This is a genomic window from Micromonospora sp. CA-269861 (assembly GCF_050948505.1).
Taxonomy (GTDB): Bacteria; Actinomycetota; Actinomycetes; order Mycobacteriales; family Micromonosporaceae; genus Micromonospora.
In genome coordinates this window covers 2,284,031-2,337,987 of record NZ_CP192014.1, presented here as the reverse complement: position 1 = coordinate 2,337,987, position 53,957 = coordinate 2,284,031, and the positions used below count along the sequence as shown (strand labels likewise).

Below are 53,957 nucleotides of genomic sequence, written 5' to 3'. Positions count from 1 at the left end.
TTAGGGGCGGGTTTCTTCGGGGCCTACGAAGGCTTCGCTGCGGGCGTCGCCGTCGTCACTGCCGCCGAAGACGCGGGCGTCGTCCGGCGCCTCGGTCTCGGACGGGCGGCGGGTCGGCCGCCTCGGCTGCACCCACTGCCAGGACAGGTTGCTGGTGGAGTCGCCCAGCTCGGTCCGCAGCCGGGGCATCGCGGTCGGGCGGTTGTCCCGGATCCAGGCCACCAGGTGCTCCCGGACGAGACAGCGCAGGTCCCACAGGCTGCCCGCGTCGGCGGCGCTGACCAGTGCGCGCAACCGCACCACCCCGCCCGTGGCGTCGGTGACCTGGAGGACGCAGACCCGCCCGTCCCACAGCTCGGTGCCCTCGACGAGGCGGCGCAGCTCCTCGCGCATGGTCTGCACCGGCACCGCCCAGTCCACGTCGAATTCGGCGGTGCCGAGCACCGCCGCCTCGGTCCGGGTCCAGTTCTGGAACGGCTTGCTGGTGAAGTACGAGGTGGGCAGGATCAGGCGGCGGTCGTCCCAGATCTGCACCACGACGTAGCTGAGGGTCAGCTCCTCGATGCGACCCCACTCCCCCTCCACGACGACCACGTCGTCGAGCCGGACGGCGTCGCTGAAGGCGAGCTGGAGGCCGGCGAAGACGTTGCCGAGCAGGCTCTGGGCGGCGAGCGCGGCCACCACACCGACCACACCGGCGGAGGTCAGCACGCCGGCGCCGATGCCCCGCACGCTGGGGAACGTCATCAGCATCACGCCGACGGCCAGGATGACGATCACCGCGATGGTCAGTCGGCGCAGCATCACCACCTGGGTCCGTACGCGCCGGGCGTGCCGGTTGTCCGGTACGTCGACCCGGAACCGGGCCAGCGCGGTGTCCTCCACGACGACCAGCAGCGAGGCGACCAGCCAGGCGGTGGTGGCGATGACGCCGAGGATGAGCAGGTGCAGCAGGAGTCGCCGCCAGCTCTCGCCGACCGCGTACCCGGTGCTGAAGCGGACGGCGAACTGCACGGCCAGGACCGTCCCGGCGACCTGGAACGGGCGGTGCGCGTGATCGGTCAACTCGGTCAACAGCAGTGATCGGCGGCCGAACCGCCGGGTCATCCGGTGGACGACCTCGACCAGGAACAGGGCGACCGCCGCCGCGACGAGCGCGGCGACGGCCGTTTCGAGGTAGTTCTGCACGGCTTCGATGCTCCCCTTCGACAAGACGTCGGGCACTCCGGGCAAAAGCCCAAGAGTGCCCGACATCCGTGGTATCGACCAGCTCAGACCTTGCGGTACCGGGACTGGAGGAAGCAGTAGACGCCGAAGGCGGCGATGCCCAGGGCGACCAGGGTCAGCAGGAACGTGCCGTACGACTGCTCACGCAGGGTGTGCAGCGCGGCGTCCAGACCACGGGCCTTCGCCGGGTCGTAGTTCACCGCCGCGACGATGACCAGCAGACCGGCGATGCCGTACGCGACACCCTTGGCGGCGTACCCGGCGATGCCCAGCCGGCGGGCGAGCTGGCGGGTCTTCGGGCTCATCTCGCCGGTCTTCAGGTGCTTCTCGAACTTCTTGAGGACGCCGTAGATCACCAGGCCGACACCGATCGCGGCGAGCACCAGCCCGGCCAGGCCGACCAGCCAGCGGCCACCGCTGGAGGTCATCAACTTGCCGGTCAGCGCCTCCTGCTGGTCGGCGCTGTTCGACCCGGCGTCCTTGAAGACCTTGAAGGCGGTCCAGGCGAAGTAGAGGTAGACGATGGTCCGGCCGGCCGAGGCGAGCCGTTCGATGACCCGCTCCTTGCCGCGCTCGGCGCGGTGACCGACCGCCGCCTCCAGCGCCTGCCAGATCGCCATCGCGAGCAGGCCGACCGCGACGGCGATGACCAGGAACTTGCCGAGGGGCTGTGCGGAGAGGGTACGCAGCGCGCCGGACTGGTCGCCGTCGTCGGACGACGTGCCGAACGCGATCTGCAACGCCAACCAGGCGAAGAGGAGGTGGACGATGCCGTAGCCGATGAAGCCGGCCCGGGCGAGGAGTTCCAGCCACCGGCTGTCCGCCGTTCGGGAGGCGGTGGCTTCGGCGCTACGGGTGAGTGACATGGCGTCACAATCTCCGATTCGGAAGATTCCCAAACGTCGGCCACCGCCGCCCGCCCGGGTCAGCTGCCCGGGTTGCGCGCTACGCGAATCTTGACCTGCTGGTCGGTCACGCTGTCCAGGGTGACCGCGAAGCCCCCGGCCTCGGCGGCCTGCTGGCCGGTGGTGAGGGTGAGTTGCTCACCGGCGACCTCGACGGTCACCTGGTCACCCTCGGCGCCGACCAGCTTGGCCTCGACGCCCAGGATGGTGGCGCTCGCGTCGACACCCCGCTCGAAGGTGACAGTGCAGGCGTCCAGCCCGCAGTCGGTGGAGGCGCCCTGGGAGCTGCACCCGGCGAGCACGGCGAGGCCGAGCGCGAGACCGGCGAAGAGACCGGCGGCGCGGCGGACGGTGGGAATGGGCATGGTGGCGGGTCGGTTCGTCACCCCGCCAAGAGTACGAGACATCCGCGACGTTCCCGCCCAACGGTGATCACCCGGTGGCCGACCAGGGTGCGGGGAGCACCGGCTAGGGTCCGGGACATGCCGTTCGACATCGCCCGTACCCGGGCCGCCTACCCCGCCCTGACCGAGGGCTACGTCCACTTCGACGGTGCCGGCGGCACCCAGACCGCGGCCGGTGTGATCGACGCGGTCACCGACGCCATGCGGTCGGCGGTCGGCAATCGCAGCGCCGCCTTCGTTCCCGGTCGCCGGTCGCTGGAGTTGGTGGCCGCAGCCCGCTCGGCGGTGGCCGACCTGCTCGGCGCCGACCCGGCCGGGGTGGTGCTCGGTCCGAGCGCGACCGCTCTGACGTACACCCTGGCCCGCACGCTGGGCGCGACCTGGCGCCCGGGTGACGAGGTGGTGGTCTCCCGGCTCGACCACGACGCGAACGTGCGGCCATGGGTGCAGGCCGCCGAGGCGGCGGGCGCGACAGTGCGCTGGGCCGAGGTCGACAGGCACACCGGCGAGTTGCCCGCGGCCCAGTACGCGGACCTGGTCGGTGAGCGGACCCGGTTGGTCGCGGTGACCGCCGGCAGCAACGCCATCGGCACCATGCCGGACGTGTCGGCGATAGCCAAGACCGCGCACGCGGTCGGCGCGTTGGTCTGCGTCGACGGGGTGCACTCGGTTCCGCACGGGCCGACCGACCTGACCTCGCTCGGCGCCGACGTGCTGGTCACCAGCGCGTACAAGTGGTCCGGGCCGCACCTGGCGGCGATGGTGGCCGACCCGGCCCGGTGGGCGGCGCTGCGCCCGGCGAAGCTGGTGCCGTCCTCGGACGCGGTGCCGGACCGGTTCGAGTACGGCACGCCGAGCTTCCCGCTGCTGGCCGGCGTGACCGCCGCGGTGGATCACCTGGCGGGGCTGGACCCGGACGCGGTCGGCGACCGGCGGGCGCGGCTGCGAGCCGGGCTGGCCGCCGCCCAGGCTCACGAGGAGGCTCTGCTGGACCGGCTGCTCGCCGGGCTGGCGCAGCGGCCGGCGATCACCGTCTACGGCTCGCCGGCCCGGCGCTGCCCCACTGTCTCGTTCCGGGTCGCCGGGCTGTCGCCGTCGGCCACCCAGGAGGCGTTGGGCGCCGCCGGGTTCTGCCTCTCCGTCGGCGACTACTACGCCTACGAGTACTTCCAGCTGATGGGGCTGCGCGACAGCGGTGGCGCAGTGCGGGCCAGCATCTACCACTACAACACTGCCGACGAGGTGGACCGGTTGCTCGGCGAACTCGACGCGCTGGCCGACCGGGCGGGGAGAATGGCCGGATGAGCACCCTGGTCGAGGACAACCCGGCGAAGCACCGCTTCGAGATCCTTGTCGACGACGCGCTGGCCGGCTTCACCGCGTACCTGCCGCGCGGGGAGGTCCTGGTCTTCACCCACACCGAGGTGGACCGGGCCTTTCAGGGCAAGGGGGTGGGCGGCACGCTGATCCGGGCCACCCTCGACCAGCTCCGGGCCCGCGGCACCACTGTGGTGCCGCAGTGCCCGTTCATGGCCGCGTTCATCGACAAACACCCCGAGTACGCCGACCTGGTCGCCGACCTCCCGTAGGGCGGCCCGTCAGCGGGCGCCGCTGAGCACCTCGGCGGCGGCCCGTCCGCTGGCCCGGGTGGCGCCGTGGGTGGCCAGGTGCACCGCCCCGGTGACCAGCTCGGGCACGCCCAGCTCGACCACCACCGCGTCCGGCCGGGCGGCCAACGCGCGGTGCACGGCGGCGGCCATCCAGTCGTGCCGGTGCAGGTCGCGGACGACCAGGACCAGGGGGCGGGTGCCCGCCCCGGCGCCCGGGTCGGCCGGCACGTCGGGTTCGGCGTAGCGGACCGTGCTGGTGCCGGGCAGCAGCTCGCCCAGTGGCCCACCGATGCCCCACGGGGTCTCGGCGCCGATGGCGATGTTGCGCAAGGGCTCGAACTCGACGACGTGGGCCGCGCGGGTCAGTGGCAGCGTGCCAGTCGTACCCGAAGCGGCGGTGACCCGGACGGCCCGGCGGGCGGCGACCAGCCCGACGTCGGCGGCGTCGCGCGCTCCGGCCCAGCCGGCGGTGCGGGCGGCCACCGTCCAGGCGGCGAGTTGACCGACGCGCTTGGCGGCCTCGGCGAGACGTTCCTCGGGCAGCTCACCGGAGACGACGGCGGCCACGATGGCGTCGCGCAGCTCGCGGGCGGCCTCCTCGTCGGCCCGTTCGCCACCGATGCAGATCGCGTCGGCCCCGGCGGCGAGGGCGCGGACCGTGGCCCCGGCGAAGCCGTACCTGTCGGCGACCGCGCGCATCTCCACCGCGTCGGTGACCACCACGCCGGAGAAGCCCAGCTCGTCGCGGAGCAGCCCACCCAGGATGCGCTGACTCAGCGTCGCCGGCAGGTGCGCATCGAGCGCGGGCACCAGCAGGTGGCCGGTCATCACCGCCTGCACCCCGGCGGCCACGGCGGCGCGGAACGGGGCCAGTTCGCAGGCGTCCAGCCGGGCCCGGTCGGCGGTGATCCGGGGCAGGTCGTGGTGTGAGTCGACGCGGGTGTCGCCGTGCCCGGGGAAGTGCTTGGCGCAGGCCGCGACGCCCCCGGCCTGGAGCCCGCGGACCCAGGCGGCGGTGTGCCGTGCGACCAGCACCGGGTCGGCGCCGAAGGAGCGGACGCCGATCACCGGGTTCGCCGGGTTGGAGTTGACGTCGGCGTCCGGGGCGTAGTTGAGGGTGACCCCCACCGCGGCCAGTTCGGCGCCGAGGTCCCGGGCGACGGCTTCGGTCAGCTCCGGGTCGTCGACCGCGCCGAGCGCGAAGTTGCCGGGCCGGGAGCTGCCGTGGACCGACTCCAGCCGGGTGACGTCGCCGGCCTCCTCGTCGATCGCCACGATGACGTCCGGCCGTTCCGCGCGCAGCGTCGCGGTGAGCGCGGCCACCTGCTCGGTGTCGACGACGTTGCGGGCGAAGAGCACCACCGAGCCGAGGCCCTCGCCGAGCCAGCGGCACACCCACGGCGGTGGGGTGGTGCCGACGAAGCCGGGTTGCAGGACGGCGGCGGCGAGCGCCGGGAGGTGCCCGTTGATCGTGGTCACTCCGCCCCCTCGTGGTGATCGATGTCGATCACCGGCGACGGTGCGCCCCCGTCGACCCGCTGGTTGCGCTCGTTCATGCGGCCCCCGTACCCCATCTCTCGCGCGCCCTCGGCGCACCGCCACCGGCAGGCGGTCCTGCCATGGTCACACTGAGCGATTCAATAGTCAATAAACCTTACAGTTGCCCGGCGGCCCACTCTCCGGGGACAGTGCGGGGATGGATCCCGTGCCGCTGGCCGACGCGACAAGCCCCGCCGACATCCCCGGCGTACGCCTGCTCGGCCTGGTGGTCGGCGCCCTGCTGCTGCTCGCCGCGATCCGGGCGATGTTCGGTCGACGCTGACCTGGTCCACAGTCGAGGCCCGGCGTGACCGGGTCGGCGGCCGGCGGCCGACGAGCCATGATCGTCTGAACGCGTTTCGGCGGTCGTGGGCTCGGGTACCTCCGGCCCTCGATGAAACTGTCCACGCACTCGATGACGTTGCGCCGCGCGGCCCGCAGCCTTTTCGGCTGGAAGGCGCTACGGCCCAACCAACTCGCCGCCATGCGCGCGGTGATGAAGCGACGCGACGCCCTCGTGGTGTTGCCCACCGGTGCCGGCAAGTCGGCGATCTACCAGATTCCGGCCAGCCTGATACCCGGCCCCACAGTGGTGATCTCCCCGCTGCTGGCCCTCCAGCAGGACCAGATCGCCTCCCTCAACGAGCGGCAACGCCCGGAGCTGCGGGCGGTGCGGATCAGCTCGAACGAGACGCCCACCCAGCAGGCCGAGGCGATCGCCGAGATCCGCGCGGGCCGGGCGGAGTTCCTCTTCATCACGCCGGAACAGCTCAGCAACCCCGAGCGGATGGCCGAGGTCGCCGCGCTGAAGCCGGCGCTGGTGGCGATCGACGAGGCGCACTGCATCTCCGCGTGGGGGCACGACTTCCGCCCCGACTACCTGGCGCTCGGCCATCTCATCGACGGCATCGGCCGACCGCCGGTGGTCGCGCTGACCGCCACCGCCTCGCCCCCGGTACGCGACGACATCATCGCCCGGCTGCGGCTGCGCGAGCCCGAGGTGGTGGTCTCCGGGCTGGACCGGCCGAACCTGTTCGTCGAGGTGGCGCACTGCCCCACGGAGGACTACCGGTGGCGGCGGCTGATCGCGCTGCTGCGCGACGACCAGCGGCCCGGGATCATCTACGTGCCGACCCGTCGCGCCGCCGAGGAGTTGGCCACCCGGTTGACCGACGCCGGCTTCCCGGCGCAGTTCTACCACGGTGGGATGGCGGCCGGCGCACGCGCCGAACTGCACGAGGCGTTCCTCGCCGACCAGGTCCCCATCATGGTGGCGACCTCGGCGTTCGGGATGGGCATCGACAAGCCGAACATCGCGTGGGTGGTGCACATGGCGCTGCCCGACTCACCGGACAGCTACTTCCAGGAGATCGGTCGGGCCGGACGCGACGGGCAACCGGCCCGGGTGCTGCTGCTCTGGCAGGCCGAGGACGTGGGCCTGCAACGGTTCTTCAGCGGCGGCCTGCCCGACGTCGACGAGCTGCGCGACCTCGCCGCGCTGCTGCGCCGCAAGCCGGCCACCAAGACCGAGCTGCGCGAGACCAGCGGGCTCGGGCCGCGCAAGCTGGGCCAGTACCTCTCCCTGCTGGAGCAGGTCGGCGCGGCCGAGCCGCGCGCACGGCAGCGCATCGGCGCTCCCCGTTACTCCCCCACCCCTACCGACGCCGCCGCGGCCGCGCTGGCCGAGGCGGAACGCCAACAGACCGTGACCCGGTCCCGCACCGACATGATGCGGGCCTTCGCCGAGACCCGGGCCTGCCGGGGGCAGACCCTGCTGGCCTACTTCGGCGAGCAGATGACGCACGTCTGCGGTCACTGCGACAACTGCCACAACGGCACCAGCGTGGCCGACCAGGGCGCGGTCGGGCCGTTCCCGGTGCACAGCCAGGTGCGTCACCCGGAGTGGGGGCCCGGCCTGGTGCTCTCGTACGAGGAGGACAAGATGACTGTTCTCTTCGATGAGGTCGGGTACAAGACGTTGTCGGTGCGCGTGGTGTCCGAACAGGGCCTGCTGACCCTGGACTAGCCTGACCCGGGCACCGGTGTCGGGCCCGGTGGATCGACCAAGCAGAGCACCGATTGACCACGTAGAGCAGGGCGGAAGGGGCGTTGCCGTGATCGAGCAGCCGGCGTACACCGGGTTCGGTTTCACCGACGGGGAGTGGGGGGTGCTGGTCGGCCTGCCGCAGTCGGTTCTGACCGCGGCGAGCGCCGCCGAGTCCGACGGCACCCGCCGGACCATGGCGGAGACCGCGGCCGGGCTGGAGACCATCGCCACCGGCCGGGAGTCGGCCAGCCCACTGGTCGCCGCCGTGGCTGGCGAGATCGTCACCCGGGTCGGTGACCCGGAGACCGGTGAGGAGTTGCCGGTCATCGCGCCCGCCGACCCCCGGGCGTACATCGACGACGTGCTGCTGCGGGCCGGCGAGGCCGCCGCCCTGCTGGCCGGCCGTGTCGACGAGGGTGAGGCCGGCGCGTACAAGCACTGGCTCGTGAAGATCGCTGAGCAGGTGGTGGGTGCCGCGTCCAGCGGTGGACTGCTGGGCATCGGCGGCGAGTCGGTGAGCGACTCCGAGCGGCGTTTCCGCGACCGGCTCGCGCACGTGCTCATCGACTGACCGACGACAACGACGTGTCGGCCGGCCCGGTCGGCTCGGCGGCCAGCGCCGCGGGGTCGGCCGGTCGGACGCCGCGCAGCGTGACCAGCGCGGTGACAGCGCCCAGCAGCATCACCACCATGGCGGCGTACGCGGCCAGGTGCAGCCCGTCGGTGAACGCGACAGCGGCGGCGTGCCGCACCGCGCCGGCCAGATCCGCCGGCAGCCCCTGGGCGACCGCCAGCGCACCGCCCAGTGTCTCCTGGGCCGCGGTGCCGGCGTCGGCGGGCAGCCCGGCCGGCAGGCCGTCGGCGATCTCGCGGCGGTAGACCGCCGCCCCCACGCTGCCCAGGATCGCCATTCCCAGCGCACCACCCAGCTCGCTGCTGGACTCGGTGAGCGCCGACGCGACACCTGCCTGCTCGGGCGGCGCCGCGCCGAGGACCAGCTCGGTGACGAGGGACATCACCATCACCAGGCCACCCGCGTAGACACTGGCGCCGACAAGCAGCAGCCACAGCGGCGTCTCCGGCGTGACCCGGGTCAGGACCACGAAACCGACAACGGCGATCCCGAACCCCGCACCGATCAGGTACGCGCGTTCGACGCGCTGGGCGAGGGCGGCGGCGGCCGGCGCGATTCCACCCACGGCGAGGGACGGCACGAGGCTCCACAGTGCCGCCCGCAGTGGGCTCAGCCCGAGCACGAGCTGCAGGTGCTGGGTGGTGAAGATGGCGAAGCCGACGATGGCGAACATCGCCAGCAGGTTGACCGCGAGCGACCCGGCGAAGCCGCGGCGGCGGAACAGCGCGAGGTCGACCATCGGGTACGCCCGGGTCCGCTGCCGGTGCAGGAACAGCGCGCCCACCAGCAGGCCCCCGACGATGGCGAGGAGCCGCACCGGGCTGAGACCGTCGCGCGCCATCTCCTTGATGCCGTAGATCACCGGCAGCAGCGCCCCGAGCGACAGGGCCGCGCTGATCAGGTCGAACCGCCCGGTCGCCGGGTTGCGGAACTCGGGCACCAGGAGCGGGGCGAGCAGGAGCAGCATCAGCATGGCCGGGATGTTGATGAGGAAGATCGAGCCCCACCAGAAGTGCTCCAGCAGGATGCCGCTGAGCACCGGGCCGATCGCGATGCCGCCGGTGAGGGTGGCGGTCCAGATGGCGATGGCGGTGCCGCGCTGCTTGGCGTCGTGGAACATGTTGCGCACGAGGGCGAGCGTCGAGGGCATCAGGGTGGCCCCGCCGACGCCGAGCACGGCGCGCGCGGCGATCAGCGTCGCGGTGCTGTCGGCGTACGCGGCGAGCAGCGACGCCGCCCCGAAGGCGGTGGCCCCGATCAGCAGGAGCCGGCGTCGGCCGATCCGGTCACCGAGCGCGCCCATGGTGATGAGCAGCCCGGCCAGCACGAAGCCGTAGATGTCGAAGATCCAGAGCTGCTCGGTGGCGCTGGGGCGCAACTCCGCGCTGATGAACGGGACGGCGAAGTAGAGCACCGACACGTCCATCGAGACCAGGAGCAGCGGCAGCATCAGCACCGTGAGCCCGATCCACTCCCGCCGACCCGCCCGCGGCGCCGGTGTGGTGGTGATCGCCATGATCAGCTTCCCTTCTGCGTATGTCGTACGCTGTTATGCGTAGACCATACGCAGAACTAGGATGACGGGGCAAGGAGGAAATGTGGCGGCGAAGACAGACGACAGCGGGCCAGTACTCCCACCGGCCATCGAGAGCGCGTGGGGGCTGCGGGAACGACCACCAAAGGGCCCCCGGCCGGGAATGAGCGTGCCCACCATCGTGGACGCCGCCGTACGCGTCGCCGACGCCGACGGCCTGGCGGCCGTCTCGATGAGCCGGGTGGCAAAGGAGTTGGGCGCCGCGACCATGGCCCTCTACCGCTACGTCGGCTCGAAGGACGAGCTGCTGATACTCATGGTGGACACCGGCTACGGACCGTCCCCCGGCCCGCCCGCGCCGGACGACGACTGGCGCGCCGGCCTCACCCGGTGGGCCTGGGCCGAGCACGAGGTGCTGCGGCAACGGTCCTGGCTGCTGCACGTGCCGATCAGCGGCCCACCGATCACCCCGCAGCAGCTCGGCTGGATGGAGGACGGGCTGCGCTGCCTCGACGGCACCGCCCTCGGCGAGAGCGAGAAGATGTCGGTGCTCCTGCTGATCACCGGGTACGTCCGCAACGAGGCCACCCTCACGTCGCAGATCGCCGAGGGCAGTCGGGCGGCCGGCGTCGAGCCCAGCGAGATGATGCCGGCGTACAGCCGACTGGTGGCCCGGCTCATCGACCCGGCCCGCTTCCCCGCGCTGCACCGGGTGCTGGCCGCCGGCGTGCTCAACCAGGACGACGACCCCGACGACGAGTTCGCCTTCGGCCTGGACCGGATCCTCGACGGCGTCGAGGCGCTGATCCAGCGCCGGGCGGGCTGAGGGAACCCGATGCTGCCGAGAGACACCATCGACACCACGGTCCTGCCACCTGGCGAACGGTTCGGCATGTGGCTGGACCTGGTCGCGCGCACCTCGGCGCCGCTGCGCATCCAGTCCGCGCACAGCGACGACTTCGCCGCCCGCGCCGACTTCATCGCACTCGGCCCGATCCAGTTGGTGCAGTACGAATACCCGTCGCTGGACGCCACCCGGACCCGGAAGCTGGTCCGTCAGTCCGACCCGGAGCTGTACATCCTCGCCTTCACCACCGGCGGCATCGGCACGTCCAGCCAGGACGGTCGGCGCAGCGAGATCCTGGCCGGCGAGTTCACCTTCTACGACGGATCCCGGCCGCACGACGTCTGCCACCACGCGACCGAGCCCGAGCGGGACCAGGCCACCTCGATCATCACCCTGATCCCGCACGCCGCGCTGCCACTGCCACCACAGCGGATGGCCGCGCTCTACGGCGGCCGGATGTCCGGCAGCGAGGGGATCGGGGCGCTGCTGGCGCAGTTCCTGCTCCAGGTGACCGGGCACCCCGAGCAGTACCATGCCGCCGACGCCAGCCGGCTCGGCGCGGTGGGGCTCGACCTGGCCACCACCATGCTCGGCCGGCACCTCGTCGCCGAGGACGCCGTGCCCACCGAGGTCCGCCGCCGGGCGCTGCTCACCCAGGTGCAGGCGTACATCCACCGCCACCTCGGCGACGCGACACTCAGCCCACAGGTCGTCGCCGACGCCCACCACATCTCGGTGCGGTCCCTGCACCGGTTGTTCCAGGGCGAGGAGGCCACAGTGGCGTCGTACATCAGGGATCTGCGGTTGGCCCGGTGCCGGCGCGACCTGACCGACCCGGCGCTGCGCAACCAGCCCGTGCAGACAGTCGCGGCCCGGTGGGGATTTCCCGACAAGGCCCACTTCAGCCGGGCATTCCGGGCCGCGTACGGGACCACGCCGCAGGAACACCGCGACAACGGCTCGGATTTGGCGCGGATCGTCAACCGCCGGGCGCTCATGGTCAACTCGATGCCGGCAGACTGACACCAACGCGGCCGGCCATCGCTGGTGGGCCGCCAACGGGGGCCGTGGCGAGGCGCCCGCCGCGTGAGCGGCGGGCGGCCGCCCGGTGGCCCCCCGCTCACGCCCGAGGCTCCGGTCCCGTCGCGCTTCCCCCCAGAAACGCCGACGGGGCCGGTCAGGACCTCTCCAACAACTCCAGGACGACCCGCTCCGCCTCCTCGCGAGGCGCCAGCGGATCCACCGACGCCACCACCCCGTCGTGGTAGAGGTCGACCACCCGAGGGTCCACGTACGACGCACGGGCCACGGTCGGCGTGTTGCCCAGCAGATCCGCCACCGCACGCATCACCGCGACCACCGCCCTGCGCCGGGCGGTCACCGAGTGGGCCGGGCCGGCGGTGGCCAACTCGGTGGCCGCGAGCACCGTGGCGTGCCAGGTGCGGAAGTCCTTCGCGGTCATCTCCCCACCGCTGGCGTCGCGCAGGTAGCCGTTGACCTCGTCACTGCGCACGTCGCGCCACTCCCGGCCGTCCCAGTAGCCGAACAGCCGCTCCGCCCGTCGCCGACGACGGCGCAGATTGACGAGCACCTGACACAGCTCCGGGTCCTCGATCCGGCGTACCTGCTCGATGCCCCCCTTCGCGGGAAACACGAACACCACGCAGCCACCCCGGGACCGGGCATGCTCGGGGCGCAGGGTGGCCACCCCGTACGTCGGGTCGTCGCCTGCCGCGTACTGGTCGCTGCCCACCCGGAACATCCCCATGTCCAGCAGTCGGGCCACCGTGGCGAGCACCCGGTCCCGGCCCAGTCCACGGCCGTCCAGGTCCCGCCCGACCCGCTCGCGCAGCGCCGGCAGCCGCCGGGCCACCTCCAGCACATGGTCGAACTTCGCCTCGTCCTGCTTCTCCCGCCACCGCGGGTGGTAGACGTACTGCTTGCGACCTGCCGCGTCGATCCCGATCGCCTGGATGTGCCCGTTCGGATGCGGCGCGATCCAGACGTCCTGCCAGGCCGGGGGGATGACCAGCTCCCGCAGCCGGGCCAGGACATCCGGATCCCGGACCGCAGCGCCGGACGGGTCGACGAAGAGCCAACCCCGGCCGCGCCGACGCCGTCCGTACCCCGGTCGACCCGGGTCGCTACGCCGCAACCGCACCGGAGACCCGCACCACCCTCTCCACCTCGGCCACGGCGGCCAGCACCTCGTCGAGGCGCAGCGCCGCCATCGTCGGGTGGCTTCCCACCCCGTCCCACCTCGGCGAATCCACCTCGCCGGCCCAGAGCGCCCGGTGCCGTGGCCGGTCCGGCGGCGGCCCCCAGTGCGCCGGTGGCACCGGCCCGAAGAGGACGACCGAGGCGGTGCCGTACCCGGTGGCCAGGTGGGCGACCCCGGTGTCCCCGCTGACCACCAGCCGGGCGTCGGCCACCAGCGCGGCGAGCGCGCCGAGGTCGGTCCGGCCGGCCAGAACGGCGTCCGACGTCAGGCCCGCCGCCTCGGCCACCCGGGCCGCCAACGCCCGTTCGTCGGCCGAGCCGGTGAGCAGCACCCGGTGCCCCTGGTCGGTCAGCGCGCGGGCCAACGCGGCGAACCGCTCGGCCGGCCACCGCTTGGCCGGGATCTTGCTGCCCGGGTGCACCACTGTGACACCGCCGGGCAGCCCCGCCGACCCGGGCCGGCGCAGGCTGAGGTCGGCGCGGTCGGCCGGGATGTCGTACCAGGACAGCAGCCGGCACCACCTGTCCACCTCGTGCTCGTCGACGGCCCAGCGCGGGCCGTCGGCACAACCGGCGTCCGTGTTGGCGAAGGCGAGCAGCCGGCCGGGCCGGGTGGCCGCGAGCAGCCGGTGCGACTGCGGGCCGCGTCCGTGCAGGTTGACCGCTACCCGGGGGCCGACCCGATCCGCAGCGGTCGGTCCAGCCCGGCGGTGTCCACCAGCCGGTCGACGCCGCCGACCAGGTCGACGAGCGGGGCCAGCCAGCCGGGCGCGGCGAGAGCCAGCTCCCGCGAGGGGTACGCGGCGCGCAGCGCCCGCAGCGCGGGCACCGCTGTCACCAGATCGCCGACGCCGAGGGCGCGCAGCACGAGGATCACGGGTACGAGGTCTCCTGCTCGGCGCAGACCACCATCTCGCGCACCGCGCAACCGGGCGGCTGGTTGAGCGCGAACATGATCGCGGCGGCGGTGTCGGCGGGCTCGTTGAGGATCGCGTCCGGCCCCGGCTTGTACTGCGGGTCGCGTTCGTCGAAGAACGCGGTGCGCATCCCGCCCGGAATGAGCAGGGTGACGCCGACCTGACCGGCCAGCTCGGCGGCGAGGGCTCGGGTGAACCCCACCACGCCGAACTTCGCCGCGCAGTACGCGGTGGCGTCGCTGACCGCCTTGACGCCCAGGGTCGAGGCGACCGTGACGATGCGACCCCGGGAGGTCAGCAGGAACGGCAGCGCGGCCCGGATCACCGCCGCGGTGGCCAGCAGGTCGACGGCGACGATCCGGTCCCAGGTCTCCCCCGGCAGGTCGGCGAGTCGGCCCGGCACGTCCGTGCCGGCGGCGGTGACCACCGCGTCCAGGCCACCGGCCTGCTCGGCGAGGTGCTGGGTGGCCACCTCGGCGGCTCGCGTGTCGGCCAGGTCGCACTCGGTCCAGGACACCCCGTCGACCGGCGGCCGCCGGTCCAGCACGAGCGGTCGGCCACCGGAGGCGGCCACCGCCGCGACCACCGCGGCGCCGAGCCCGCTGGCGCCGCCGGTGACCAGGACGGTGGGCCCGGCATCGTGCCGCATGGCGGTCATCGGGTCCGCTCCGCGAGCGTGCGGACGATCAGGTCGGTGGTGGAACGACCGTCCAGGTAGGGCACCACCACTGTGTTCCCGCCCCACCGGCGCAGGACCTCCGCCTCCGGCAGGGCGGCGGTCGCGTCCCCGCCGCCGGTGGCGTAGTCGCCGCCCTTGACCCAGACGTCGGGGCGTACCCAGGACAGGGCCGCGGCCGGGGTGGGCTCGTCGAAGATGAGGACCGCGTCGACGCAGCTCAGAGCGGCCAGCAACCGGCTCCGGTCACCGTCGGACAGCACCGGCCGATCCGGGCCCTTCAACCCGGCCACGCTGGCGTCGGAGTTCAGGCAGACGATCAGGCAGTCGCCGAGCTGCCGGGCGGCCTCCAGGGTGGCCACGTGCCCGGCGTGCAGCAGGTCGAAGCAACCACCGGTCGCCACCACAGTGCCACCCGCGGCCCGTACCTCCTTCAGGAGCGTGGCGACAGCGGCGACCCCCACCCGGTCAGCCACCGCGCCACCTCGTGGCCCGGGCTGGAGGGCCCGCGACCCCGACGCGCTCCTGGCCCGCACCGGCGGTGGCGACGGAGGCAGCGCCGTCGCCACTCCCCACCCGCCACGTACGCGGACGCCTCGGCGACCGCCGCCTGCACCGCCTCGGAGACCAGCGCGCCCTGGGCCAACGCGAGGCTGGCCGCCGCCGCGAACCGGTCGCCGGCACCACAGGTGTCGCCCTCGGCGCTACCCGGAGTCGGCACCACCAGCGGCGTCGACCCGGCGTGGCAGAGCAGCGCCCCGTCACCGCCAAGCGTCACCGCCACCGCGCCGGCCCGCCAGCGCCGCCGTAGCCCCTGGGCGCCCCGGGACGCGGTGGCCAGTCGGGAGGCGCCGGGCAGCGCGGGGACCAGCTCGCGCACCTCGGACTCGTTCGGGGTGGCCAGGTGTACGCCGGGCACCGCCGCCGGGCCGCGCGGATGCGGGTCCCACACCACCGGCGCGCGGGTGGCGGCCAACGCGTCGCGCAGCGCGGGCTGCCGGGCCACCCCCGGCCGTAGTCGCTGACCAGCACCGCCGACGCCGCGCCGATCACCCGGAGCACCTCGTCGGAGGGCTGGCCCGGCTCGCCGGACGTGCCGCCACGGTCGTGGCGCAGCAGCACCCGCCCCCGGGCATGCAGCCGGATCTTCTCCGGCGTCGCACCGGAGAGGGCCAGCGGGTACACCTGCACGCCGGCGGCGGTGAGCAGAGCGGTCAGCCGGGCCCCGCCGGCGTCGTCGGCGAGCGCGGTCACCAGCACCACCTCGGCGCCCTGCGCGGCGGCGAACACCGCCGCCAGACCGGCGCCACCGGGTCGGTCGGTGGCCGCGGTCTCGTCGAGCACCGGCACCGGGGAGTCCGGGCAGAGCCGGTTCACCACACCTTCCACATCCCGGTCGAGCAGGGTGTCCCCGAGCACCACCACCGGTCCCCTCACGCTTGCCTCCTCATCCTCACGCGTCGACCTGCTGTCCGGTACCGCCGTCGAGCACCACCTCGACCCCGGTGCGCACCGGCGCCGGCTTCCCCGGCACCGGGTGGACGACCACCGGATCGGCGACCGCCGCCAGCGCGGCGGGCAACTCCTGTTCGAGGTACTCGCAGAGCAGATGACTGGTCACCAGGTGCAGCTCCTGGACGACCTGGGTGTCCGGGGACGCGACGGCCAGCACGTCGTCGCAGGCGTCGGCGAGCGGATTGGGGGCGACACCGGTGAGCGCCCAGGTGGTCACCCCGACGTCGCGGGCGGCCTGCACGGCGGTGACCAGGTTCTGGCTGGTTCCGCTGGTGCTCAGCAGCAGCAGGACGTCGCCGGGGCGGCCGTGGGCGCGCACCTGGCGGGCGTACACGTCGGCGTAGCCGTAGTCGTTGGCGATGGCGGTGAGCGCGCTCGTCTCGGCGTGCAGCGCGATCGCGGACAGCGGCCGGCGGTCGTCGCGCAGCTTGCCGACCAGCTCGGCGGTGAGGTGCTGGGCCTCGGCGGCGCTGCCGCCGTTGCCGGCGACCAGCAGGCGACCCCGGCGGCCAGCCGGTGGGCCAGGTCCGCGCCCCAGCGCGCCAGTTGCCGCTCACACCGCCGGTACGGCACCAACGCCGCCGCGAGATTCGTCAGGTGGGTGTCGAGCAGGCTGCCCGTCGGCATCAGGCCACCACCCGGCTCGGCCGGCGCACGGCGGCCACCTCGCTGTAGACCTCGACCAGCCGCTCGGCGGTGGCCGCCCACGAGTACCGCGCCCGGGCCCGCTCGCGCGCCGCCGTCGCGTACGCGAAACGCCTGATCCGGTCGTCGAGCAGACCCTGGATCGCGGTTGCCAGGGCGTGCGGGTCCCGGGCCGGCACGAGGTCACCTGTCGTCCCGTCGACCACTGTGTCCCGGATGCCGCCCACGGCCGTTCCGACGACCGGCACCCCACAGGCCATCGCCTCCAGCGGGGTCAACCCGAACGGCTCGTACCAGGGCGCCGCGACCAGCAGGTCCGCCGAGCGGTACCAGCGGCCCATCTCCTCCCGGGGCACCGCCCCGACCAGGTGCACCCGGTCGGCCACTCCGCACGACTCCGCGAGGGCCCGCAGCCGGCGGGCGTACGGGTCGGTCTCCAGGAGCCCCTCGGGTGGGCCGCCGACGACCAGGCACTCGGCGTGCGGGACCAGCGCCATCGCGCGGATCACGGTCTGGAAGCCCTTGCGCTCGACCAGCCGACCCACTGTGAGGATCCGGGCCCGTCCCGGTTCCCGGTCGGCGGCCGGCCCGAGCGGGGCGAAGGTGGCGAGGTTGACCCCGGAGGGCACCACAGTCATCCGGGACCGGGGCACACCCATCCGGACCAGCTCGCCCACCTCGTCGCGGCACTGCGCGACGATCCGGTCCACCGAGCGGCCCAACTCCCGCTCGTAGGAGACCCGTCGGGCCGGGCTGGTGTCCTGCACACCCTGGTAGCGGCGCTTCACAGTGCCCAGCGCGTGGTACGTCTGCACCACCGGCACCCCGGTCTGCCGGCCGGCGGTCAGCCCGGCCAGTCCGCTCATCCAGAAGTGCGCGTGGATCACCTCGGGCACCCAGTCACCGCCGCGCCAACGCTCGATCAGCCAGGTGCTGAACTCCCGCATGTGCGGCAGCAGCGCGTCCTTGGCCACCGGCTCGGCCGGGCCGGCCGGCACGTGCACCACGTCGTACCCGTCCGGGCTGCGGACGGTGACCGGCAGGTCGGGCGCGTCGCGGCGGGTGTAGACCCGCACCTCGTGCCCGGCGGCGGCGAGCGCGGCGGACAGCTCCGCGACGTGCGTGTTCTGGCCGCCGGCATCCTCCCCTCCGAGGACGGCGAGCGGGCTGGCGTGCTCCGAGATCATCGCGATCCGCATACTTCCTCCTCCAGCAGCCGGTCCCAGTCAGCGAGGAAACGGTCGAGGCCGTACCTGTCGCGCGCGGCGGTTCGCGCCGCCGCTCCGGCCTGACGCGCGCTGGCCGGTTCGGCGATGAACCGGCGGGCGGCGTCGAGCAGGGTGTCGGTCCGGGTGGCGAGCGCCCCTGCCTCCGGGGGCACCGCCATCACCGCCTCGGTGGTGGCGAGCGCGACGACAGGCATGCCGATCGCCATCGCCTCGATGAGGCTGAGCCCGAGGGAGGTCCACCGGCACAGGTGCAGGTACGCCCGCCGTCGGGCCAGTTCGGCGTGCATCCGGTTCTGGGGCACGTCGTCGTGGCTGGTGAGCCGGTCGGCGGGCAGCCCCAGGTGGTCGGCCAGGCCGGCGACGCCCATGCCGAACACGTCCAGCGGCGCGATCTCGGCGAACTGGGGCAGCAGGTCGGTGCCGGTGACCCGGCCTCGCCGTACCGGCTCGTTGATCACCACGGCGAGCCGGTCCAGCTCGCCGGTGTAGGACGCGGAGGGGGCGACGATGCCGTGGTCGACGACAGTGCTGCGGGTGGCGCCGGTGTCCCAGAAGATCTGGTTGAACCCGGTGACGTGGGCGATGAGCAGGTCGTCCCGGTCGGCCATCGGGTGACGCGTGTTGGGCACGTCGCCCTTGGGGGTGTTGTGCTCGACGTAGATCGCGGGAACGTCGCGGCCGGGACGGCGGCGGAGCCACTCCTCGGCCCGGTCGATCTCCTCGGGGCGTTGCAGGATGACCAGGTCGACGTCGGTGCCCGGCAGCTCCTCCGGGGTGACCTCGACAGCGCTGTCCGGCCAGGGGTAGGTGCGGGCCCGGCCGAGGCCGTACGGGCCGCGGTCGGGTGTGGTGGGAATCAGGTAGCGGTGGCCGCCGTGCACGAACGACGTGGTCCAGGAGCCGTGCACGTGCCAGAGCAGGATGTTCATCGGCCGCCACCACCACTGACGGCGAGCGTCCGAAGCGCGTCGACCACCTCGTCGGGGTCGATGCCGCTGAGGCAGGGGTGCCCGGGGACCGGGCAACTGGCCGCCCTGGTGTCCCGGCAGGGCGCGGCGGCGTCGCCGAGCCGGACGGTGGGCACCCGGTAGGGCCCCCACTGGCCGAACGGGACGGTCGGCGCGAAGAGACTCACCACGGGCACTCCGGCGGCGGCGGCCAGGTGCGCGGGCCCGGTGTTGCCGACCACCACCGCGCTGGCGTCCGCGACGATCGCGGCCAGCCCGGCCAGGTCGGTGCGGCCGCCCAGGTCGGTGCCGCCGGCCGCGGCGACCCGGGCGGTGATCGCGCGCTCGTCCGGGCCGCCCGTGACGAGCACCCGGTGCCCGGCGTCGGTCAGCGCCCCGACGATCCGGGTCGCCACCTCCGGCGGGCATGCCCGGCTGGACGCGTCCGACCCGGGGTGCAGTACCACGTACCCCGGGTCGCCCACGTCAGCCGGGCGCGGCGGCACGGCGTCTCGGCGGAGCCGGAGGACGGGTTCGTCGCCGTCGGGCAGCCGGTGGCCGGCGGCGGCGGCCAGGGAGAGGGCACGTTCGGGTTCGGGGACGCCGACCGGCACCCGGTGCCGGATGTCCAGCAGCGAACCCGGATAGTCGTCACTGATCGCCGCGATCCGGTCGATCCCCGCCATCCGCAACAGCAGCGCCAGCGGCAGGGCGGACTGGTGGAACGAGGTGAACACCACGGCCTGGTCCGCGCCCACCGCGCCCAACCGCGCGGTCAGGCTCCGCATGGCCTCCGGGTCGACCGGCCCCGGTGTGGGATCGATCCACGGCAGCGGATGCTCGATGATCTCGTCGACGCCGGGCAGCAGGTCGGCGGCGGCACGACCGCGCGGCCCGCACAACAGCACCACCCGCTGCGCCCCGGCCGCGACGGCGCGGATCGCCGGCCCGGTGACGAGCACGTCGCCAGCCGAATCCGAGCGGACCACCAGAGCCGTCCGTACCGGTTCGGTGGGTGCGGCCGAGGGTTGCACGGCCTGTTGGCGGCGCAGGATCTCCGCCACCGCCGCCGGCAGATCGGTGGCCACCCACCCGGCGGCGGCGATCTCCTCCGGTCGGGTCACCGGGGTGGGCACCAGCACCCCGGCGGCCCCGGCGGCCAGCGCGGCGGCGACGTCCCGGCCGATGTCGCCCACCAGCACGCAGCGGGACGCGGTGGTGCCCAACTCGCGGGCGGCGGCGTACACCATTCCGGGCGCCGGCTTGCGGCAGTCGCAGCCGTCGGCGTCGTCGTGCGGGCAGATCAGCCACGCGTCGAAGCGGCCCAGCAGCTCCTCGACGCGGGCGTGCACCGCCCGCATCTGCTCACCTGTGAAGTAGCCCCGGGCCAGGCCCGACTGGTTCGTGACGACCGCCAGCCGCAGCCCGGCCGCGCGCAGACGGTCCAGCGCCGCCCGCGCGCCCGGCACCGGCCGCACCTTCTCCGGGTCGCCGTTGTACGGCACGTCCTCGATCAGGGTGCCGTCGCGGTCCAGCAGCACCGCGTCGTAGAGGACTGGTCGGGGGGTCGCGACAGACCCGGAACCGGCGCGGTCAGCAGCGGCGTACACCTGGGCTGACCTGCGCTGATACGGATCCTCCTGGGCCTGTCGCACAGCCGGCGGGTTCCCTGCGCCCCGAGGAGTAAACGTCGTCGTCGGGCGGTGGGCCAGCGCCGCCAGCGATGCCCCGGGTCCGCCTTACCCGCCGTGCCGGAGAAGCTAACCCCGCGCGCCGTTAGCCCGTGCCGTGCCCCGGGTATGGGACCCCGGTGGCGATTGTGGAGAAAGTGATCGACGCGTCCCCGCAGCGGGTTTTTGACGTGCTCGCGGACGGATGGACGTACAGCGACTGGGTGGTCGGCACGGCGCACATGCGGGACGTGGACGACGCCTGGCCCCGGGTGGGCAGCCAACTGCACCACCGTGCCGGGCCCTGGCCGCTCTCCCTGCAGGACGCCTCGACGGTGCTGGTCTGCGAACCGCCGCACCGGCTCGTGCTCAAGGCCGGGCTGTGGCCGGCGGGCGAGGCGATCGTGGCCTTCACCCTGGAACCCGTCGGCGCGGACGCCACCCGGGTACGCCTCGGGGAGGACTTCGCCGCCGGCCCGCTGCGGTGGGTCCACAACAAGATCAACGATCTGGTGCTGCACCTGCGGAACCGGGAGACGCTGGACCGGCTCTCCGACATCGCCACCCGGCAGAAGGGGACGCCGTGACACGGACCGTGGTGGTGACCGGCGCGAGCGCTGGCGTCGGCCGAGCCGTCGCCCACGCGTACGCGGCGCGCGGCGCCCGGCTGGCACTGCTGGCCCGGGGCGAGGCGGGTCTGGTCGCCGCCGAGCGGGAGTGCCGGCTGCGCGGCGCCACCGACGTGCGCGTGTACCGGGTCGACGTGGCCGACGCGGGCGCGGTGCAGCAGGCCGCCGACGACGTGGTGCACCGCTGGGGCGGCATCGACGTGTGGATCAACAACGCGATGGCGTCGGTGTTCGCGCCGGCCTGGGAGATTCCGGCGCGTGAGTTCCGCCGGGTCACCGAGGTCACCTACCTGGGCACTGTGCACGGCACCCTCGCCGCGCTGCGGCACATGCGGGCGCACGGGCGGGGCACGATCGTGCAGGTGGGCTCGGCGTTGGCCTACCGGGGGATCCCGCTGCAGTCGGCGTACTGCGCGAGCAAGCACGCCGTCCAGGGGTTCAACGACTCGTTACGCGCCGAGCTGCTGCACGACTGCCCTGCGGTGAAGCTGTCCATGGTGCAGCTGCCCGCGCTCAACACGCCGCAGTTCTCCTGGGTCCGCACCCGGCTGCCGCGGCATCCGCAGCCGGTGCCGCCGATCTTCACGCCGGAGTTGGCCGCCCGCGCCATCGTGTGGGCCGCCGACCGTGGCACCAGGGAGCTGAACGTGGGCGGTCCGACCTGGCAGGCCCGGCTGGCCGATGCCCTGTTCCCCGGCCTGCTCGACCGGAAGCTGGCCCGCGACGGCTACGACAGCCAGCAGACCGGTGAGGAGATCGATCCGGCGACCTGGCGGGACAATCTGGATCACCCCGGCGATGCCGACACGGACCGGGGCACCGCTGGGGTTTTCCGCGAACAGGCGCGTGACCGTTCCGCGGCGCTCTGGGTCGGTACGCACAAGCCGGCGCTCTCCGGTGTCGCGCTCGCCGTCGCGGCGCTCGCCCTCACCGCTGTCGCTCGCCGTTGGCGTTGACCGGAGCAATCCCCTGACCAGGGCCTTCGCGCCCGTGCACGGTAGGCGGCGACAGTCCGCAACGCCCGGGAGGGGTGCCTCCCTCGGATCGAATACGGGAACTGGATACCCTTTCCATGACTCTTGTCCGCAAACCGAGGATGACCGACATGATCAAGCCGGTGCAGTTGCCGTCGCCGTGGCGGGACGCACGCCTGACCGTCGTCGTGCCCACTTACAACGAGGCGGGCAACCTCCCGGCGCTTGTCGAGCGACTGCTCGCGCTGCCGCTGCCCGGGCTGCGCATCCTCGTGGCCGACGACAACTCCCCCGACGGCACCGGGGAGGTGGCCGACAAGCTGGCCATCGAGAACCCCGACCGGGTCCAGGTCGTGCACCGTGCCGGCAAGGAGGGCCTCGGCCGGGCGTACGTGGACGGGATGAGTCGGGCGCTCGAGGGCGGCGCCGAGTACGTGGCGCAGATGGACGCCGACCTCTCGCACCCGCCGGAGGCGCTGCCGGGGATGCTGGGCGCGCTGCTCTCCACCCAGGCCAGCGTGGTGATCGGTTCCCGGTACGTGCCCGGCGGCGAACTCGACGAGAACTGGCCGCTCTACCGCCGGGCGCTCAGTGGCTGGGCCAACCTCTACGTGCACACGCTGCTGCGGGTCCGGATCCGGGATCTCACCGCCGGCTTCAAGATCTGGCGGGCCGACGCCGTGCGCGACATCGACCTGGAGCGGGTGCAGTCCAACGGCTACAGCTTCCAGGTGGAGATGCACTACCTCGCCACCAAGCTGGGGCACACCATCCTGGAGGTGCCGATCCGCTTCGAGGAGCGGCGCGACGGCGTCTCCAAGATGACGACCGCGACCAAGGTGGAGAGCGCGCTCATGCCCTTCCGCCTCCGCAGCAAACACCGCAACGTAACCCGCTGACCCCACCCCACCCGCCGGGTTGATCAAGAGGTCTGCGTCGCGAAAATCTGACGTGAACCTCTTGATCACCGGCAGGCCTGGGGTGGGCGGTCAGGGGGGTGGGTAGATGGCGCGGTGGGCTGTGGCGATGGCTGCGGCGTAGGCGCGGCCGGTGAGCGCGCGGTCGCGCGCCAGCGCCGCGCGGGCCGCGTTCGCGCCCGGCGCGCCGTGCACACCGCCGCCGGGGTGCGCCGACGCGCTGGCCAGGAAGAGCCGGTCCACCGGGGTGTCCGCCCGGCCCAGGCCAGGGATCGGGCGCAGGAAGAGCTGCTGGTACGCGGCGGCGGTTCCGCCGCCGAGCGTGCCACCGACCAGGCTCGGGTTGCCCTTCTCCAGGTCGGCCGGCCCGGCCACGTGTCGGCCCACGATCAGGCGCCGGAAACCCGGGGCCGCCGCCTCCAGCACGTCCTCCATCCGCTGCACGTGCCCGGCGACCTCCTCGGCCCGCCAGTTCCGCCGAAAGGGCAGGTGGGTGTACGACCAGAGCGACTCGGTGCCCGGCGGAGAGTGGCTCGGGTCCGCCACCGACATCTGCCCGACCAGCAGGAACGGGTCGCGGGGCAGCTCGCCACGGGCCAACTCGCTGGCGTAGTGGGTGAGGCCGTTCAGGTCCGCGCCGAGGTGCACGGTGCCGGCGCCGGCCAGCTGCCGGTTCGTCCAGGGCACCGGCGCGGAGAGCGCCCAGTCCACCTTCAGCGTGGAACCGTCCCACCGGAAGTGCGCCAGGTCCTCCACCAGCCGGGACGGCAGCGCCGCCGCGCCGACCAGGTCGAGGTAGAGCGCCGGCGCCGGGACGTCGGCGAGCACGGCCCGCCGGGCCCGCCACAGCGCGCCGCCGACGGTCCGCACCCCCATCGCCCGGCCCCGGGCGGTGAGCACCCGGTCGGCCCGGGCGCCGTAGACGATCGTTCCGCCGCGCCCCTGAAGCCGATCCACGAGCGCGTTGGTGATCTGCTGCGCGCCGCCGTCGGGCACCGGCCAGCCGACCTGCTGCCCGAGCATGGCCAGCAGCCAGCCGTACACCCCGGAGCCGGCCTCCTCCGGGGAGAGGTCGGTGTGCAGGGCACAGCCGGCCAGCAGGGCCGGCCCGCCGGGGCCGTCGAAGAGTTCGTCGCCGAGTTTGCGGACCGGCACGACGAGCCGCCGCGCCAGTCGCAGCGCGCCGGCGACGCGCAGCCGACGCAGCAGACCCACCCCGCCGCGTACCGGCGGGAACGGCGAGGTGATCGCCTCCAGCATCGGCTCGGCCACGTCGAGCCAGTCGGTGTACGCGTTGAGCCAGCGCTTGCCGTCCCCGGGGGCGAACTGCTCCAGCGACGCGGCCGTGACGTCCGGGTCCCGATTGATGACAGCGGCCCGACCGTCCGGCAGCAGGTGCGCCAGCACGTCCGGCGAGTGCCGCCAGGACAACCCGTGCCGGCCCAGGTCGAGGCCGCCCAGGACCGGGGAGGCGTACCCGAGGGGGTAGAACGAGCTGTAGAGGTCGCTCAGGTAGCCGGGCGCGGTCACCTCGGCGGAGCGCACCGCGCCGCCGGGCACGGCTGTCGCCTCCAGCACCACCACGTCCCAGCCGGCGTCCGCCAGCAGGTTGGCCGCCACCAGGCCGTTGTGCCCGGCCCCGACGATGACGGCGTCCGCGCTCTGCGCGACGGTGGGTGTCATCGGATCCGCCTACCCGGCGCACAACCGGGCGAAACGCGTTTGCCTCGCCGGGGCCGGGGCATCCAGCGCCGCATGTACACGGTTGCGCAGCTGGTGGGCGGGGTGTGGGGTGCGGGCGGCGACGGCGGCGAACTGGTCGTGCGTGATCCGGCGGACGACGCGCCGGTGAGCACGGCGCCGGTGGCCACGGCCGACGAGGTGGGCAAGGCGGCGCAGGCGGCCCGCAACGCGGCGGCCCAGTGGGCGGCGACCGCTCCGGCCGAACGGGCGGCGGCCCTGCACCGGGCCGCGGACGCGGTGGAGGCGGTCGTCGAGGAGTTGGCGGCGGTGGTCACCGCGGAGATGGGCAAACCGTTGGCGGACGCCCGCGGCGGCGTCGAGGCGGGAATCGGCACCCTGCGACAGTATGCGGAGCTGGCACCGCTGCGCGGCGGGCGCTCGCTGAACGGCCAGACCGACGCGCTGGACTTCCTGACCCCACAGCCACGCGGGGTGGTCGCGGCGATCACCCCGTGGAACGACCCGGTGGCGGTCTCCTGCGGACTGCTCGGCGCGGCCCTGGTGACCGGGAATGTGGTGCTCTACAAGCCGAGCGAACGGACACCGGCGACGGGTTGGCTGCTGGCCCGCGCGCTGGATCAGGCACTGCCGGCCGGTGTGTTGTCGCTGCTCACCGGCGGCCCGGAGGTGGGCGCCGCGCTGGCGGCGCAGGAGGTCGACGTGGTGGCGCACGTGGGCGCCACCGCGACCGGGCGGGCGATCGCCGCCGCCGCGGCACGCACCGGAGCGAAGGTGCTCCTGGAGAACGGCGGCAGTGACCCGTTGATCGTGGACGCGGGCGTCGACCCGGAGTGGGCGGCGGAGCAGGCGGCGCTCGGCGCGTTCGCCAACGCCGGGCAGATCTGCGTGGCGGTGGAGCGGCTCTACGTGCACCGGAAGGTGGCCGACGACTTCGTGGCCGCGCTGGTCCGCCGTGCCGGAGCGCTGCGGGTCGGGCCGGGTCGGGACCCGGGCACCGAGCTGGGCCCGCTCGTCGACCGGCGGCACCGGGACCACGTGCACGGGCAGGTCGCCGCAGCGGTGGCGGACGGCGCACGGGTGCGGGCGGGCGGCGAGGTGCCGGACGGACCGGGGGCGTTCTACCCGGCCACCGTCGTCACTGACTGCCGCCACGACATGGCGCTGGTCCGGGAGGAGACGTTCGGGCCGGTCGCCCCGGTGGTGGTCGTCGACTCGTTCGACGAGGCGCTGCGCTGCGCTGCGGACTCCCCGTACGGGCTGGCCGCCACCGTGTTGACCCCGTCGATGAGTCACGCGCAGCGGGCCTGGCGGGAGCTGCCGGTGGGCACCGTCAAGGTCAACGCGGTGTTCGGGGGCGCGCCGGGGGGTGCCGCGCATCCGCGCCGGGCCAGCGGGCAGGGCTTCGGGTACGGCCCGGAGCTGCTTGACGAGTTCACCGCCACGAAGGCGGTGCACATCGAGGCGCCCGGCGGCGGGCACTGGTGAACGGTACGGGCGGACGCAGGGGTGGCGCGTCCGCCCGTACCGCGTCGGTTGTGCTCCGGTGCGGCGGCGGTCAGTCGCCGCGGGCCTTGCGGGTGGCGCGGTCGTTGGCCTTCTCGATCGCCTTGACCAGGTCCGGTTTGGTCATGCTGGACCGGCCGGGTACGTCGAGTTTGCGGGCCACCGACATCAGGTGGTCCTTGGTGGCGTTGGCGTCCACGCCGCCCGCCGTGGGGGCCCGTCGTTCCGGCCCGCCACCGGCGGCCTGCTGGTCGCTGGGGCCCTTGCGGCCCTTCGGCTCCCAGTGGTCGCCCACCTTCTCGAACTGGTGCTTCACCGCGGCGAAGGCGGTGCGGTGCGACCGCTCCCCCTCGCCGTAGGTCTCGACCGCCGAGTCGTGCGTCTTCTCCCAGGTGCGCTGCGCCTTCTCCGGGGAGCGTCGCAGCGTGCTGGGCAGGTCCTCGCGCCCGGGCATCTCGTCCTCCTCCGTGTCGACAGAGTCACCGTGTCCGTTCCCCGGTGACGCGGCGGCAAACCATAGCGGCACCGGCCGTGGGCTGGGCGGGTTTGTCGATTTCGTGATCCGGGTACCGGCGGGCCAGGCCAGACCGGACGACCGGTCATCCGGCGGCCGGGGCGCAGGGAGCGGGCATGACGACCACGGAGCCCGGTACGACGCTCGACGGCACACCGGGTGCCGGGGTGCCCCGACGGATGCGGCAGTTGAGCTGGCGGACCTGGCGCGGGGTGCTGGTCCGCAGTGTGCAGAACTTCGTCAACGACAACTGCTCCGACTGGGCCGCCGCGCTCACCTACTACGGGGTCCTGGCGCTCTTTCCGTCCGCCATCGTGGTGGTGGCGCTCGTCGGCCTGGTCTCCGACGGCGAGCGGACCCTGGACACGGTGGTCGACCTGGCCAACCAGGTGGGCGCCGGGTCGGTGCTGACCGACGACAAGGGCGGCGTGGTCGGGGTGATCCGGACCGTGGTGCTCGACCAGAGCAACCCCAAGCTGCTGCTGAGTTTCGGCCTGCTCGGCGCGCTCTGGTCCGCGTCGGGCTTCATCGGGGCGTTCACCCGGGCCTCGAACGCCGTCTACGGGGTGGCCGAGGGCCGCCCGGTCTGGAAGCTTCGGCCGCTGCAGATCGGCCTGGCGGCGATCACGCTGGTGCTGCTCGCGGTGGTCGCCCTCGGCCTGATCGTCAGTGGGCCGGTCACCGATGCGGTCGGCGACCTGATCAACGCCGGCGGCCTGGCCCGCACGACGTGGAGCGTGGCGAAGTGGCCGCTCCTCGCCATGATCATGATGGTGCTGCTGTCCCTGCTGTTCTGGATCGCGCCGAACGTGCGTCAGCCCCGGTTCCGCTGGCTCACCCCGGGCGGCGCGGTGGCTCTGGTCTCCTGGGCGGCGGCCTCCTTTGGCTTCGGCCTCTACGTGGCCAACTTCGGCTCGTACGACACCACCTACGGCAGCCTCGGGGCGGCCATCGCGTTCCTGGTCTGGCTCTACCTGTCCAACTCGGCGCTGATGCTGGGGGTGCAGATCAACTCAGAGGTGCAGCGTGGGCGGCAGTTGCAGGCCGGCGACCCCGACCCGGAAGATCCGGTGCTGCCGCCGCGCAGGCCCGCCGACGACTGAGCCTCCGTTCCGGCTCGGGTGTCCGGTTCGCGGCCGGGCCGAGGGCCGGTTCGTGGCCCGGTGCCGGTTTACCGGGCGAGGTGCCGGGTAGCGCAGAAGGCATGGAGCGTGGCAACAGCAAGCACGGACCGAGGATCGACGAACAGATGAGTCAGGAGGTCAGCGGTCTCGTACAGGGGCCGGGGACCGGTGGCTCTCGGGTCGACGAGTCGCGGGTGCCGGAACCGGCTGGCGAGGACCAGCCGGAGACGACCACCGCCCCGGCCGGCGACCTGCGCACCGGCACCCCACAGGGCATGAGCTCCACGGACGTCGAGCAGCGCAGCCGGCTCGGCCGGTTCATCTCGATGAGCGCGCTGCCGGGCGACCGCCTGGTGCTCATCGCCAGCGCCCGCGAAAACGAGGCGCCGGACGACATCGTGGCGGCGCTGGAACGGCTGCCCGAGGGCACCGTCTACCAGACGGTCTCCGAGGTGTGGGCCGCGCTCGGCAACAAGAACGAGACAACTCGCTGGTGAGAGGGATCGCCCCCGATCCGACAATCCACCAGCGACTGAAGGAGGTTCCCCGATGAGTGGCGTTACCGAACACGTGGACGTTTCCGTGCCCGTACGCACCGCGTACGACCAGTGGACGCAGTTCGAGGAGTTCCCCGAGTTCATGGAGGGTGTGCAGGAGGTCCGGCAGGTCTCCGACACGATGACCCACTGGACTGTGGACATCGCCGGGGTGAAGCGCGAGTTCGATGCCGAGATCACCGAACAACTGCCCGACGAGCGGGTCGCCTGGCGTTCGACCGGCGGCACCCAGCAGGCGGGCGTCGTGACCTTCCACCGACTGGACCAGGACAAGACCCGGGTCACCCTGCAACTCGAGTTCGAGCCGCACGGTGTCGTCGAGCAGGCCGGCGACAAGCTCGGCATCGTCGACCGGCGGGCCAAGGGCGACCTGGAGCGGTTCAAGACCTACATCGAGCGGCGCGGTCAGGAGACCGGCGCCTGGCGCGGACAGGTGGACCGCCCGCAGCCGTGATCCTGAGCAGTGACCCGAGATGGCCGCCGGATTCCCGGCGGCCATCGCCGTACCCCGGCCCGGTCGCCCGTTTGCGATCATCGTGCCCGGGTACGGCTGGTGGTATGACCGACGACAACATCAGGGTGTGGCGGGACGAGGAACGGCTTCCGTTGGAGGAGCTGGAGCGCGCCGTCTCGGGCTCCAGCCTCGACGGGGAGGCCGACGACGTGACCGGCAACGACGCCGGCGAGGAGGCCACGTTCGGGCACGGGCCGGCCGCGTCGGACCGCGACGGGGCGGTCCGGGGCAACAGCCGGGAGGACACCGACCCGCAGCGCGCCTACCGTCCGTCCACCACCGGCCGGACCGGGCCGGACGTCTGACCCTCGCGTTCGGGCTGGGCGGGCACCACCGGCGCGGGAGACCCGGCGGTGGGGCGACGGGCGCCCCATTCGTAGAGCGCGATCAACGCCAGCGCGAGCACCAGCAGGGCCGAGCCCAGTACCTGCACCGACGTGTGGGCGATCAGCACGCCCAGCCCGGCCGGGACCAGCGCCGCGCCGACGCCCGAGGCGCCGATCTGCAGCCCGATGGCCCGGTCCGCGTGCGCCGCGCCGACCCGCTCGGCGGTGGTGAGGGTGAGCAGCGGAAACACCGGCGCGGCGGCGAAACCGACAACGACCAGGCCGAGCACCGCCACGACGGCCGGTCCGGGTACGGCGATCAGCGCCGCGCCGACCGCCATACCGGCCAGGCTGACGCGCAGCACCAGCCCCGCCCCCAGGCGCTCGGCCACCAGGCCCTGCACGACCCGCCCGACGAAGAGACTGCCCCAGTACGCGGACACACAGCCGCCGGCCACCGCCGGGCTGAGCCCACGCCCCTCGGTCAGCAGGAGGAACGCCCACAGGCCGGCGGCCACCTCGATGGCCACGTACAGCATGAAGGCGAGCAGCCCCGACCAGATGGCCGGCAGCCGCAGCGTGTCCAGGACCGGGACCCGGACGATCGGTGCCGGCCCGACACCCGTGCCGGTGGGCCCGGCCGGGGCGGCGGCGCCCACCGTGGCGCCCGCCTCGGCGCTGGGGCCTCGACGCCAGGCCCGCACGGTGAGCGCGAACGCGACGGCGAGGACGAGTTGAGCGGCGGCCACGATGCCGTATCCCCAGCGCCAGGCGAGCCCGGCGCTCAGCACCCCGGTCATGATCAGTGGGCCGATGGCCACGCCGAGGCCGAAGAAGGCGTGCAACCAGTTCATGTGGCGGGGCCCGAAGGCACCGGCGGCGTACGCGTTGAGCCCGGAGTCGACCGCGCCGGAGCCGAGCCCGACCAGCAGCGCACAGCCCACCAGTACCGCCAGCACCGGGCTCACCGAGAAGCCGGCCAGCGCCAGGCTGGCCAGCAGGGTGCTGCCGGCGAGCAGGGCGCCCACGCCGACCCGGGCCAGCGTGAAGCCGGCCAGCACGCTGGAGGTGAGGTAACCGACGGTGCCGGCGGTGAGCACCCACCCGACCGCCTCGGTGGGTACGTCGAAGTCGCCCCGGATCGACGGCCAGCCGACGCCGAGCAGACTGTCGGGCAGGCCGAGACTGACGAACGCGAGGTAGGCCAGCAGGAGCAGCGAGGCGCGGGGACGCGCGGGCGCGGTGGACACGAGGCACCATCCTGCCGCAGCGCACCCTAGCGCCGTCGGCACCCGATCGCTCGTCACGCAAAGAAGTCGTGTCCGTAGGGTCGAGAAAACGGACAGCTCATCCAGAATCGGCCGATCGGAGGACGGCAAGCCGGCCGGTTCGCGTAAGAATTTCGGGATGCATCAAGGCTCCGGAATCCTCTCCACGCGTCAGCGCCGGCTCGCCTGGCTCGGCTTCCTGCTCGCCGCGCTCCAGGCACCCGTGTCCGCCTGGCTCGTCGCCGACGAGTCGTGGCTGTTCAGCCTCTGCGTCGCGCTGATGGTGGCCACCGTGATCATCGCCGACGACGCGGCACGGCGACGCCCTGCCGACGCGACAAGCGACTAGTCTCCGCCGCCCGGCCGGGCCTCGTGGCCCGGCCGGCCCCGACTACGGCGACGTTCCTTCATCTCCGCCTCGTAGAGGTGGCGCCGCCCGCCCACCAGCTCGTCGCGGGCCTGCTGGTCCACCTCCCGGAACAGCGCGTGGTAGCCGTCGTCGAAGTCCTCGACGATCTGGAACGTCCACCGTCCGGCGATGACGTTACGGCCGCGCAGCTCCGTGCCGATCCGGTCGGCGAGGTGCGGATGCCCGGCGGCGCGAAACTGCTCCACGGCGTCGTCGAGCATCAGATCGGCATGGCCGATCAACTGGTGCATCGAGTAGAGGTGCCCCCGGGCCCGCTCCACACACTCCAGCGCCTCGCTGAGCTTGCCGAGCGCGGCGACCGTCGCGTCGCTGACCCCGTCCGGCCGCCGGTGCTGCTCGTCCGGTCCGTCCGCCTGCTGTCCCATCCGTGCCTCCGTGCCGTGTGCCGCCATCCGTGGGTGGTTCTCCTGCTGCCCCGTCTGTGCCGGATCAACCCCCGCGGCCAGCGGCGATCGCCTCAGTGGCGCAGCCGACATCCACCGAGCGGACGAGGTCGACGCGGTCACCTGTCGGTTAGCCTCGGTCACCATGCGTGTGCCGTTCAACCGGGTCGCTTCCCGTACCGCCGTCGACTCGGCGCGGTCCACCCTGGCCGCCCTCACCGTCTCCGTGGGCACCGTCGGGCTCACCGCCGCCGCCGCGCGACCGGGTCTGCTGGCCCTCGTCGACCAGCACGCGGCGGCCGTCCGGGACAGCCTCGACGGGGACCGCACGCCGCTGACCGCCGCGGCGCTCGCCGGCTACGCCGAGGGGGTGCGCGCCGCCGCCCTGGAGCACGGGTGGGCGCCGCCCAGCGGGCCGGTGGACTGGAGCAGCCCGGAGTGGCTGCTCACCCGCCTACTCGCGGTCTGCGCGCTGGCTCGCGCACTCGACCGGGACTGACGCGCGAGGGAGGGCACCCCGCGTCGTACGCGGAACACCCTCCCCAGCCGTCGTGCCGTTACGCCCCGCTACGAGCGGTACTGCTGCGCTTCGTCCACCTGAGGCATCGTCTGGGTGCGGTCGCCCCCGCGGTCGGCCATCTGCCGCTCCACGTCACTACGTCCGGCCGACGTGGCCTGACGCTGCTGCTGCACCGCCCGGGCCTCCTGCGCAGCCCGCTGCAGCCACCCGTCCCAGCGGTTCTGCATCGGTTTCACGAGACCACCGCCCACGCCGACGATCAGGATGCCGGCCACCGTGGCGAGCACCGCGATCAGCACCGGAGTGGTCACCGTGGTGGCGATACCCACCTGGTTCAGTGCGGCGATCACACCGAGCGCGATGATGAAGATCGCGGTCAGGTCGGCCAGAACCTTGCCGTACGAGAGCCCTCCCAGCGCCCCGGTGACCAGATCCCGCACAGCGTTGGCGATCGCTGCCGCCACCACCACGATGACGATCGCGATGAACGCACGCGGCAGCCAGGCCACCACGCCGCGGATCAGGTCACTGATCGCGTTGGGCCCCCAGACTCCGAAGGCGAACTGCAGTGTGAACAGCAGTACGGCGTAGTACGCCAGTCTGGCCAGAATGTCGCTGGCGTCGTACTTCGTTCTCTCCAGGGCCCGTTTGATGCCACCGCGTTCGACCGCCTGGTCGAAACGCACCCGTTCCAGCACCGTATCCACGATCTTGAGGACGGCTCTGGCGATGAGCCAGCCGACCACGAGGATGACGATGAAGGCCACTGCCTTCGGGATGAAGAGCAGCACCGACCTCCAGGTGTCGGCGATGGCATCGCCGATGTCGGCCTGCCGGACCGCGAGGGTTTTCAGCATGATGTCCCTCCTGTCGCATGGACTGCGCCGGGCGCATACCCGGCAAGGGGTCCGGCAGTCCGCGCAGCGTGCGGCGTTTTTCGCGACAGACCGCCGGACAGGGGTCCTGAACTGCCTGAACGGCCACCGCGAGGGACGCGGCGACGGCCCGCCGCCGTGGTCGGATGCCTTTTCCGGTCGGCCGACTAGGCTGCGAACATGCCAGGAACGGTCGGGCGGGTCCCCACGCCAGCAACTCCGGGCCCGGGCGTACCCACCGGGTCCGGCCCGGCCGTCGGCGTGCTCGCCCATGACTGGGCCAGCACCCCGCTGGGCCCAGCCGACGAGTGGGACGTCGCCCTCCGGGCCGTGGTGGAGCTGATCATCGCCTCGCCGATGCCGATGGCCCTGGCGTACGGCGACGACCTCGTCCTGCTCTACAACGCCGGCTACGCCGAGCTGCTGGGCACCAAGCACCCGAGCGCCCTCGGCCGCCCGGCCGCCGAGGTTTTCGCGGAGATCTGGGCGTTGCCCGGCGTCGGTGCGGTGATCGAGCGCAGCTACCGGCAGGGCGAGCCCTTCCTGGAGAAGGAGTCCACCCTGCCGCTGGTCCGTGGGCACTCGGCGACGGTGGAGCAGGCGGTCTTCACCCGGGGCTACTCACCGGTGCGCGACAGCGCCGGGCAGATCGTCGGCGTGTTGACGGTCGCGGCCGAGACCACCCACGTCACCGAGCAGTTGCAGAGCCTCAGCGAGGTGGCCGCGGCGCTCGCCGGCACCCTCACCCTCGACGACGTGGCCCGGGTGGCACTGCGGTACGCGATCACCACGTTCGACCCTGACCAGGCCTCGTTCGCTGTCGACGAGGGCGGCGGCGGCTGGCGCATGGTGCGTCGGGTCCGTGGCGAGTTGCTGGACGAGGCCGACGAGCGGCTTCCCCCGCTCTGGCGGCGGGCGGCCACGGACTGGTCGGCCCCCGTGGTGCAGGCGGCACGCTCCGGCGGGCCGTCGTTCACCCGCGACGGGCAACCGCTGCGGGACACCGCAGTGGACCGGCACGACCAGAAGATCCGCGCGATGGCGGCCCTGCCCCTGGGCACCTCGGTGGTCCGCGGTGGGCTGGCGGTCGGCTACCAGGTCCCGCACACCTGGTCACCAGCCGAGCGGGCGCTGCTGGCCGCCTCGGCCGAGCTGATCGGCCAGGCCGCGGAGCGGGCCCGCCGGTTCGAGACCCAGCACGGCACCGCCCAACTGCTGCAACGCAGCATGTTGCCGGAGCACCTGCCGGATCTGCCCCGGTTGCGGATCGCGGCCCGCTACGACCCGGGCGTGGACGGCAACGCGGCGGGCGGCGACTTCTACGACGCGTTCCTGCTGCCCGACGGCTCGCTCGGCGTGGTGCTGGGCGACGTCGCCGGGCACGACGTGCAGGCCGCCGCGCGGATGGGGCAGGTCCGGGCCGCGCTGCGCGCCCTGGCCCTGGCCGACCCGGCGCCCGACGCGGTCCTGGCCGGCCTGGACCGGCTGGTGTCCAGCCTCGGCGCGGAGGCGGGCACCCACGAGCTGTTCGTCACCGTGGCGTTCGGGGTGATCGACGCGGAGCGGCGGGAGCTGACCCTGTCCAGCGCCGGTCATCCCGCACCGCTGATCCGCCGCGGCGACCCGGATGGTCGGTTCCACGCCGAGTACGTCGACGTGCCCGCCGGACCGCCGCTGGGGCTGGGCGGGCGGCCGGGCACCACGACTGTCGCGTTCCGTCCCGGTGACACCCTGCTGCTGTTCAGCGACGGGGTGGTGGAGCGTCGCCGGCAGAGCCTGACCGCCGGGCTGGCCACCCTGAGCGACGCCGTCGCCAAGGCCGGCAGTGGCGACCCTCGCGCGCTCTGCGCGGTGGCCACCGCGGCGGTCCCGGGCGGCACCGAGGACGACGTGGCCGTGCTGGCGGTCGAGCACGCCCTGAAACCGAGTCGCTCGGCGAGCATGGAGGTGCCGGCGGAGCCGACCGCGCCCAGCCGGGTCCGGCACTGGCTGACCGGCCAGCTCACCGAGTGGCAGGTGCCCGAGTCGGTGATCGGGGCGGCGGTGCTCTGCACCAGCGAGCTGACCACCAACGCGTTGCTGCACGCCGGCACGGCCGCCCGGGTGGAGATCGACCTCAGCGCCGAGCGGTTGCTCGTCTCGGTAGCGGATTCCGGCACCCGGGGCACCGTGACCCGGGCCCGTACCGACACGTTGAGCAGTCGCGGTCGTGGCCTCGGCCTGATCGAGGAGCTCAGCGACGCCTGGGGGACCGACCCGTCGGTGCGCGGCTCCACCGTCTGGTTCGAGATCCTCACGCCACCGGCCGCGCATCCCTGAAACGCCCGAGGTTAGGAGGACGCCCATGCGTACCGACCGGCCCGCCGGGGTCCTCTTCGATGTCGACGGCACCCTCGTCGACACCACCTACCTGCACACGGTGAGCTGGTGGGAGGCGTTACGCCAGACTGATCAGCCGGTGCCGATGGCGACGGTGCACCGCTCGATCGGGATGGGCTCGGACAAACTCCTGGACCACCTCCTCGGCCCGGAGCGGGACCGCGACGCCGACTCGAAGCTGCGCGACGCGCACGACACCCTCTACGCCGAGTACTGGGAACGACTCACGCCGCTACCCCGGGCGGCCGACCTGTTGCGCGCCTGCGCCGAGCGGGGGTTACGGGTGGTGCTCGCCACCTCCGCCACCGAGCCCGAGGTGGGCGCGTTGCGTCGGGCGCTGGCCGCCGACGACGTGATCGACACGATCACCTCCGCCGAGGACGCCCAGCAGAGCAAGCCGGCACCGGACATCCTGGTCGCCGCGCTGGAGCGGTCCGGGTTGGCCGCCGAGCGGGTGGTCTTCGTCGGCGACTCGGTGTGGGACGTCGTTGCGGCCGGGGCGTTGAACATCCCGTGTGTGGGCCTGACCTGCGGTGGCACCAGCCGCGGCGAGCTTGCCGGCGCGGGTGCCGTGGCGGTGTACGACGACCCGGCCGCGCTGTTGCACGAGTTGGCGGACTCGCCGCTCACCCGGCCCCGGTGAGGATCACCCGGGTCCACCGACACGTACGCGCATAGCCGGAGCCCTTGTGGGGCAAGGTCTGTCACCACCTGCCCGCGCCTCGCGGGTGGCTGAAGGGTGGTGCCGTGGAGCCGGTAGATGTCGCGTTCGCGCTCGTGGGCCTGGGCGCTCTGCTCGCGGGCATCCTGCCGCGGGTGCTGGAGCGGCGCCCACTGTCCATGCCGATCGCCTTCCTCGCCCTCGGCATGCTGGTGTTCCTGCTGCCGGTCGGGCTGCCGTCACCGGATCCCCTGGCCCACCCGGAGCTGACCACCCACCTCACCGAGATCGGGGTGATCGTCGCGCTGATGGGCGCCGGGCTGAAGATCGACCGGCCGTTGAGTTGGCGACGGTGGTCGTCCACCTGGCGGCTGCTGGCGATCGCGATGCCCCTGTGCATCGCGGCGGTGGCCCTGCTCGGCTGGTGGTGGGCGGGGCTGGTGCCGGCCGCCGCGCTGTTGCTGGGCGCCGCGCTGGCCCCCACCGATCCGGTGCTCGCGGCCGACGTGCAGGTCGGCGAGCCGACCGACGTGGAGGACTCCGAGGACGAGGTCCGCTTCGCGCTGACCTCCGAGGCCGGCCTCAACGACGGCCTGGCGTTCCCGTTCGTCTACGCCGCCATCGCCATCGCCTCGACAAGCCTCGCTCCGGGCGACTGGCTGGCCGAGTGGTTCGCAGTGGACGTGCTCTGGAAGATCGGCATCGGCGTCGGCGGTGGCCTGCTCATCGGCTGGTTGCTCGGCAAGCTGTTCTTCCGCGCGCCCAGCAAGCTGCGGCTGGCCCGGCACGCCGAGGGCTTCCTGGCGTTGGCCGCCACGTTCCTGGCGTACGGGCTGGTGGAGGTCGTCGGCGGGTACGGCTTCCTGGCGGTGTTCGTTGCCGCCCGGGCCATCCGGGCCGCCGAGCGGACCCACGAGTTCCACTCGGTGCTGCACGACTTCGCCGAGCAGGTCGAACGGCTGCTCACCCTGGTGCTGTTGCTGCTGCTCGGCGGCGCGATCGTGGGTGGCCTGCTGGGCCCGCTGACCTGGCCGGCGGCCGCCGTCGGGCTGGCGCTGGTGTTCCTGGTACGGCCACTGATCGGCTGGTTGTCGCTGCGCGGCGCCCCGGGACGCCCGGCCGAGCACTGGGTCATCTCGTTGTTCGGCATTCGCGGTGTCGGCTCGTTCTACTACCTCGCGTACGCCACCACCAAGGCCGACTTCCCGCAGGCCGAGCTGCTGTGGGCGACCGTCGGGCTGGTGGTGCTCGTCTCCGTCGTGGTGCACGGCATCACGGCGACCCCGGTGATGCAGCTGCTCGACCGGGAGGGCGAGCGGACCTCCGACCCGGCCGAGCGGAAGGCCGACGCTCGGCCCGTCGCGGCAGCCGGGCACGCCTGAGCGCGTGCCGCGAACCAGGCGGACACCTGGGCGGGCGGGTCTCAGGCCAGGCGGGCGGCCAGCGCACGACCCAGGTCCCGGCCCGAGCGCCAGGCGCTCTGCACCCGGGGCTTGCCGAACGCGTCGCCGGCCAGACCGATCCCGTCGGCGTCGAGGTGGTGGGTGGCGCCGGCGGCGTCGCTTGTCGGCTTCGCGTACGTCCAGCGGTGCACGTGCACGTCGACGGCCTGCTCGGGCAGCCCGAGCAGATCCCGGACGGCCTGCTCGATAGCCGGGCCGGCCCCGGTGGGTTGGGCCAGGTGCCCGGCCGCGAACTCCGGCACGGTGTGCGCGACCAGCACCGGCGCGCCGTCACCGCGCCGGTCGCCGTCGTCGCAGACGAGGTTGAGGACCGGGTGCTCGTTGACGAACGCGCCCTGGAAGTCCGGCCAGCGCCGGGTCGGGAAGCGCAGCACCGCGGCCAGAGACGGCGACCAGCGCTGCGCCTGCACGGCCCGGGTGGCGTCGGCCAGGGCCGGGTCGAGCAGCAGGGCCGCCTGCGGGCCCGGCATGGCCAGGGCGACCGCCGCGCACGGCTCTCCGTCCACGATCGGGCCGGGCTCCACGGTGAGCACCAGCCGGTCGACCGTCACCGGCACCTCGCCGGCCAGGTGCTCGACCAGCGAGCGCAGCCCACCGGGGGCGGCGAAGCGCATCGGCCCGGTCACCTCGTGGTTTCCGGTCCGGTCGTACGCCTGGAAGGTGTCGGTCCACTCGCGGACCAGCCCGGCGGCGCGCCACTGCTCGACCAGAGCGGCGAAGTCCGGGTCGGTGGCGGTGAAGTAGGCGGCCCCAATGTCCGCGGGCCGGCCCTGGAAGCGTTTGCTCGCCATCCGGCCGCCGCGGACGTGCCCCCGCTCCCGGACCTGCACGGGCACCCCGGCCCGGGTCAGCTCGACCGCACAGGCCACCCCGGCGATGCCCGCCCCGACCACCACGACACTCGACCTGTCCACCGTCATCCGATGATCGTAGGTGGCGGGCTTCGGGCATGAACCACAGGCGATCGGGGTACTGGCACACCTGTTCGAAAGAGAGGGTGATGATGATGACGGACCGCCGCACCGAGCAGGCCGACCAGAATGCCGCGATCAAGGACCCGGACGAGTGGGTCACCGGCGACGAGCCGCCGACGGCCGCTCAGGAGTCCTACCTGAGCACGCTGGCCCGGGAGGCCCACGCTGACCTCCCGGACGACCTGACCAAGGCCGAGGCGTCCAAGCGCATCGACGAACTCCAAGCCGAGACCGGCCGGGGCCAGTAACCCTCCGCGATCCTGCGCGGGGGCGGGGCGGTCAGGGGCGGGGTACGGGGTTGAGACGTACCTTGATCAGGTGGCCCTCGCGGACCTCGGCCGTGAGGTAGGTCGCGTGGGGTTGGGAACGGCGGTCGGTGGGTGAGCCGGGGTTGAGCAGGCGCAGCCCACCTGGCGCCTCGGTGTCCCAGGGGATGTGCGAATGCCCGAAGACCAGCAGGTCGACGTCGGGAAAGCGGGCCGCGCACCGCTTCTCGCGGCCGGTCCGTGGCCCGGTCTCGTGCACCACCGCGATCCGCAGGCCGTCGAGCTCGACCCGGGCCACCTCCGGCAGCCGGGCGCGCAGCGCCGGGCCGTCGTTGTTGCCGTACACCCCGATCAGTCGGCGCGATCGCGCGGACATGGCGTCGAGCAGGGTCTCGTCCACCCAGTCGCCGGCGTGCACCACCACGTCGGCCTCCTCGATGGCCGCCCAGAGGGGTCCGGGCAGGTCCCGGGCCCGCTTCGGTACGTGGGTGTCCGCCGTGAGCACCAACCTCATGCCGGCATTGTGCCCCGAGTCCCGGCCGTCCACCCCGGGGGACGTGGTGGACGGCCGGGCTCCGCCTCTGCCGCCCGGCCCCGTGCGTCAGCGACGCTCGGGTACGGGTGCCGAGCCGGTCAGGGGACGGTCACGGCAGGGTCCACCGTTGCGCCCCGGTGCCGTTGCAGGTCCAGATCCGCAGTTGCCGACCGTCGGTGAGGTCCGAGTTGGGGATGTCCAGGCACCGCCCGGACTGGGGGTTGCGCAGACTGCCGTCCGACTGGGGGGCCCACTGCTGGGCCCCGCTGCCGTTGCAGTCGTAGAGCTGCACGAGCGTGCCGTCGGTGGTGCCGCTCGCCTTCACGTCCAGGCACTTGGCGAGCCCCCGCACCGTGCCGTCACCGGGCAGGGTCCAGCGCTGCGCGGCGGTGCCGTTGCAGGTCCAGGTCTGCACCTTGGTGCCGTTCGCGGTCTGGCTGGAGGCGATGTCCGCACACTTGCCGAGTGCCTTGACCTCACCGGTGCGCGCCCCGCCGGAGCCGACGCCGGGGCCGGTGAAGGTGTAGCTGTCCACGTCCAGCAGCGCCCCGCTGCCGCCGGTGACGACCAGGTACAGGTCGTGGGTGCCGTCGTCGGGCCTGGTCACCGTGGCGCTCAGCTCGGTGTAGTTGTCCCAGCCGCCGGTGTTCGGCACCGCGATCCGGGCGACCTCGGTGCCGGTCGGTGAGTCGTACCGGAAGGAGAGGGTGCCGCCGGAGCCGCCGGAGGAGACGCGGGCCCGTACGCCGGTGATGCCCTTGAGGCTCACCGCGTGGTGCCGGACGCTCTCGCCGTTCTGGACGTCACCCAGTCGCTTGCCGCCCTCGGCCGCGGCCTGGTCGATCACCTTGGGGCCGTTGAGCTGGACGAAGTGCTCGGCCTGCCACTGTTTCGGGTAGAGGCTGATCTCCTGCTCACCGGTGAGCGCGGCCGCGCCGGTCGCGCCGCGATCGGTGTAGCTGCCGCGGAGGACGAAGAAGAGCACCGAGTCCGGGCCGGCGTGCACCGGGCCGGTGTTGAAGGTCGCGCCGCAGCCGGTCCCCTCCCCCTCCTCGTGGGCGTGCTCCTGATGGCCGAGCGCGGCCCGGACGACCACCGCCGAGCAGGCCGGCGTGCCGTCCTGCGGGTCACTGGCGGTGGCGCCCACCGTCAGGTCCTGCCCCCAGTCGAAGAGCCCGCCGGCGGGCAGGCCGGTCAACGTGACGGTCGGCCGGTTGTTGCCGACCACGACCGGGACCAGTGTGGTCGCGCTGCGGCCGGTGCCGTCGCTGACGGTGAGCCGGGCGCTGTAGCTCCCGTTCGCGGAGTACGTGAAGGACGGGTTCGCCGCGGTCGAGTCGGTACTGCCGTTGTTGGTGAAGTCCCAGGCGTACGTCAGCGGGTCGCCGTCGGGATCGGAGCTGCCGGCGCTGGAGAAGGTCACCGAAAGGGGGGCCAGGCCGTTGTCCCGGTTGACGGTGGCCTTGGCTGCCGGCGACCGGCCACCCTGGACGTAGTTGATTTTGTAGAGGCCGGCGTCGACCGCGCCGGAGAAGTAGCCGCTGCCGTACTCCAGCAGGTAGAGCGAGCCGTCCGGGCCGAACTGCCAGTCGATCGGGTGGACGAGCTTCATGCCGGCGAGCACCGGCTCGATGACGGTCGGCGCCCCGGTGGACGGGTTGCCGTTGTCGAACTGGACCTCCTTGATCCAGTTGCGGCAGTACTCGGAGATCAGCCACTTGTTGTCGTAGTAGGCCGGCCACTTCACGTCCGAGACGAGGTTCGGGTCGTAGTGGTAGACCTCGACGTGGTTGGGCGAGCCGCACCCACCCGGGTTGTCCAGCGCCGGCCAGTCCTCACTGCCGCCGTGCTGCTCCCAGACCAGTGCCGGTTTGGTCGGCGGAAGCTGTTGGACACCCGTGTTGCGGGGTGAGTTGTTGACCGGGCCGGTCGAGCCGCCGCAGGGGAACCAGCCGCGCGGGGTGGCGGTGGCGAAGTCCCAGTCGTTGTAGGCGACGTTGGGGCCGCCGCAGTACGGCCAGCCGTAGTTGCCGGGGCCGTTGGCCCGGTTGAACTCGTCGTACGCCGCCGGGCCACGGTTGGCGAGGTCGGCGCCCGCGTCCGGGCCGACCTCACCCCAGTAGAGGGTGTTGTTGGCCTTGCGGTCCACCCAGATCCGGTACGGGTTGCGTACGCCCATCACGTAGATCTCCGGGCGCGTTCGCGCGGTGCCGGCGGCGAAGAGGTTGCCGGTGGGGATGGTGTAGCTGCCGTCGTTCTCCGGGTGGATCCGGTTGATCTTGCCGCGCAGGTCGTTGGTGTTGCCGGAGGTGCGCTGGGCGTCGTACTGCGCGTTGCGGTTCGTCCGCTCGTCGATCGGGGCCATTCCGGCGGAGTCGCCACCGGAGTTGGTGTTGTCGCCGACGGCGAAGTACAGGTTGCCGGCGGTGTCCCAGCTCATCGAGCCGGCCGAGTGGCAGCAGAGGTCGCGCTCGGTGGGCCACTCGATGAGCATGTCCTCGCTGGCCGGGTCGAGCAGCAGGGTGGACGGGTTGAAGGTGAACCGACTGATCCGGTTGACCAGTGGGGTGACCTTCGGCGAGTAGAAGAGGTAGACCCAGCGGTTGCTCGCGAAGCCCGGGTGCAGGGTGATGCCGATCAGGCCGTCCTCGAAGCGGGCGTCCAACGCCAGGGTCAGGGCCACTGTGGTGGAGCTCGTCGCCGGGTTGTAGAGGCGGACCTGGCCACCGGCGCTGCTGGTGCCCCGGTTGATGTAGAAGACCTTGCCGTCGGGGGCGACGGCCAGTTCGATCGGTTCACCCATGGAGAGGCCGCCGTCGAGGGCGACCTTCTCGAAACCGGTGGTGGCGGGCGGCGCGAGGGCGGCGGCCCGGGCCGTGGACGCGGCGGCCGGGTGAGCGCCTGCCTGGGGGACGAGACAGAGGGCGAGCAGGACGGTGAGCAGGGTGGTGGCGCTGACGAGACGTCGGCGCGGTGTGCGGGACACGAGACCTCCAGCTGTCCGGGGGATCTCGGTGCCGCTCCCGCCGACTGGAGGAGCACCGCAGGGTGTCCCGGACATTAACGTCTTTCACTGGAGAGCGATAGAACTTCACGCCAACAGATTGAAAGTTGTCACCAGTTCCACGAAAGTCTGGCTCAGCGGCGCACCGGGGAGAAGTGCGCCGGGGGCATTCCGCACTGACGCAGCGTCGGGTCCCGCTCGACGTCGGTCAGCACGCCGGCGGCGTTGATCAGGCCGATGTGGGAGAACGCCTGGGGGAAGTTGCCCAACTGCTCACCGGTCAGTGGGTCGATCTGCTCGGCGAACAGGCCGAGGTCGTTGACCCGCTGCGCCAAACCCCGGAACAACTCGTGCGCCCGCTCCCGCTCACCGGCCAGCGCCAGGCAACACACCAGCCAGAACGAGCAGATCAGAAACCCCGCCGGGTCGCCGTCCCAGCGCCGCAGCAGGCCGTCGTGGGAGAGCCGCCGCTCCACCGCGCGGATCGTCGAGAGCATCCGCGGGTCGTCGGCCCGCAGGAATCCGACAAGCGGCATCACCAACACCGACGCGTCCAGGTCGTCGGACTCGAAACTCCCGGTGTACGACTGGAGCCGCTCGTTCCAGCCCCGCTCGTGCACCTCCGCGCGCACGGCGTCCCGGGCGGCCGCCCAGCGGGCCACGTCCTGCGGCTCGCCGAGCCTGTCACCGAAGCGGACCGCCCGGTCCAGGGCGACCCAGCACTGCACCTTCGAGGACACGTGGTGGTGCTCGATGCCACGCTCCTCCCACATGCCCGCGTCGGGCAGGGCCCAGTCCCGCGCGGCCTGGTCGGCGAGCAACCGGAGGACGTGATGCACCTCCGGGTCCAGCGGCTCCAGCTTGTCGCGCATCAGCCAGGCGGCATCCATCGCCTCGCCGAAGATGTCGGTCTGCCGCTGCTGCCACGCGTCGTTGCCGATCACCACCGGAGGGCTGTCACGGTAGCCGCCGAGCTGTTCCAGGCGGTGCTCGGTGAGGTCCCGCTCCCCCAGCACCCCGTACATGATGGGCACCGGCTTGTCGTCGATGCGGCCCATCGCCCGGCCCAGCCACGCGAACTGCCGCTGCACCTCGCTCAGGCACGCCGTGCGCCACAGCGCCCGCAGGGTGAGGCTGAAGTCGCGCACCCAGACGTAGCGGTAGTCGTAGTTGCGGTCCCCGCCGAGCTTCTCCGGCAGCGAGGTGGTCACCGAGGCCACCACCGCGCCACTGGGCCGGTACGTCATGCCCTGCACCACCAACCGGCTGCGCCGCACCTGCTCGGGGTAGAGCCCGTCGTAGTCGTGCTCGGCCGACCAGGAGCGCCAGCCGGCGACGGTGTCGGCGATGGTCTGGTCGGCGTCGGGCACCTCGGGCAGCGGCGCGTCGTAGGTCGGGGCGTACCCGAGGGTGAAGTTGAGCTTCGTGCCCGGGCGGACGGTGAACGTCCCGGTGGCCTCGCCGTCGCCGGCGGTCAACCGCACGCTGCCGCGCAGCGTGAGCCGGGCGGCCCCGGCGATGGCCTCCAGCATGTCCTCCCGCTCGATCAGGTACGCGATGGCGCGGCCGTACTCGAAGCGCGGCCGGTACTGCACCCGCATCGGCACCGAGCCGGACAGACCCTCCACCGAGCGGACCAGCACCTGCGGCGAGTGCAGGCCGATGTCGTGACCGCGCGAGCCGGGCTCGAAGGCGAGCGCGTCGGTCAACGCGACAGCCCCACTCCGGGTACGGAAGACCGTCCGCAGCACGAGGGTGTCGTCGAGGTAGCACCGTTCGACGCGGTAGTCGCCCTCGGGCTGGATCGACCAGTGCCCGGCGTTGTCGTCGAGCAGCCGCCCGAACACCGACGGGGCGTCGAACCGGCCCGGGCACCACCAGTTCACCGAGCCCGAGGCATCCACCAGCGCCGCGCTGCGGCCGTCGGCGAGGAACCCGTAGTCGCTGATCTGTCCGTTCTCCACCTGACTGGCTACCCGGGCAGTCCGCGCCCATGCCCCTCCTGCCCGTCGGCGGGCACCGCGTTACCTGTCGGCCTGGACGGGAACCCGGTGAGCTGACGAGGGAGGATGCTCATGACGTCAGCTTCGGGGCCGACCGCCGCCTGGCGGCCCGGCACACAGGGTGGCGACCTGCTTCCATCCGGGCCGGCCGGCCGCCTGTCGACACCGGCCGGGGACGGCCACGGGCCGGAGGGCAGCCCGCCGACCGTGACGATCGGCTCGTACCCGGACTATCCGACCGCGCAGCGGGTCGTCGACTATCTGGCCGACAACCGCTTTCCGGTGGAGCACAGCGCCATCGTCGGCACCAATCTCACACTTGTGGAGACGGTGCTCGGGCGAATGACCACCGGTCGAGCCGGGCTGCTCGGCGCCGGCACCGGCGCCTGGTTCGGGCTCTTCATCGGCCTGTTGTTCGGCATCTTCACCGTCGGCAACTGGCTGGCGGTGATCCTGGTCGGGCTGGTCATCGGTGCGATCTGGGGCGCGGTGTTCGGCGCGGTCGCGCACGCCATGACCGGCGGGCAGCGCGACTTCACCTCAGCCAGCTCACTGCGCGCCGGCCAGTACGCGGTGACAGTCGACGCGCAGCTCGCCGACCAGGCGCGACAGCTACTGGGTCGGATGCAGATGCCGGGACGGGCGCCCGCCGACCGCTGAGCGACGACCGACCGCCCGTCCCGGCAGCGCTCGGGGCGGGCGGCCGTTTCGTCGTTCAGCCGGGCTGGGACGGATCAGCCTCGAACAGTTCGCCGTAATGCGTAGCGCCGCGCACCGAGTCCACCGCGAACGTGACGTGCCCGACCGGCACCCGCCCGCCGACGGCCTCGGCCACCCGTGCCGCTGCCGCCAGCGCGAACCCGCCACACAGCTCGATCAGCGCGACCCCCTCGGCCAGCAGGTCCACCGCCACGGCAGGGGCCATCGCCGGGTCCGGCACGGGCACCAGGTAGGTGCGTTGGCCGTCGCGGTCCAGCACGACCCGGTCCGCAACGGGGTCGCTGCCCGGATGCTCATAGATGTACGCCCAGCTGACCGTCATCAGACGATTCCTCCTCACAAACCGTGGTCGTGGGTCGCGTACGTCTGCTCGCCGGCACGGATCTCGACCTCGACCCGGTTCTCCGGAGGCGCCAGCGGGCAGGCCCAGGGGTCGTCATAGGCACAGCTCGGGTTGTAGAGGTAGTTGCCGTCCAGCCGGACCCGGTCGCCGGGCAGCAGCTCGACGCCCCGACCGAAGGTGCCCTTCACCGTGTCGGTGAGGTACCGGCCTCCCCCGTAGCTCTCCCGCCCGCAGGTGCCGTCGCGCAGCGGAACGAACAGCCCGCCCCCGTACGCCTCGATCCACCACAGAGTCAGCGGCCCCCAGGGCGTGTCGGCGACCGCGACCCGCCGGTACGCGACAACCCCGTCCGGGCCTCCGGTGTCGATGCGCAGCTCGCCGCTGGCCGAGCGCAGGGGCGCCTCGACGACTGCTTCGGGATTGGGCGGGAAGTAGCGCACACCGGTGAAGCCCTGCCGCTCCGCCGCGGGGATCGGGCTCTGCGGGTGGGTGGCGAAGAGTTCGTCACGGCCGGCGCGGAAGCCGGCCAGGTCAACGTCGGACAGGTACAGCCGGGCGACCCGCTCCCGCCAGTCGGCCAACTCCAGATCATCCACGCCACCGAGCCTATGCCGTGCGCTGCGGCACTTCAGCGCGGCGGCCAGTTGGTGAGGACGGCGTCGAGGGCGTCCAGGGTGCGCGACCACGAGTCGTCGGTGGGGCGCGGGGTGTGCCGGAAGCCGCCGGTCTTCTCCAGGCTCACGAACCCGTGGAACGTGCTGTGCATCATCCGCACCGCGTCGGTCTGGTCGGGCTCGGAGAGCCGGTAGCCGCGCAGGATCGCCCGGGTCATCTCGGCGTGCCGGACGCCCGCGCTCGCGGCGGCGGTCTCCGGGTCGAGGTCGATCTGCATGGCGGCGTAGCGGCCCGGGTGCTCCCGCGCGTAGTCGCGGTACGCGTTGGCGAACGCCACCAGCGCGTCCTTGCCGGCCCGGCCGGCGAGCGCGGCGGCGACCCGGTCGGCCAGCTCCGCCAGCGCCAGCAGGGCGATCCTGACCCGCAGCTCGTGCGCGTTCCTGAGGTGGAAGTACAGGCTCGCGTCCTTCACCCCGAACTGACGGGCGAGCGCGGCGACTGTGACGTTCTCCACGCCCACCTCGTCGGCCAGCTCGGCGGCGGCCAGCGTCAGGCGCTCGACGGTCACCTTGGCACGTGCCATCCCGCACACTCCAAACCTAGCTGCGTTAATCGTTTGCCTAGTGGAGCTAGGCTACTACCTATGTTAGTCCTGACCGAATCCCTCATTCGCGCCTCCTTCGTCAATTGCAGCCGGGGCGAGGCGAAGCGGCTGACCGTCCCGAACGATCTGGACATGCGCCAGTGGGACGATCTCGACTTCTTCGGCTGGCGGGATCCCTCCGCGCCGCAGCGGGCCTACCTGGTCGCGGAGACCGACGGCAAGCTGGCCGGGGTGGTGCTGCGGGCCGCGACGCACCAGACGGGGCGCGTACGGCACAGCATGTGCTCGTTCTGCCTGACCACGCACCTCGGCGGCGGCGTCTCGTTGATGACCGCCCCGAAGGCCGGTCCGAGCGGACGGCAGGGCGATTCCGTGGGCACGTACCTGTGCTCCGACCTGGCCTGCTCGCTGTACCTGCGGGGAAAGAAGCACGCCGGGCCCCCCGCGCCCGAGCCTCTGCCCCTGCCGGAGAGGATCGACCGCGTCAGGACCGCCCTCGCGACGTTCCTCCGCAAGGTCACCGAGTGACGGTCAGCGGTCGGTGGCCAGGCGGGCGTGCAGGTGCTCGTCGTAGCGGCGGCCGTCGCCGTACCGGTACGACTCGCGCAGCGTTCCCTCGGCCGGGTAGCCGGCGCGGTCGGCGACCCGGCAGGACGCCGGGTTGGCCACCGCGTGACACAACTCCACCCGGTGCAGCCCGAGATCCGCGAACGCCCAGTCGGTGAGCCGGACGACGGCGCGCACCGCCACCTGACGTCCCCGTGCCGCCGGCACCGTCCAGTAGCCGATGGACGCGTCGCCGTCGTGGATGCGGTGCAGCGACACCGAGCCGAGCAGTTTGCCGTCGGCCGCCGCGGTGACCGCCATCGAGGCGTGGCCGCCGGTGGACCAGTCGGCCCGGCGGCGCACCCAGAGCAGGGCGAGCTCGTCGTCGATCGGGCCGTCGCCCTGCGGGTTCCACTGGGCGATCGCCGGGTCGCGGAGGGCGTCGCGCACCGCCGGGGCGTCCTCGTCTCGCCAGGGGCGCAGCAACAGGTCGGCGGCGGCGAGTTCCACGTGTTCCACGAGGCCGGAGTCTGGCACAACGCGCGGGCCGGGTGCCGCCGGTTTCTTCCTTAAAAGCTGCACGATTTCACCGTCATGGCACGAACAAGTGACCCAGGCAACGCTCAACAGCGTTACTTAAATTTTTAAAGAGTGCTACCGTCATGGGCATGACCAAGAGCCTGGACAGCACCCGAGAGGCCGCCTGGCGCGCCTACATCGAGGCCAGCCAGCGTCTCTACACCCAGTTGGAAGAGGACCTGCGGGTCGACAGCGACCTCAGCTTCGCCGACTACCACGTGCTGGTCCTGCTCTCCGAGGCACCCGGGCAGCGGCTACGGATGGGCGAGCTGGCCAGCCGGTTGATCTTCTCGCCCAGCCGCCTCACCTACCAGGTCTCCTCCATGCAGCGTCGTGGCCTGGTCAGCAAGGAGCCCTGCCCGGACGACAGGCGCGGCAGCGAGGCGGTGCTCACCGCCGCCGGGCTGCTCGCCCTACGGGAAGCCGCACCCCACCACCTGGCGTCGGTGCGTACCCATCTGATGGACGACCTCGACGATGCCGAGGTCGCCTGCCTCACCCGGGTCTTCGACCGGCTCGGCGAGCGCCTGCGGGCATCGCGGGTCGGCTCGACAACCCCTGCCCCACGTTAGGAGCCATCGACATGCCCGCGATCACCGTCGACAACGTTCTCGTCCTTCCCCGCCTGCCTCGACTCGACGAGGCCACCACGATCCGCCCGGTCCGTACGGTGACCACGGCGCCCAGCGGCTTCGAGGGTGAGGGCTTCCCGGTGCGCCGCGCCTTCGCCGGGGTGTCGACCACCGACCTGGACCCGTTCATCCACCTCGACCAGATGGGCGAGGTCGACTACGCGCCGGGCGAGCCCAAGGGCACCCCGTGGCACCCGCACCGCGGCTTCGAGACCGTCACCTACATCATCGACGGCGTCTTCGACCACCAGGACTCCAACGGTGGCGGCGGCACCATCACCGACGGCGACACCCAGTGGATGACGGCGGGCAGTGGCCTGTTGCACATCGAGGCGCCGCCGGAGCACCTGGTGGTGAGTGGCGGGCTCTTCCACGGCACCCAGCTCTGGGTCAACCTGCCCCGCTCGGCCAAGATGAACCCGCCCCGCTACCAGGACATCCGCGGTCGGGAGTCGGCGCTGCTCACCACGCCCGACGGTGGCGCGCTGATCCGGGTCATCGCCGGCGAGGTCGCCGGGCACCGCGGCCCGGGTTCGACCTTCACCCCGATCACCATCACGCACGTCACAGTGCAGCCGGGCGCGCAGGTCGACCTGCCCTGGCGGCCCGACTTCAACGCCCTGGTGTACGTACTGGGCGGTCGGGGCACGGTCGGCACCGACCGGCGGCCGGTGCGTACCGGACAGCTGGCGGTGCACGGCCCGGGTGACGCGCTGCGGTTCAGCGCCGACACCGCCCAGGACAGCAACACCCCGGCGCTGGACCTCTACATCATGGGCGGTCAGCCCATCCGGGAGCCGGTGGCACAGTACGGCCCGTTCGTGATGAACACCCGGGACGAGCTGCTCAAGGCATTCGAGGACTTCCAGGCCGGTCGCCTCGGGGTGATCCCCACCGAGCGGCTCCCGCACACCGGCGGCCAGGGCACCCGGCCCTGACCACTGCCAACCGCCGAGATCGGCGCCGACGCCTCCGGTTCACCCCCGGGGGCGTCGGCACCGCCTCAGGAGACCGCAAAAATCCCGGCGACGCCCAGAATTACCATCACCAACACCGCTACCAGCGCACCCCGTTCACTCTCCACCGCCGGCTCGCGGTTCTCGGTCACGGGATTCGTCGTGTCGCGGGGCATGGTGTGGCCTCCTCGGCTGTTGTCGCGTCGCTTTCGATGGCGTTGGCCAGGTCACTGGTCTGTCGGCCTGACGTGCGGACCCGCGTCGGGGGTCCTACCGTGAGGACGTTGCCGACCTCCAGGGGGGCTGGACGGTGCCATTGCAGGACTGGTTTCTCACCGCAGAGGAACGCGCCAACCCGGTCTCTGGGATACCCGTATGGACCACGGGAAACCTCGCCGAGCCGTTGATTCACGGTGCCGCGTACTTCGACCGGCTGGTCGACGAGGTCGAGACCCTGGGCCCCGGCGACCACCTGTTCTTCACCGACTGGCGGGGTGACCCGGACCAGCGGCTGCGCCCGGACGGCCCGACCGTGGCCCAACTCTTCGCGCAGGCCGCCCAACGCGGCGTGGTGGTCAAGGGCTTGATCTGGCGCTCGCACCTCGACGTCCTGGCCTACAGCGAGGCGGAGAACCGCGACCTCAGCGAGACGATCTCGGCCGCCGGCGGGGAGGTGCTGCTGGACCAACGGGTCCGGCGCGGCGGCTCGCACCATCAGAAGCTCGTGGTGCTGCGGCACCTGGGCGCGCCCGAGCGGGACGTCGCCTTCGCCGGCGGCATCGACCTGTGCCACAGCCGCCGCGATGACGCCGCCCACCACGGCGACCCGCAGCCGGTGCAGATGTCCCCCCGGTACGGAACCAATCCGCCCTGGCACGACGTGCAGCTCGCGGTGCGCGGTCCGGTGGTCGGCGCGTTGGACACCCTCTTCCGGGAACGCTGGACCGACCCGATGCCGCTGGACTCGGAGAACCCGATGGCCTACCTGCGGGATCGGCTGCGCGGGTCGGACCTGCGCCCCGACCCGCTGCCCGAGCAACCGGCCGACCCGCCGCCCTGCGGTCCGCACCAGATCCAGGTGCTGCGGACCTACCCCGCCGTCCGCCCCCGCTACTCGTTCGCACCGGACGGAGAGCGGACCGTGGCCCGCGGTTACACCAAGGCGGTACGCCGCGCCCGCCGACTCATCTACCTGGAGGATCAGTACCTCTGGTCGGCCGAGGTCGCGGACCTGTTCGCGCACGCGCTGCGGGACAACCCGGACCTGCACCTGATCGCCGTCGTCCCCCGCCACCCGGACGTGGACGGCAGGCTGGCGTTGCCGCCGAACATGGTCGGGCGCGAGCAGGCGCTGTCGCTCTGTGAGCGGGCCGCACCGGACCGGGTGCACGTGTTCGACGTGGAGAACCACGCCGGCGACCCGGTCTACGTGCACGCGAAGGTGTGCGTGATCGACGACGTCTGGGCCAGCGTGGGCAGCGACAACTTCAACCGGCGGTCCTGGACGCACGACAGCGAGTTGTCCTGCGCGGTGCTCGACGACACCGCGGACCAGCGGGAGCCCACCGACCCCGCTGGGCGTGGCGACGGCGCGCGGAGCTTCGCCCGGGACCTGCGACTGCGGCTGTGGCGCGAGCACCTGGACCGTGACCCGGACGGCGCGGACGACGCCGACCTGCTGGACCCGGCGGACGCCGTCGCGGCCGTCACGGCCGCCGCCGACGCGCTACAGCAGTGGTACGACGACGGTCAGGCGGGGGAACGGCCGCCCGGACGGCTGCGCCCGCACCGCCCCGAGCGGCTGCCGTGGTACACCCGGGCCTGGGCGCTTCCGGTGTACCGGCTGGTCTACGACCCGGACGGCAGGCCGCTGCGCGCGAGGCTGGCCGGCACCTGGTGAAGCGGTCGGGCCGGCTCCGGTGCGCCGACCGCGTGCACGCTCAGCCCGCCGGGGTAGGCGAACGACGAGCGCGGTGAGTAGTAGCCGAAGCCGATGGTCAGCGGGTTGGCCGGGCGCAGCGCGTACACCGGGTGGCCGGGCTGGAGGAACTCCACCGACTCGATCTCGAACGGGGCGACCGGCTCGGCGACGAACGGGTAGGCCGAGCTGAGCAGCTGGCCGTCGCGCCTGGTGAAGTAGCGGTGGTGCCCGCTGCTGATCACGTGCCCGGTCTCCCCCACGCGACACCGTGCCCGGAGCAACGTCGTGCCGTCGATCTCCGTCTCGGAGAGCAGGTGCTCGCCGTTCACCTCGATCCGGGTACGCCCGGCGAGCACGGGTGCGCCGCGGGCGACAGCGTACTCACGGACCCGCCGGCTGGAGGCCACGTAGTGCGTCCACCAGCCACCCGGGTTGAGGCCGCCGGGCGCGTCGACGCCCACCAGTGAGACGCCGAGGTAGGTCAGCGAGTACGCGCCGAAGCCGGAGGTCTGCGTCTCGTCGTCGACGATGTACTGGTTGAGGAAGACCTGCCGGTCCGGGCGGGGGCTGAGCCCCGGCGGGACCAGCGCGGCGACCGCGTCGGGATCGGCCGGCAGCCAGCTGAAGTAGAGGGTGCGACTGTTCACGACGAGCTGGGGAGCGGCTGGATCGAGCACGGTGCCTCCGAACCGGGTGTGTACACGCGACGCTACGGCCGGTCCCGCCAGCGGGACAACGACGGATAGTCGACACTCCTGCCGACTTGTCGGATTTCATGTTGACCAGTCGACGCGACCCGGGAGCCGATCGGCCGGACCGGTCGAACGACCGGGCAGCGGTCTGCGGCCGGAAAAGCGGGTAAGGATCTTCACAGTCACCCGAATTTCCGCGCCGCTTGCCCCTTTTGCGGTAAAACACGCCTTAAGTACATCAGCCTTTCGGCTAGATTTCGGGGAGACGATCAGGTTAAGGTGACTCCCGAACGGCCTATTCGAAGCTAAACCAAAGCGTCACGTCTTTTTCGTCAGCGGACGAGGTGCAGGGAGGACCACCCATGACCGCGCCAACGATCACCGAGCAGCCGAGCGCCGCCGTCAAGGCCACCACCAAGCTCGACCCGCGCGCTCTCACCGACAGCGCCGCCGACCTGCTCAACGCGATGGCGGCGCTGCCCGCCAACCACCCGTCGCGCGCCGCGCTGCGGGACCGGGCGATCGAGGCCTGGCTGCCGCTCGCCAACCACCTGGCCCACCGCTACAGCGGGCGTGGCGAGCCGAACGACGACCTGGCCCAGACCGCCGCGATCGGCCTGATCAAGGCCATCGACAAGTTCGACCCGTCGCGCGGTGTCGACTTCGCCGGCTACGCGATCCCCACCATCATCGGCGAGCTCAAGCGGCACTTCCGCGACCGCACCTGGGACATCCGGGTGCCCCGCCGGCTCCAGGAGCTGCGGCTGGCCATCTCCGACGCCAACAGCTCGCTCCTGCAGACCCTCGGCCGCTCGCCGACGGTCGCCGACATCGCCGCGCACCTCAAGCTCACCGAGGAAGAGGTGCTGGAGGGCCTGGAAGGCGCCCGCGCGTACAACGCGGTGTCGCTGTCCACCCCGACCGGTGACGGCGAGCGCGCCACCGAGCTGGGCGACATGCTCGGCGGCGAGGACAGCGAGTTCGAGCTGGCTGAGCTGCGGGTCGCACTCGGCCCGGCCCTGGCCACCCTCGACGAGCGCGAGCAGAAGATCCTGACGCTGCGCTTCTACGGCAACCTGACCCAGTCGCAGATCGCCGACCAGATCGGCGTCTCGCAGATGCACGTCTCGCGGCTGCTGACCCGGGCGCTGACCAAGCTGCGCGGCCAGCTCGACGGCACGTACTGATCAGTTCGCGACAGGAGGGCCGGGTCCGTGGACCCGGCCCTCCTCGCTGCGCATGTTGTCACGCATGCGTGACAGCGCGACCGCATGGTGTAGCGGTGGGGTCGGGTCAGAGGGCGACCGGCTCCCGCCACATCGGCCAGAACGGCGTGCCGTCGGGCACCCGGAACGGCTCGCCGGCCAGGTAGCCGTGCTTCGCGTACAGGTCCCGGCTGCGCGGGCTGCTCGCCTCCAGGTACGCCGGCATGCCGTTGGCGTCCAGCCAGGCGTGGTGGTGCCGCATCAGCGCGCTACCCAACCCCTGCCCCTGCCGGCCCGGCTGGGTCGCCAGGAACGCGAGGTGGTGGTGATCCGGATGCGGGTGGTTCGCCGCGAACAGCTCGTCCAGGTGCTGGAACCGGTCGGTCCACTCGCCGCAGGCGGCGGCCAGTCGGGCGTCGTAGTCGACCGGCGGCGGCGCCGGCTCGCCGACCGACGGAAACCAGACCGCGACCGAGGCCCGGTCCGCGGTGGCGTGGACCATGCCGTGCCGCATCGCGTGCCCGACCAGGATCTCGAAGTCTCCGGCCAGCACGGCCTCCCGCTTGCTCGCGTCGGGTACCAGCCAGTACGTCACCTCCAGGACGGTGAACGCCTCGGCGATCCGATTCGCCACCAGGGTGGTCTCCTCCGGCCCGAGCCGCTCGATGACCACGCTCATCGGGTCACCTCCACGACAGCCGGCGCCTCCGGCTTGACGACGGCGGCGGCGCTCGCCGCGCCGAGGCCGATCCGGGCGTACGTGTCGGGACGGTTGCTGCGCAGCAGCAGGGCCCAGCCGATGCCCAGCAGGGCAGCCACCGGGTACGCGGCGGGCAGTGCCCAGCGCAGGGGGGAGTCCGGCTCGACGCCGAGCAGGTTGGCGAAGTTCGAGACGGCCAACCAGATGATCACGAAGAGCGCGATGGTGGCCAGGCCGGGTGCGACTGCCCGCCGCCAGAGGTTCTCGCCGTCGGCGGAGCGGGCGAAGTAGGCGATCACCGCCACCGAGGTGGTGGCGATCAGCAGCAGGACGCCGAAGCCGCCGGTGGTGCCGA

The 53,957-nt window shown here is 72.7% G+C and carries 54 protein-coding genes and 3 pseudogenes (1 of these 57 cut by a window edge); 27 read left to right on the top strand and 30 right to left on the bottom strand.

What is annotated here, in order from left to right; translation table 11 throughout:
- From ACQP0U_RS10735 to ACQP0U_RS10725, 3 genes are all read right to left on the bottom strand, one after another.
- Positions 1 to 1,188, bottom strand: coding sequence for a mechanosensitive ion channel family protein (locus tag ACQP0U_RS10735; protein ID WP_433318008.1), 1,188 nt, complete (start codon positions 1,186 to 1,188; stop codon positions 1 to 3).
- An 83-nt stretch (positions 1,189 to 1,271) separates the two neighbouring features.
- Positions 1,272 to 2,093, bottom strand: a complete 822-nt coding sequence (locus tag ACQP0U_RS10730) for a DUF1206 domain-containing protein (protein ID WP_433318006.1) — start codon at positions 2,091 to 2,093, stop codon at positions 1,272 to 1,274.
- A 59-nt stretch (positions 2,094 to 2,152) separates the two neighbouring features.
- Positions 2,153 to 2,518 carry a hypothetical protein gene (locus ACQP0U_RS10725; protein WP_396781076.1) on the bottom strand — a complete coding sequence of 122 codons (366 nt, stop codon included), beginning with the start codon at positions 2,516 to 2,518 and terminating at the stop codon, positions 2,153 to 2,155.
- A 96-nt stretch (positions 2,519 to 2,614) separates the two neighbouring features.
- Here ACQP0U_RS10725 and ACQP0U_RS10720 point away from each other — a divergent pair, with 96 nt between their 5' ends.
- Both ACQP0U_RS10720 and ACQP0U_RS10715 read left to right on the top strand, forming a co-directional pair.
- Positions 2,615 to 3,841, top strand: coding sequence for a cysteine desulfurase-like protein (locus tag ACQP0U_RS10720; RefSeq protein ID WP_433318003.1), 1,227 nt, complete (start codon positions 2,615 to 2,617; stop codon positions 3,839 to 3,841).
- Positions 3,838 to 4,125 carry a GNAT family N-acetyltransferase gene (locus ACQP0U_RS10715; protein ID WP_433318001.1) on the top strand — a complete coding sequence of 96 codons (288 nt, stop codon included), beginning with the start codon at positions 3,838 to 3,840 and terminating at the stop codon, positions 4,123 to 4,125. The genes ACQP0U_RS10720 and ACQP0U_RS10715 overlap by 4 nt, the downstream gene beginning before the upstream one ends.
- Positions 4,126 to 4,134: 9 nt before the next feature.
- Here the strand turns inward: ACQP0U_RS10715 and ACQP0U_RS10710 are convergent, their stop codons facing one another.
- On the bottom strand, positions 4,135 to 5,625 hold the full coding sequence (locus ACQP0U_RS10710; protein ID WP_433317999.1) for a glycoside hydrolase family 3 protein: 1,491 nt from the start codon (positions 5,623 to 5,625) through the stop codon (positions 4,135 to 4,137).
- A gap of 217 nt (positions 5,626 to 5,842) precedes the next feature.
- On the opposite strand from ACQP0U_RS10710, the gene ACQP0U_RS10705 reads away from it, so the two are divergent.
- The 3 genes from ACQP0U_RS10705 (at position 5,843) to ACQP0U_RS10695 (ending at position 8,303) form a co-directional block, all read left to right on the top strand.
- Positions 5,843 to 5,968 carry a hypothetical protein gene (locus ACQP0U_RS10705; protein WP_256443624.1) on the top strand — a complete coding sequence of 42 codons (126 nt, stop codon included), beginning with the start codon at positions 5,843 to 5,845 and terminating at the stop codon, positions 5,966 to 5,968.
- Between the two features lie 111 nt (positions 5,969 to 6,079).
- On the top strand, positions 6,080 to 7,711 hold the full coding sequence (locus tag ACQP0U_RS10700; protein ID WP_433317997.1) for a RecQ family ATP-dependent DNA helicase: 1,632 nt from the start codon (positions 6,080 to 6,082) through the stop codon (positions 7,709 to 7,711).
- Between the two features lie 88 nt (positions 7,712 to 7,799).
- Positions 7,800 to 8,303 (top strand): hypothetical protein, encoded by a 504-nt coding sequence (locus ACQP0U_RS10695; protein ID WP_433317996.1) that lies wholly within the window; start codon positions 7,800 to 7,802, stop codon positions 8,301 to 8,303.
- On the opposite strand, the gene ACQP0U_RS10690 is transcribed toward ACQP0U_RS10695, so the two are convergent.
- Positions 8,293 to 9,882 carry an MFS transporter gene (locus tag ACQP0U_RS10690; RefSeq protein ID WP_433317994.1) on the bottom strand — a complete coding sequence of 530 codons (1,590 nt, stop codon included), beginning with the start codon at positions 9,880 to 9,882 and terminating at the stop codon, positions 8,293 to 8,295. The two genes, ACQP0U_RS10695 and ACQP0U_RS10690, sit on opposite strands and share 11 nt — an antisense overlap.
- 82 nt (positions 9,883 to 9,964) lie before the next feature.
- On the opposite strand from ACQP0U_RS10690, the gene ACQP0U_RS10685 reads away from it, so the two are divergent.
- Together ACQP0U_RS10685 and ACQP0U_RS10680 are read left to right on the top strand one after the other, a co-directional pair.
- Positions 9,965 to 10,726 (top strand): TetR/AcrR family transcriptional regulator, encoded by a 762-nt coding sequence (locus ACQP0U_RS10685; RefSeq protein ID WP_433317992.1) that lies wholly within the window; start codon positions 9,965 to 9,967, stop codon positions 10,724 to 10,726.
- Between the two features lie 9 nt (positions 10,727 to 10,735).
- Entirely contained in the window at positions 10,736 to 11,770 is a 1,035-nt protein-coding gene (locus ACQP0U_RS10680; protein WP_433317990.1) for a helix-turn-helix domain-containing protein, read from the top strand.
- A gap of 154 nt (positions 11,771 to 11,924) precedes the next feature.
- Here ACQP0U_RS10680 and ACQP0U_RS10675 read toward each other — a convergent pair whose 3' ends face one another.
- The 8 genes and pseudogenes from ACQP0U_RS10675 to ACQP0U_RS10640 form a co-directional block, all read right to left on the bottom strand.
- Positions 11,925 to 12,908 carry a DNA topoisomerase IB gene (locus ACQP0U_RS10675; RefSeq protein WP_433317988.1) on the bottom strand — a complete coding sequence of 328 codons (984 nt, stop codon included), beginning with the start codon at positions 12,906 to 12,908 and terminating at the stop codon, positions 11,925 to 11,927.
- A pseudogene (locus ACQP0U_RS10670) lies at positions 12,892 to 13,844 on the bottom strand (glycosyltransferase family 9 protein). Before ACQP0U_RS10670 ends, ACQP0U_RS10675 begins: the two are co-directional and overlap by 17 nt.
- On the bottom strand, positions 13,841 to 14,542 hold the full coding sequence (locus ACQP0U_RS10665) for an SDR family oxidoreductase (RefSeq protein WP_433317986.1): 702 nt from the start codon (positions 14,540 to 14,542) through the stop codon (positions 13,841 to 13,843). Before ACQP0U_RS10665 ends, ACQP0U_RS10670 begins: the two are co-directional and overlap by 4 nt.
- 26 nt (positions 14,543 to 14,568) lie before the next feature.
- Positions 14,569 to 15,997: pseudogene (locus tag ACQP0U_RS10660) on the bottom strand (PfkB family carbohydrate kinase); the annotation flags it as partial.
- 16 nt (positions 15,998 to 16,013) lie between these two features.
- Positions 16,014 to 16,705: pseudogene (locus ACQP0U_RS10655) on the bottom strand (D-sedoheptulose-7-phosphate isomerase).
- The gene (locus tag ACQP0U_RS10650; protein ID WP_433317984.1) at positions 16,702 to 17,919 is read right to left on the bottom strand and encodes a glycosyltransferase; all 1,218 of its coding nucleotides are present in this window, start codon (positions 17,917 to 17,919) and stop codon (positions 16,702 to 16,704) included. Before ACQP0U_RS10650 ends, ACQP0U_RS10655 begins: the two are co-directional and overlap by 4 nt.
- Positions 17,904 to 18,878, bottom strand: a complete 975-nt coding sequence (locus ACQP0U_RS10645) for a glycosyltransferase (protein ID WP_433317982.1) — start codon at positions 18,876 to 18,878, stop codon at positions 17,904 to 17,906. The genes ACQP0U_RS10650 and ACQP0U_RS10645 overlap by 16 nt, the downstream gene beginning before the upstream one ends.
- A complete protein-coding gene (locus ACQP0U_RS10640; RefSeq protein WP_433317980.1) occupies positions 18,875 to 20,551 on the bottom strand; it encodes an HAD-IIIA family hydrolase in 1,677 nt (558 codons plus the stop codon). The genes ACQP0U_RS10645 and ACQP0U_RS10640 overlap by 4 nt, the downstream gene beginning before the upstream one ends.
- Before the next feature lie 155 nt (positions 20,552 to 20,706).
- Between ACQP0U_RS10640 and ACQP0U_RS10635 the strand changes: the two genes are divergently transcribed.
- The 3 genes from ACQP0U_RS10635 (at position 20,707) to ACQP0U_RS10625 (ending at position 23,068) form a co-directional block, all read left to right on the top strand.
- Positions 20,707 to 21,153 carry an SRPBCC family protein gene (locus ACQP0U_RS10635; protein ID WP_433317978.1) on the top strand — a complete coding sequence of 149 codons (447 nt, stop codon included), beginning with the start codon at positions 20,707 to 20,709 and terminating at the stop codon, positions 21,151 to 21,153.
- Positions 21,150 to 22,151 (top strand): SDR family oxidoreductase, encoded by a 1,002-nt coding sequence (locus ACQP0U_RS10630; RefSeq protein ID WP_433317976.1) that lies wholly within the window; start codon positions 21,150 to 21,152, stop codon positions 22,149 to 22,151. The genes ACQP0U_RS10635 and ACQP0U_RS10630 overlap by 4 nt, the downstream gene beginning before the upstream one ends.
- A gap of 149 nt (positions 22,152 to 22,300) precedes the next feature.
- A complete protein-coding gene (locus ACQP0U_RS10625) occupies positions 22,301 to 23,068 on the top strand; it encodes a polyprenol monophosphomannose synthase (protein ID WP_433317974.1) in 768 nt (255 codons plus the stop codon).
- 90 nt (positions 23,069 to 23,158) lie between these two features.
- On the opposite strand, the gene ACQP0U_RS10620 is transcribed toward ACQP0U_RS10625, so the two are convergent.
- Entirely contained in the window at positions 23,159 to 24,769 is a 1,611-nt protein-coding gene (locus ACQP0U_RS10620; RefSeq protein WP_433317972.1) for a phytoene desaturase family protein, read from the bottom strand.
- A gap of 72 nt (positions 24,770 to 24,841) precedes the next feature.
- On the opposite strand from ACQP0U_RS10620, the gene ACQP0U_RS10615 reads away from it, so the two are divergent.
- Positions 24,842 to 26,275: an aldehyde dehydrogenase family protein gene (locus ACQP0U_RS10615; protein WP_433317970.1), complete on the top strand. Its 1,434-nt coding sequence runs from the start codon at positions 24,842 to 24,844 to the stop codon at positions 26,273 to 26,275.
- A 70-nt stretch (positions 26,276 to 26,345) separates the two neighbouring features.
- Here the strand turns inward: ACQP0U_RS10615 and ACQP0U_RS10610 are convergent, their stop codons facing one another.
- Entirely contained in the window at positions 26,346 to 26,747 is a 402-nt protein-coding gene (locus tag ACQP0U_RS10610; RefSeq protein WP_357069061.1) for a ChaB family protein, read from the bottom strand.
- Positions 26,748 to 26,923: 176 nt separating this feature from the next.
- On the opposite strand from ACQP0U_RS10610, the gene ACQP0U_RS10605 reads away from it, so the two are divergent.
- The 4 genes from ACQP0U_RS10605 to ACQP0U_RS10590 all read left to right on the top strand — a co-directional run bounded on the left by ACQP0U_RS10605 (position 26,924) and on the right by ACQP0U_RS10590 (position 29,307).
- Positions 26,924 to 27,910, top strand: a complete 987-nt coding sequence (locus tag ACQP0U_RS10605; RefSeq protein WP_433317967.1) for a YihY/virulence factor BrkB family protein — start codon at positions 26,924 to 26,926, stop codon at positions 27,908 to 27,910.
- 101 nt (positions 27,911 to 28,011) lie between these two features.
- Complete coding sequence (locus ACQP0U_RS10600; protein WP_088947320.1) at positions 28,012 to 28,428, top strand: DUF2795 domain-containing protein; 417 nt, start codon at positions 28,012 to 28,014, stop codon at positions 28,426 to 28,428.
- A gap of 52 nt (positions 28,429 to 28,480) precedes the next feature.
- Complete coding sequence (locus ACQP0U_RS10595; RefSeq protein ID WP_433317965.1) at positions 28,481 to 28,942, top strand: SRPBCC family protein; 462 nt, start codon at positions 28,481 to 28,483, stop codon at positions 28,940 to 28,942.
- Between the two features lie 104 nt (positions 28,943 to 29,046).
- Positions 29,047 to 29,307, top strand: coding sequence for a hypothetical protein (locus ACQP0U_RS10590; protein WP_184184204.1), 261 nt, complete (start codon positions 29,047 to 29,049; stop codon positions 29,305 to 29,307).
- Here ACQP0U_RS10590 and ACQP0U_RS10585 read toward each other — a convergent pair.
- On the bottom strand, positions 29,265 to 30,578 hold the full coding sequence (locus ACQP0U_RS10585; protein ID WP_433317963.1) for an MFS transporter: 1,314 nt from the start codon (positions 30,576 to 30,578) through the stop codon (positions 29,265 to 29,267). The genes ACQP0U_RS10590 and ACQP0U_RS10585 overlap by 43 nt on opposite strands.
- 157 nt (positions 30,579 to 30,735) lie before the next feature.
- On the opposite strand from ACQP0U_RS10585, the gene ACQP0U_RS10580 reads away from it, so the two are divergent.
- Positions 30,736 to 30,945, top strand: coding sequence for a hypothetical protein (locus ACQP0U_RS10580; RefSeq protein ID WP_196922173.1), 210 nt, complete (start codon positions 30,736 to 30,738; stop codon positions 30,943 to 30,945).
- Here the strand turns inward: ACQP0U_RS10580 and ACQP0U_RS10575 are convergent.
- The gene (locus ACQP0U_RS10575; RefSeq protein WP_433317961.1) at positions 30,942 to 31,391 is read right to left on the bottom strand and encodes a hypothetical protein; all 450 of its coding nucleotides are present in this window, start codon (positions 31,389 to 31,391) and stop codon (positions 30,942 to 30,944) included. The genes ACQP0U_RS10580 and ACQP0U_RS10575 overlap by 4 nt on opposite strands.
- A 163-nt stretch (positions 31,392 to 31,554) precedes the next feature.
- Here ACQP0U_RS10575 and ACQP0U_RS10570 point away from each other — a divergent pair, with 163 nt between their 5' ends.
- A complete protein-coding gene (locus ACQP0U_RS10570) occupies positions 31,555 to 31,908 on the top strand; it encodes a DUF6401 family natural product biosynthesis protein (protein WP_433317959.1) in 354 nt (117 codons plus the stop codon).
- Positions 31,909 to 31,976: 68 nt separating this feature from the next.
- Here ACQP0U_RS10570 and ACQP0U_RS10565 read toward each other — a convergent pair whose 3' ends face one another.
- Positions 31,977 to 32,786, bottom strand: coding sequence for a mechanosensitive ion channel family protein (locus ACQP0U_RS10565; protein WP_433317957.1), 810 nt, complete (start codon positions 32,784 to 32,786; stop codon positions 31,977 to 31,979).
- A gap of 198 nt (positions 32,787 to 32,984) precedes the next feature.
- Here ACQP0U_RS10565 and ACQP0U_RS10560 point away from each other — a divergent pair, with 198 nt between their 5' ends.
- From ACQP0U_RS10560 to ACQP0U_RS10550, 3 genes are all read left to right on the top strand, one after another.
- Positions 32,985 to 35,123 carry a SpoIIE family protein phosphatase gene (locus ACQP0U_RS10560; RefSeq protein ID WP_433317955.1) on the top strand — a complete coding sequence of 713 codons (2,139 nt, stop codon included), beginning with the start codon at positions 32,985 to 32,987 and terminating at the stop codon, positions 35,121 to 35,123.
- A gap of 25 nt (positions 35,124 to 35,148) precedes the next feature.
- Entirely contained in the window at positions 35,149 to 35,826 is a 678-nt protein-coding gene (locus tag ACQP0U_RS10555) for an HAD family hydrolase (protein WP_433317953.1), read from the top strand.
- A gap of 104 nt (positions 35,827 to 35,930) precedes the next feature.
- Positions 35,931 to 37,226, top strand: coding sequence for a cation:proton antiporter (locus ACQP0U_RS10550; RefSeq protein WP_433317951.1), 1,296 nt, complete (start codon positions 35,931 to 35,933; stop codon positions 37,224 to 37,226).
- 41 nt (positions 37,227 to 37,267) lie between these two features.
- Here ACQP0U_RS10550 and ACQP0U_RS10545 read toward each other — a convergent pair whose 3' ends face one another.
- On the bottom strand, positions 37,268 to 38,227 hold the full coding sequence (locus tag ACQP0U_RS10545; protein ID WP_433317949.1) for an NAD(P)/FAD-dependent oxidoreductase: 960 nt from the start codon (positions 38,225 to 38,227) through the stop codon (positions 37,268 to 37,270).
- Between the two features lie 83 nt (positions 38,228 to 38,310).
- Between ACQP0U_RS10545 and ACQP0U_RS10540 the strand changes: the two genes are divergently transcribed.
- Positions 38,311 to 38,529, top strand: a complete 219-nt coding sequence (locus ACQP0U_RS10540; protein WP_091402204.1) for a DUF3072 domain-containing protein — start codon at positions 38,311 to 38,313, stop codon at positions 38,527 to 38,529.
- Positions 38,530 to 38,560: 31 nt separating this feature from the next.
- On the opposite strand, the gene ACQP0U_RS10535 is transcribed toward ACQP0U_RS10540, so the two are convergent.
- From ACQP0U_RS10535 to ACQP0U_RS10525, 3 genes are all read right to left on the bottom strand, one after another.
- Positions 38,561 to 39,061 (bottom strand): metallophosphoesterase family protein, encoded by a 501-nt coding sequence (locus tag ACQP0U_RS10535; RefSeq protein ID WP_433317947.1) that lies wholly within the window; start codon positions 39,059 to 39,061, stop codon positions 38,561 to 38,563.
- 130 nt (positions 39,062 to 39,191) lie between these two features.
- Positions 39,192 to 42,068 carry a ricin-type beta-trefoil lectin domain protein gene (locus ACQP0U_RS10530; protein ID WP_433317945.1) on the bottom strand — a complete coding sequence of 959 codons (2,877 nt, stop codon included), beginning with the start codon at positions 42,066 to 42,068 and terminating at the stop codon, positions 39,192 to 39,194.
- 152 nt (positions 42,069 to 42,220) lie between these two features.
- Entirely contained in the window at positions 42,221 to 44,050 is a 1,830-nt protein-coding gene (locus ACQP0U_RS10525) for a glycoside hydrolase family 15 protein (protein ID WP_433317943.1), read from the bottom strand.
- Between the two features lie 111 nt (positions 44,051 to 44,161).
- Here ACQP0U_RS10525 and ACQP0U_RS10520 point away from each other — a divergent pair, with 111 nt between their 5' ends.
- Positions 44,162 to 44,749: a general stress protein gene (locus ACQP0U_RS10520; protein WP_433317941.1), complete on the top strand. Its 588-nt coding sequence runs from the start codon at positions 44,162 to 44,164 to the stop codon at positions 44,747 to 44,749.
- A gap of 55 nt (positions 44,750 to 44,804) precedes the next feature.
- Here the strand turns inward: ACQP0U_RS10520 and ACQP0U_RS10515 are convergent, their stop codons facing one another.
- The 3 genes from ACQP0U_RS10515 to ACQP0U_RS10505 are packed head-to-tail and all read right to left on the bottom strand — an operon-like array spanning position 44,805 to position 46,350.
- On the bottom strand, positions 44,805 to 45,131 hold the full coding sequence (locus ACQP0U_RS10515) for a DUF6506 family protein (protein ID WP_433317939.1): 327 nt from the start codon (positions 45,129 to 45,131) through the stop codon (positions 44,805 to 44,807).
- A 14-nt stretch (positions 45,132 to 45,145) separates the two neighbouring features.
- Complete coding sequence (locus ACQP0U_RS10510) at positions 45,146 to 45,748, bottom strand: DUF1684 domain-containing protein (RefSeq protein WP_433317937.1); 603 nt, start codon at positions 45,746 to 45,748, stop codon at positions 45,146 to 45,148.
- Between the two features lie 32 nt (positions 45,749 to 45,780).
- Positions 45,781 to 46,350, bottom strand: coding sequence for a TetR/AcrR family transcriptional regulator (locus tag ACQP0U_RS10505; RefSeq protein ID WP_433317935.1), 570 nt, complete (start codon positions 46,348 to 46,350; stop codon positions 45,781 to 45,783).
- A gap of 60 nt (positions 46,351 to 46,410) precedes the next feature.
- Between ACQP0U_RS10505 and ACQP0U_RS10500 the strand changes: the two genes are divergently transcribed.
- Complete coding sequence (locus ACQP0U_RS10500; RefSeq protein WP_433317933.1) at positions 46,411 to 46,899, top strand: FBP domain-containing protein; 489 nt, start codon at positions 46,411 to 46,413, stop codon at positions 46,897 to 46,899.
- Between the two features lie 3 nt (positions 46,900 to 46,902).
- Here the strand turns inward: ACQP0U_RS10500 and ACQP0U_RS10495 are convergent, their stop codons facing one another.
- Complete coding sequence (locus tag ACQP0U_RS10495) at positions 46,903 to 47,436, bottom strand: GNAT family N-acetyltransferase (protein WP_433317931.1); 534 nt, start codon at positions 47,434 to 47,436, stop codon at positions 46,903 to 46,905.
- A gap of 149 nt (positions 47,437 to 47,585) precedes the next feature.
- Between ACQP0U_RS10495 and ACQP0U_RS10490 the strand changes: the two genes are divergently transcribed.
- Both ACQP0U_RS10490 and ACQP0U_RS10485 read left to right on the top strand, forming a co-directional pair.
- Positions 47,586 to 48,068: a MarR family winged helix-turn-helix transcriptional regulator gene (locus tag ACQP0U_RS10490; RefSeq protein WP_433317929.1), complete on the top strand. Its 483-nt coding sequence runs from the start codon at positions 47,586 to 47,588 to the stop codon at positions 48,066 to 48,068.
- A gap of 11 nt (positions 48,069 to 48,079) precedes the next feature.
- Positions 48,080 to 49,066 (top strand): pirin family protein, encoded by a 987-nt coding sequence (locus tag ACQP0U_RS10485; RefSeq protein WP_430501065.1) that lies wholly within the window; start codon positions 48,080 to 48,082, stop codon positions 49,064 to 49,066.
- Positions 49,067 to 49,131: 65 nt separating this feature from the next.
- On the opposite strand, the gene ACQP0U_RS10480 is transcribed toward ACQP0U_RS10485, so the two are convergent.
- Positions 49,132 to 49,260, bottom strand: a complete 129-nt coding sequence (locus ACQP0U_RS10480; RefSeq protein ID WP_256441970.1) for a hypothetical protein — start codon at positions 49,258 to 49,260, stop codon at positions 49,132 to 49,134.
- Positions 49,261 to 49,394: 134 nt separating this feature from the next.
- On the opposite strand from ACQP0U_RS10480, the gene ACQP0U_RS10475 reads away from it, so the two are divergent.
- Complete coding sequence (locus tag ACQP0U_RS10475; RefSeq protein ID WP_433317926.1) at positions 49,395 to 50,984, top strand: phospholipase D family protein; 1,590 nt, start codon at positions 49,395 to 49,397, stop codon at positions 50,982 to 50,984.
- Here ACQP0U_RS10475 and ACQP0U_RS10470 read toward each other — a convergent pair.
- Positions 50,933 to 51,682, bottom strand: coding sequence for a hypothetical protein (locus tag ACQP0U_RS10470; protein ID WP_433317924.1), 750 nt, complete (start codon positions 51,680 to 51,682; stop codon positions 50,933 to 50,935). The genes ACQP0U_RS10475 and ACQP0U_RS10470 overlap by 52 nt on opposite strands.
- A 377-nt stretch (positions 51,683 to 52,059) precedes the next feature.
- Here ACQP0U_RS10470 and ACQP0U_RS10465 point away from each other — a divergent pair, with 377 nt between their 5' ends.
- The gene (locus ACQP0U_RS10465; RefSeq protein ID WP_196922151.1) at positions 52,060 to 52,884 is read left to right on the top strand and encodes a SigB/SigF/SigG family RNA polymerase sigma factor; all 825 of its coding nucleotides are present in this window, start codon (positions 52,060 to 52,062) and stop codon (positions 52,882 to 52,884) included.
- A gap of 106 nt (positions 52,885 to 52,990) precedes the next feature.
- Here ACQP0U_RS10465 and ACQP0U_RS10460 read toward each other — a convergent pair whose 3' ends face one another.
- Entirely contained in the window at positions 52,991 to 53,581 is a 591-nt protein-coding gene (locus ACQP0U_RS10460; RefSeq protein ID WP_433317922.1) for a GNAT family N-acetyltransferase, read from the bottom strand.
- Positions 53,578 to 53,957: the 3' portion of an APC family permease gene (locus ACQP0U_RS10455; protein WP_433317920.1), read on the bottom strand. The gene runs 1,132 nt beyond the window's last position; only the last 380 of its 1,512 coding nucleotides appear in the window; its start codon lies off the right edge, out of view — the gene reads right to left on this strand; the stop codon is at positions 53,578 to 53,580. Before ACQP0U_RS10455 ends, ACQP0U_RS10460 begins: the two co-directional genes overlap by 4 nt.

What these genes read in the sequence shown, in the direction of transcription:
- ACQP0U_RS10580 (WP_196922173.1), top strand. Translation starts at nt 30,736, where the DNA reads ATGCATCAAGGCTCCGGAATCCTCTCCACGCGTCAGCGCCGGCTCGCC.
- ACQP0U_RS10610 (WP_357069061.1), bottom strand. Translation starts at nt 26,747, where the DNA reads ATGCCCGGGCGCGAGGACCTGCCCAGCACGCTGCGACGCTCCCCGGAG.
- ACQP0U_RS10690 (WP_433317994.1), bottom strand. Translation starts at nt 9,882, where the DNA reads ATGGCGATCACCACCACACCGGCGCCGCGGGCGGGTCGGCGGGAGTGG.
- ACQP0U_RS10575 (WP_433317961.1), bottom strand. Translation starts at nt 31,391, where the DNA reads ATGGGACAGCAGGCGGACGGACCGGACGAGCAGCACCGGCGGCCGGAC.
- ACQP0U_RS10555 (WP_433317953.1), top strand. Translation starts at nt 35,149, where the DNA reads ATGCGTACCGACCGGCCCGCCGGGGTCCTCTTCGATGTCGACGGCACC.
- ACQP0U_RS10620 (WP_433317972.1), bottom strand. Translation starts at nt 24,769, where the DNA reads ATGACACCCACCGTCGCGCAGAGCGCGGACGCCGTCATCGTCGGGGCC.
- ACQP0U_RS10570 (WP_433317959.1), top strand. Translation starts at nt 31,555, where the DNA reads ATGCGTGTGCCGTTCAACCGGGTCGCTTCCCGTACCGCCGTCGACTCG.
- ACQP0U_RS10505 (WP_433317935.1), bottom strand. Translation starts at nt 46,350, where the DNA reads ATGGCACGTGCCAAGGTGACCGTCGAGCGCCTGACGCTGGCCGCCGCC.
- ACQP0U_RS10490 (WP_433317929.1), top strand. Translation starts at nt 47,586, where the DNA reads ATGACCAAGAGCCTGGACAGCACCCGAGAGGCCGCCTGGCGCGCCTAC.
- ACQP0U_RS10460 (WP_433317922.1), bottom strand. Translation starts at nt 53,581, where the DNA reads ATGAGCGTGGTCATCGAGCGGCTCGGGCCGGAGGAGACCACCCTGGTG.
- ACQP0U_RS10650 (WP_433317984.1), bottom strand. Translation starts at nt 17,919, where the DNA reads ATGCGGATCGCGATGATCTCGGAGCACGCCAGCCCGCTCGCCGTCCTC.
- ACQP0U_RS10600 (WP_088947320.1), top strand. Translation starts at nt 28,012, where the DNA reads ATGGAGCGTGGCAACAGCAAGCACGGACCGAGGATCGACGAACAGATG.
- ACQP0U_RS10720 (WP_433318003.1), top strand. Translation starts at nt 2,615, where the DNA reads ATGCCGTTCGACATCGCCCGTACCCGGGCCGCCTACCCCGCCCTGACC.
- ACQP0U_RS10500 (WP_433317933.1), top strand. Translation starts at nt 46,411, where the DNA reads ATGTTAGTCCTGACCGAATCCCTCATTCGCGCCTCCTTCGTCAATTGC.
- ACQP0U_RS10705 (WP_256443624.1), top strand. Translation starts at nt 5,843, where the DNA reads ATGGATCCCGTGCCGCTGGCCGACGCGACAAGCCCCGCCGACATCCCC.
- ACQP0U_RS10535 (WP_433317947.1), bottom strand. Translation starts at nt 39,061, where the DNA reads ATGAGGTTGGTGCTCACGGCGGACACCCACGTACCGAAGCGGGCCCGG.
- ACQP0U_RS10665 (WP_433317986.1), bottom strand. Translation starts at nt 14,542, where the DNA reads ATGACCGCCATGCGGCACGATGCCGGGCCCACCGTCCTGGTCACCGGC.
- ACQP0U_RS10615 (WP_433317970.1), top strand. Translation starts at nt 24,842, where the DNA reads ATGTACACGGTTGCGCAGCTGGTGGGCGGGGTGTGGGGTGCGGGCGGC.
- ACQP0U_RS10485 (WP_430501065.1), top strand. Translation starts at nt 48,080, where the DNA reads ATGCCCGCGATCACCGTCGACAACGTTCTCGTCCTTCCCCGCCTGCCT.
- ACQP0U_RS10700 (WP_433317997.1), top strand. Translation starts at nt 6,080, where the DNA reads ATGAAACTGTCCACGCACTCGATGACGTTGCGCCGCGCGGCCCGCAGC.
- ACQP0U_RS10595 (WP_433317965.1), top strand. Translation starts at nt 28,481, where the DNA reads ATGAGTGGCGTTACCGAACACGTGGACGTTTCCGTGCCCGTACGCACC.
- ACQP0U_RS10645 (WP_433317982.1), bottom strand. Translation starts at nt 18,878, where the DNA reads ATGAACATCCTGCTCTGGCACGTGCACGGCTCCTGGACCACGTCGTTC.
- ACQP0U_RS10565 (WP_433317957.1), bottom strand. Translation starts at nt 32,786, where the DNA reads ATGCTGAAAACCCTCGCGGTCCGGCAGGCCGACATCGGCGATGCCATC.
- ACQP0U_RS10540 (WP_091402204.1), top strand. Translation starts at nt 38,311, where the DNA reads ATGATGACGGACCGCCGCACCGAGCAGGCCGACCAGAATGCCGCGATC.
- ACQP0U_RS10605 (WP_433317967.1), top strand. Translation starts at nt 26,924, where the DNA reads ATGACGACCACGGAGCCCGGTACGACGCTCGACGGCACACCGGGTGCC.
- ACQP0U_RS10625 (WP_433317974.1), top strand. Translation starts at nt 22,301, where the DNA reads ATGATCAAGCCGGTGCAGTTGCCGTCGCCGTGGCGGGACGCACGCCTG.
- ACQP0U_RS10480 (WP_256441970.1), bottom strand. Translation starts at nt 49,260, where the DNA reads ATGCCCCGCGACACGACGAATCCCGTGACCGAGAACCGCGAGCCGGCG.
- ACQP0U_RS10590 (WP_184184204.1), top strand. Translation starts at nt 29,047, where the DNA reads ATGACCGACGACAACATCAGGGTGTGGCGGGACGAGGAACGGCTTCCG.
- ACQP0U_RS10715 (WP_433318001.1), top strand. Translation starts at nt 3,838, where the DNA reads ATGAGCACCCTGGTCGAGGACAACCCGGCGAAGCACCGCTTCGAGATC.
- ACQP0U_RS10730 (WP_433318006.1), bottom strand. Translation starts at nt 2,093, where the DNA reads ATGTCACTCACCCGTAGCGCCGAAGCCACCGCCTCCCGAACGGCGGAC.
- ACQP0U_RS10545 (WP_433317949.1), bottom strand. Translation starts at nt 38,227, where the DNA reads ATGACGGTGGACAGGTCGAGTGTCGTGGTGGTCGGGGCGGGCATCGCC.
- ACQP0U_RS10465 (WP_196922151.1), top strand. Translation starts at nt 52,060, where the DNA reads ATGACCGCGCCAACGATCACCGAGCAGCCGAGCGCCGCCGTCAAGGCC.
- ACQP0U_RS10560 (WP_433317955.1), top strand. Translation starts at nt 32,985, where the DNA reads ATGCCAGGAACGGTCGGGCGGGTCCCCACGCCAGCAACTCCGGGCCCG.
- ACQP0U_RS10520 (WP_433317941.1), top strand. Translation starts at nt 44,162, where the DNA reads ATGACGTCAGCTTCGGGGCCGACCGCCGCCTGGCGGCCCGGCACACAG.
- ACQP0U_RS10515 (WP_433317939.1), bottom strand. Translation starts at nt 45,131, where the DNA reads ATGACGGTCAGCTGGGCGTACATCTATGAGCATCCGGGCAGCGACCCC.
- ACQP0U_RS10680 (WP_433317990.1), top strand. Translation starts at nt 10,736, where the DNA reads ATGCTGCCGAGAGACACCATCGACACCACGGTCCTGCCACCTGGCGAA.